Origin of the sequence: Bacteroides luti (assembly GCF_900128905.1) — a bacterium.
In the GTDB taxonomy this organism is placed as follows: domain Bacteria; phylum Bacteroidota; class Bacteroidia; order Bacteroidales; family Bacteroidaceae; genus Bacteroides; species Bacteroides luti.
This window is the reverse complement of record NZ_FQTV01000001.1, coordinates 1-57,671: the sequence shown is the minus strand read 5'-3', so window position 1 is coordinate 57,671 and position 57,671 is coordinate 1. Positions and strand designations below refer to the sequence as shown.

At 36.1% G+C, this 57,671-nt stretch carries 51 protein-coding genes, 1 rRNA gene, 2 pseudogenes and 1 riboswitch; of the genes and pseudogenes, 21 read left to right on the top strand and 33 right to left on the bottom strand.

Annotation, left to right across the window (positions count from 1 at the left end; translation table 11 throughout):
* The first annotated feature begins 54 nt into the window (after positions 1 to 54).
* A complete protein-coding gene (locus BUC21_RS00260) occupies positions 55 to 723 on the top strand; it encodes a hypothetical protein (RefSeq protein ID WP_073398803.1) in 669 nt (222 codons plus the stop codon).
* A 227-nt stretch (positions 724 to 950) separates the two neighbouring features.
* On the opposite strand, the gene BUC21_RS00255 is transcribed toward BUC21_RS00260, so the two are convergent.
* The 3 genes from BUC21_RS00255 to BUC21_RS00245 form a co-directional block, all read right to left on the bottom strand.
* Entirely contained in the window at positions 951 to 1,352 is a 402-nt protein-coding gene (locus BUC21_RS00255) for a porin family protein (protein ID WP_245797044.1), read from the bottom strand.
* A 393-nt stretch (positions 1,353 to 1,745) separates the two neighbouring features.
* Entirely contained in the window at positions 1,746 to 2,381 is a 636-nt protein-coding gene (locus tag BUC21_RS00250; protein ID WP_139261165.1) for a hypothetical protein, read from the bottom strand.
* A gap of 146 nt (positions 2,382 to 2,527) precedes the next feature.
* Entirely contained in the window at positions 2,528 to 2,821 is a 294-nt protein-coding gene (locus BUC21_RS00245; protein WP_073398511.1) for a thiamine-binding protein, read from the bottom strand.
* Positions 2,822 to 2,908: 87 nt separating this feature from the next.
* Between BUC21_RS00245 and BUC21_RS00240 the strand changes: the two genes are divergently transcribed.
* Positions 2,909 to 3,337, top strand: coding sequence for a hypothetical protein (locus BUC21_RS00240; protein ID WP_139261163.1), 429 nt, complete (start codon positions 2,909 to 2,911; stop codon positions 3,335 to 3,337).
* 13 nt (positions 3,338 to 3,350) lie between these two features.
* Positions 3,351 to 3,593, top strand: a pseudogene (locus tag BUC21_RS00235) (IS3 family transposase); the annotation flags it as partial.
* Positions 3,594 to 3,714: 121 nt separating this feature from the next.
* On the opposite strand, the gene BUC21_RS00230 reads toward BUC21_RS00235, so the two are convergent.
* Complete coding sequence (locus tag BUC21_RS00230; RefSeq protein WP_073398507.1) at positions 3,715 to 5,106, bottom strand: alpha/beta hydrolase family protein; 1,392 nt, start codon at positions 5,104 to 5,106, stop codon at positions 3,715 to 3,717.
* Between the two features lie 216 nt (positions 5,107 to 5,322).
* Between BUC21_RS00230 and BUC21_RS16250 the strand changes: the two genes are divergently transcribed.
* A complete protein-coding gene (locus BUC21_RS16250; protein WP_139261161.1) occupies positions 5,323 to 5,673 on the top strand; it encodes a hypothetical protein in 351 nt (116 codons plus the stop codon).
* Positions 5,674 to 6,215: 542 nt separating this feature from the next.
* On the opposite strand, the gene BUC21_RS00225 is transcribed toward BUC21_RS16250, so the two are convergent.
* Together BUC21_RS00225 and BUC21_RS00220 are read right to left on the bottom strand one after the other, a co-directional pair.
* Positions 6,216 to 7,133: a nuclear transport factor 2 family protein gene (locus BUC21_RS00225; protein WP_073398505.1), complete on the bottom strand. Its 918-nt coding sequence runs from the start codon at positions 7,131 to 7,133 to the stop codon at positions 6,216 to 6,218.
* A gap of 217 nt (positions 7,134 to 7,350) precedes the next feature.
* A complete protein-coding gene (locus tag BUC21_RS00220; protein ID WP_073398503.1) occupies positions 7,351 to 8,733 on the bottom strand; it encodes an alpha/beta hydrolase family protein in 1,383 nt (460 codons plus the stop codon).
* Positions 8,734 to 8,948: 215 nt separating this feature from the next.
* On the opposite strand from BUC21_RS00220, the gene BUC21_RS00215 reads away from it, so the two are divergent.
* Positions 8,949 to 9,326 (top strand): hypothetical protein, encoded by a 378-nt coding sequence (locus BUC21_RS00215; RefSeq protein WP_139261159.1) that lies wholly within the window; start codon positions 8,949 to 8,951, stop codon positions 9,324 to 9,326.
* A 131-nt stretch (positions 9,327 to 9,457) separates the two neighbouring features.
* On the opposite strand, the gene thiD is transcribed toward BUC21_RS00215, so the two are convergent.
* Positions 9,458 to 10,270, bottom strand: a complete 813-nt coding sequence (gene thiD, locus BUC21_RS00210) for a bifunctional hydroxymethylpyrimidine kinase/phosphomethylpyrimidine kinase (protein ID WP_073398499.1) — start codon at positions 10,268 to 10,270, stop codon at positions 9,458 to 9,460.
* A gap of 75 nt (positions 10,271 to 10,345) precedes the next feature.
* Positions 10,346 to 10,828, bottom strand: a complete 483-nt coding sequence (locus BUC21_RS00205) for a GNAT family N-acetyltransferase (protein ID WP_073398497.1) — start codon at positions 10,826 to 10,828, stop codon at positions 10,346 to 10,348.
* Positions 10,829 to 11,002: 174 nt separating this feature from the next.
* Positions 11,003 to 11,096: riboswitch (TPP riboswitch) on the top strand.
* A 66-nt stretch (positions 11,097 to 11,162) separates the two neighbouring features.
* On the opposite strand from BUC21_RS00205, the gene thiS reads away from it, so the two are divergent.
* The 8 genes and pseudogenes from thiS to BUC21_RS16245 all read left to right on the top strand — a co-directional run.
* Complete coding sequence (thiS, locus tag BUC21_RS00200) at positions 11,163 to 11,363, top strand: sulfur carrier protein ThiS (protein WP_073398496.1); 201 nt, start codon at positions 11,163 to 11,165, stop codon at positions 11,361 to 11,363.
* On the top strand, positions 11,360 to 12,001 hold the full coding sequence (locus tag BUC21_RS00195) for a thiamine phosphate synthase (RefSeq protein ID WP_073398495.1): 642 nt from the start codon (positions 11,360 to 11,362) through the stop codon (positions 11,999 to 12,001). The genes thiS and BUC21_RS00195 overlap by 4 nt, the downstream gene beginning before the upstream one ends.
* Positions 12,002 to 12,132: 131 nt before the next feature.
* Positions 12,133 to 12,903: a thiazole synthase gene (locus BUC21_RS00190; RefSeq protein ID WP_073398494.1), complete on the top strand. Its 771-nt coding sequence runs from the start codon at positions 12,133 to 12,135 to the stop codon at positions 12,901 to 12,903.
* Between the two features lie 19 nt (positions 12,904 to 12,922).
* Complete coding sequence (gene thiC, locus BUC21_RS00185; protein WP_073398802.1) at positions 12,923 to 14,617, top strand: phosphomethylpyrimidine synthase ThiC; 1,695 nt, start codon at positions 12,923 to 12,925, stop codon at positions 14,615 to 14,617.
* A gap of 122 nt (positions 14,618 to 14,739) precedes the next feature.
* Positions 14,740 to 15,852 (top strand): 2-iminoacetate synthase ThiH, encoded by a 1,113-nt coding sequence (gene thiH, locus BUC21_RS00180; protein ID WP_073398493.1) that lies wholly within the window; start codon positions 14,740 to 14,742, stop codon positions 15,850 to 15,852.
* Between the two features lie 689 nt (positions 15,853 to 16,541).
* The gene (locus BUC21_RS00175; RefSeq protein WP_073398491.1) at positions 16,542 to 17,231 is read left to right on the top strand and encodes a HesA/MoeB/ThiF family protein; all 690 of its coding nucleotides are present in this window, start codon (positions 16,542 to 16,544) and stop codon (positions 17,229 to 17,231) included.
* Between the two features lie 116 nt (positions 17,232 to 17,347).
* Positions 17,348 to 17,746, top strand: a complete 399-nt coding sequence (locus BUC21_RS00170; RefSeq protein WP_073398489.1) for a hypothetical protein — start codon at positions 17,348 to 17,350, stop codon at positions 17,744 to 17,746.
* A 165-nt stretch (positions 17,747 to 17,911) separates the two neighbouring features.
* Positions 17,912 to 18,026, top strand: a pseudogene (locus tag BUC21_RS16245) (thiamine phosphate synthase); the annotation flags it as partial.
* Here the strand turns inward: BUC21_RS16245 and BUC21_RS16540 are convergent.
* Together BUC21_RS16540 and BUC21_RS00160 are read right to left on the bottom strand one after the other, a co-directional pair.
* A complete protein-coding gene (locus tag BUC21_RS16540) occupies positions 18,004 to 18,381 on the bottom strand; it encodes a S41 family peptidase (RefSeq protein ID WP_245797043.1) in 378 nt (125 codons plus the stop codon). The pseudogene BUC21_RS16245 and the gene BUC21_RS16540 overlap by 23 nt on opposite strands.
* A 1,720-nt stretch (positions 18,382 to 20,101) precedes the next feature.
* Positions 20,102 to 20,593 (bottom strand): hypothetical protein, encoded by a 492-nt coding sequence (locus BUC21_RS00160; RefSeq protein WP_073398485.1) that lies wholly within the window; start codon positions 20,591 to 20,593, stop codon positions 20,102 to 20,104.
* A 233-nt stretch (positions 20,594 to 20,826) separates the two neighbouring features.
* Between BUC21_RS00160 and BUC21_RS00155 the strand changes: the two genes are divergently transcribed.
* A complete protein-coding gene (locus tag BUC21_RS00155) occupies positions 20,827 to 21,435 on the top strand; it encodes a thiamine phosphate synthase (RefSeq protein ID WP_073398483.1) in 609 nt (202 codons plus the stop codon).
* Between the two features lie 92 nt (positions 21,436 to 21,527).
* Here the strand turns inward: BUC21_RS00155 and BUC21_RS00150 are convergent, their stop codons facing one another.
* Positions 21,528 to 21,902 carry a hypothetical protein gene (locus BUC21_RS00150; RefSeq protein WP_073398481.1) on the bottom strand — a complete coding sequence of 125 codons (375 nt, stop codon included), beginning with the start codon at positions 21,900 to 21,902 and terminating at the stop codon, positions 21,528 to 21,530.
* A 408-nt stretch (positions 21,903 to 22,310) separates the two neighbouring features.
* Between BUC21_RS00150 and BUC21_RS00145 the strand changes: the two genes are divergently transcribed.
* Entirely contained in the window at positions 22,311 to 22,613 is a 303-nt protein-coding gene (locus BUC21_RS00145) for a hypothetical protein (protein ID WP_073398479.1), read from the top strand.
* A gap of 170 nt (positions 22,614 to 22,783) precedes the next feature.
* Here BUC21_RS00145 and BUC21_RS00140 read toward each other — a convergent pair whose 3' ends face one another.
* Together BUC21_RS00140 and ppdK are read right to left on the bottom strand one after the other, a co-directional pair.
* Positions 22,784 to 23,149, bottom strand: a complete 366-nt coding sequence (locus BUC21_RS00140) for a hypothetical protein (RefSeq protein ID WP_073398477.1) — start codon at positions 23,147 to 23,149, stop codon at positions 22,784 to 22,786.
* A gap of 289 nt (positions 23,150 to 23,438) precedes the next feature.
* Entirely contained in the window at positions 23,439 to 26,159 is a 2,721-nt protein-coding gene (gene ppdK / locus BUC21_RS00135) for a pyruvate, phosphate dikinase (protein WP_073398476.1), read from the bottom strand.
* A gap of 201 nt (positions 26,160 to 26,360) precedes the next feature.
* Here ppdK and rlmD point away from each other — a divergent pair, with 201 nt between their 5' ends.
* Positions 26,361 to 27,779 (top strand): 23S rRNA (uracil(1939)-C(5))-methyltransferase RlmD, encoded by a 1,419-nt coding sequence (gene rlmD, locus BUC21_RS00130; RefSeq protein WP_073398474.1) that lies wholly within the window; start codon positions 26,361 to 26,363, stop codon positions 27,777 to 27,779.
* A gap of 13 nt (positions 27,780 to 27,792) precedes the next feature.
* A complete protein-coding gene (locus BUC21_RS00125; RefSeq protein ID WP_073398472.1) occupies positions 27,793 to 28,740 on the top strand; it encodes an RluA family pseudouridine synthase in 948 nt (315 codons plus the stop codon).
* 177 nt (positions 28,741 to 28,917) lie between these two features.
* Here the strand turns inward: BUC21_RS00125 and BUC21_RS00120 are convergent, their stop codons facing one another.
* Complete coding sequence (locus BUC21_RS00120; RefSeq protein ID WP_073398471.1) at positions 28,918 to 29,721, bottom strand: Cof-type HAD-IIB family hydrolase; 804 nt, start codon at positions 29,719 to 29,721, stop codon at positions 28,918 to 28,920.
* 6 nt (positions 29,722 to 29,727) lie between these two features.
* On the bottom strand, positions 29,728 to 30,159 hold the full coding sequence (locus BUC21_RS00115; RefSeq protein ID WP_073398469.1) for a hypothetical protein: 432 nt from the start codon (positions 30,157 to 30,159) through the stop codon (positions 29,728 to 29,730).
* Positions 30,160 to 30,387: 228 nt separating this feature from the next.
* On the opposite strand from BUC21_RS00115, the gene BUC21_RS00110 reads away from it, so the two are divergent.
* Positions 30,388 to 31,683, top strand: coding sequence for a DNA recombination protein RmuC (locus tag BUC21_RS00110; RefSeq protein ID WP_073398467.1), 1,296 nt, complete (start codon positions 30,388 to 30,390; stop codon positions 31,681 to 31,683).
* 252 nt (positions 31,684 to 31,935) lie between these two features.
* Here BUC21_RS00110 and nhaA read toward each other — a convergent pair whose 3' ends face one another.
* From nhaA to BUC21_RS00085, 5 genes are all read right to left on the bottom strand, one after another.
* Complete coding sequence (gene nhaA, locus BUC21_RS00105) at positions 31,936 to 33,276, bottom strand: Na+/H+ antiporter NhaA (protein ID WP_073398465.1); 1,341 nt, start codon at positions 33,274 to 33,276, stop codon at positions 31,936 to 31,938.
* Positions 33,277 to 33,348: 72 nt separating this feature from the next.
* Positions 33,349 to 35,130 carry a translation elongation factor 4 gene (gene lepA, locus BUC21_RS00100; protein WP_073398463.1) on the bottom strand — a complete coding sequence of 594 codons (1,782 nt, stop codon included), beginning with the start codon at positions 35,128 to 35,130 and terminating at the stop codon, positions 33,349 to 33,351.
* Between the two features lie 120 nt (positions 35,131 to 35,250).
* Positions 35,251 to 35,451, bottom strand: a complete 201-nt coding sequence (locus tag BUC21_RS00095; protein ID WP_073398461.1) for a winged helix-turn-helix domain-containing protein — start codon at positions 35,449 to 35,451, stop codon at positions 35,251 to 35,253.
* Between the two features lie 143 nt (positions 35,452 to 35,594).
* Entirely contained in the window at positions 35,595 to 36,062 is a 468-nt protein-coding gene (locus BUC21_RS00090; protein ID WP_073398801.1) for a C-GCAxxG-C-C family protein, read from the bottom strand.
* Positions 36,063 to 36,185: 123 nt separating this feature from the next.
* A complete protein-coding gene (locus tag BUC21_RS00085) occupies positions 36,186 to 37,454 on the bottom strand; it encodes an Nramp family divalent metal transporter (protein ID WP_073398800.1) in 1,269 nt (422 codons plus the stop codon).
* Positions 37,455 to 37,562: 108 nt separating this feature from the next.
* Between BUC21_RS00085 and BUC21_RS00080 the strand changes: the two genes are divergently transcribed.
* Positions 37,563 to 37,955 (top strand): hypothetical protein, encoded by a 393-nt coding sequence (locus BUC21_RS00080; RefSeq protein WP_073398460.1) that lies wholly within the window; start codon positions 37,563 to 37,565, stop codon positions 37,953 to 37,955.
* Positions 37,956 to 38,207: 252 nt separating this feature from the next.
* Here the strand turns inward: BUC21_RS00080 and BUC21_RS00075 are convergent, their stop codons facing one another.
* From BUC21_RS00075 to dnaB, 4 genes are all read right to left on the bottom strand, one after another.
* Positions 38,208 to 38,456: a TIGR03905 family TSCPD domain-containing protein gene (locus tag BUC21_RS00075; protein WP_073398458.1), complete on the bottom strand. Its 249-nt coding sequence runs from the start codon at positions 38,454 to 38,456 to the stop codon at positions 38,208 to 38,210.
* The gene (locus BUC21_RS00070) at positions 38,457 to 39,185 is read right to left on the bottom strand and encodes a YebC/PmpR family DNA-binding transcriptional regulator (RefSeq protein WP_073398456.1); all 729 of its coding nucleotides are present in this window, start codon (positions 39,183 to 39,185) and stop codon (positions 38,457 to 38,459) included.
* 30 nt (positions 39,186 to 39,215) lie between these two features.
* Positions 39,216 to 41,675, bottom strand: coding sequence for a phenylalanine--tRNA ligase subunit beta (gene pheT / locus BUC21_RS00065; protein ID WP_073398454.1), 2,460 nt, complete (start codon positions 41,673 to 41,675; stop codon positions 39,216 to 39,218).
* Positions 41,676 to 41,761: 86 nt separating this feature from the next.
* Positions 41,762 to 43,312, bottom strand: coding sequence for a replicative DNA helicase (gene dnaB / locus BUC21_RS00060; protein ID WP_073398452.1), 1,551 nt, complete (start codon positions 43,310 to 43,312; stop codon positions 41,762 to 41,764).
* 202 nt (positions 43,313 to 43,514) lie between these two features.
* Between dnaB and ispE the strand changes: the two genes are divergently transcribed.
* Entirely contained in the window at positions 43,515 to 44,336 is an 822-nt protein-coding gene (gene ispE / locus BUC21_RS00055) for a 4-(cytidine 5'-diphospho)-2-C-methyl-D-erythritol kinase (RefSeq protein ID WP_073398450.1), read from the top strand.
* Here the strand turns inward: ispE and BUC21_RS00050 are convergent.
* The 6 genes from BUC21_RS00050 to BUC21_RS00025 form a co-directional block, all read right to left on the bottom strand.
* On the bottom strand, positions 44,331 to 45,884 hold the full coding sequence (locus BUC21_RS00050) for a carboxypeptidase-like regulatory domain-containing protein (RefSeq protein ID WP_073398449.1): 1,554 nt from the start codon (positions 45,882 to 45,884) through the stop codon (positions 44,331 to 44,333). The genes ispE and BUC21_RS00050 overlap by 6 nt on opposite strands.
* Before the next feature lie 9 nt (positions 45,885 to 45,893).
* Entirely contained in the window at positions 45,894 to 46,733 is an 840-nt protein-coding gene (locus BUC21_RS00045) for a FecR family protein (protein WP_073398448.1), read from the bottom strand.
* Positions 46,734 to 46,737: 4 nt separating this feature from the next.
* A complete protein-coding gene (locus BUC21_RS00040) occupies positions 46,738 to 47,283 on the bottom strand; it encodes an RNA polymerase sigma-70 factor (RefSeq protein WP_073398446.1) in 546 nt (181 codons plus the stop codon).
* 78 nt (positions 47,284 to 47,361) lie between these two features.
* Entirely contained in the window at positions 47,362 to 48,618 is a 1,257-nt protein-coding gene (locus tag BUC21_RS00035; protein ID WP_073398444.1) for a carboxypeptidase-like regulatory domain-containing protein, read from the bottom strand.
* A gap of 420 nt (positions 48,619 to 49,038) precedes the next feature.
* On the bottom strand, positions 49,039 to 50,073 hold the full coding sequence (gene galE / locus BUC21_RS00030) for a UDP-glucose 4-epimerase GalE (RefSeq protein ID WP_073398442.1): 1,035 nt from the start codon (positions 50,071 to 50,073) through the stop codon (positions 49,039 to 49,041).
* 10 nt (positions 50,074 to 50,083) lie between these two features.
* A complete protein-coding gene (locus BUC21_RS00025; protein WP_073398440.1) occupies positions 50,084 to 50,995 on the bottom strand; it encodes a sugar phosphate nucleotidyltransferase in 912 nt (303 codons plus the stop codon).
* 403 nt (positions 50,996 to 51,398) lie between these two features.
* Between BUC21_RS00025 and BUC21_RS00020 the strand changes: the two genes are divergently transcribed.
* The gene (locus BUC21_RS00020; RefSeq protein ID WP_073398438.1) at positions 51,399 to 52,490 is read left to right on the top strand and encodes a TlpA disulfide reductase family protein; all 1,092 of its coding nucleotides are present in this window, start codon (positions 51,399 to 51,401) and stop codon (positions 52,488 to 52,490) included.
* 184 nt (positions 52,491 to 52,674) lie between these two features.
* Here the strand turns inward: BUC21_RS00020 and glgP are convergent, their stop codons facing one another.
* The 3 genes from glgP to rrf form a co-directional block, all read right to left on the bottom strand.
* Positions 52,675 to 55,248 (bottom strand): alpha-glucan family phosphorylase, encoded by a 2,574-nt coding sequence (glgP, locus tag BUC21_RS00015; RefSeq protein ID WP_073398437.1) that lies wholly within the window; start codon positions 55,246 to 55,248, stop codon positions 52,675 to 52,677.
* A 15-nt stretch (positions 55,249 to 55,263) separates the two neighbouring features.
* A complete protein-coding gene (locus tag BUC21_RS00010; protein WP_073398436.1) occupies positions 55,264 to 56,943 on the bottom strand; it encodes a glycogen/starch synthase in 1,680 nt (559 codons plus the stop codon).
* A gap of 462 nt (positions 56,944 to 57,405) precedes the next feature.
* Positions 57,406 to 57,516, bottom strand: a 5S ribosomal RNA gene (rrf, locus tag BUC21_RS00005).
* Positions 57,517 to 57,671: the final 155 nt, after the last annotated feature.

The following is a 57,671-nucleotide window of genomic DNA, read 5'->3' as shown; positions in this document are numbered from 1 at the left end:
ACATTAATTTTATTGTATTTACAAGATTACATTAATATTTTAAATCAGAAGACAATGAATACACATATTACACTAAAATCGTTTCTGGTAGCATTTTTATTGTTGCTGAGTTTTGGAATAAATGCTCAAACTATGCTATCTGAAAAAGAGGAAACAACCATAGAGGATTATAAATGGCGTAAAAAATACATAAACCTCGGTTTTGTCAATTCGACAATGAAACAAGATGGCTCTCTTGATTTAAACAGCGATTTAGGAGCCTCATTTTCAATTGGAAGGACTTTCTTTCTTAATAAACGACCAATAGGAGGTGTTCTTCGTTTCGGCATCGATGCAACTTGGTTTGACATCAATTACACCAATTACAAAATGAAAAATATCACAAATGGGGAAACGGAAAACAATGAATATCATCAAGGCGAAATCTCCATGAATGTAGGCCCGTCTATAACAATCAAAACAGTAGGTAAATTGACTATACATGGGTATTTTAGATATGCCCCATCGTTCTCTGGATTATATAACGATGATACTTTTTATGGGAACTATGCAACTTTCTTTGTTGGTGGTGCATCTATTTCCTACTGTGCTATCGGATTGGGATTTGAATCTCGATTTGGCGATTGTAAGTACAAAGAAATTGGTTCGTCCAAAGAAGAAGTTGCAACCAATAACAAAACTAAACATAATGGTTGGAGAACCTATTTAACATTTAGATTCTAAACATAAAGATTACAAAAAGAATATATTTATTCATAGCAATTACTTTAATAGCAATTTAGTTATAAACAGTTTCTGGCATTCAAATTTACCTAGTAAAATAGCTGATAAAGTTTTCAAAGCTGCTTTATAAGAAGCAATAATAAACAAAAAAGTGACAGCAAATAACTTAATTTATTTGCTGTCACTTTTTGTGTTCAATTGTCTCTCTATTACCGTTTACAAATAAACTAGAATTTATAGCCAAGTGTAACACTAAAGTTTATATTTTTGGCTGCACCCTCCACATCGTTTAGTTTTGTTAAACCCAACTGTCCATCAAGACCAACAAGAACCTTACCGAATTCCAATCCTACACCAAATCCCACTCCGGCATCAAATTCATCGAGACCATTATCACCGAAGGTATCAGCGTCATTACTACTAACATTTGAAGAGATTTTACCTCCTATTCCATAAGCAATATATGGACCTGCTGAGAAAAGAAGATTAGTATCACCTTCAATGTGTACTCTTGCCTGCATATTAACAGGTAATTCAAGATACATTTGATTAACTGTCATTTTAAATCCGGATTCAGAATACTTTGTTCCTTTTGTCGAGAAGAATAGCGAAGGCTGTAATGACCAAATATTATCAATAGTTTTTTCATATTATCTAATTTTAATGTCATTGCTTTCCTGTTCCCTCCGGTTGGCACTAATTAATAAATTAAGAAACGTAGGAACTTGCAAACAATCGTTGCACGTTTGATGGGTAGACCTGTTTTTAAATAACTTCTCATCCATTAACTAAACAATCCGTAATGGAAATAGTTCCCTAAAAACTATCATTCACAAAATTACGCCGAAGTATAACAGTACTCCGGCGTAATTATTAAAAAGAACCAGACTTATTTGTGAATTCTTATAGAAAAGAATAGATTCTTTTGTACAGAAGAATTCATTGTTTTGTACAGGATTACAAAAATATTATTCCAGAAGAATAAAAAGCACCTCGGAAGAGAAAGAAACTTCAGCGCAACTTTATGATTTATTCATTTCAGCAATTAGTTTGTATCTTAATTCGTTGGCATTCAGCATTGCATTATAACCATCAAAATAGAAATAAGTACTGTATATCTGTTTCCCTTCATTCCATTCAATCGATACAAAGCATGAATCTCTTTTAATTTGCTTTTTGAAAGCCAGAGCAAACGGACCTAAAAGCAATATTCTATGAGCCGTAACTTTCTCTTCAACAGTTGAAGTATCTTCTAATTCAATGCTTACAACAGACGCTACAGGAATAGAAAACTTTTCAGCCGGTAGGTATACATTCGCCGGTCTTACATAAAAAACAAAGTCCTTCAGTGTTCTTCTAAATACAAGCGAAGGTATTATCTCTGTTACAGAAGGATGACCGCCTATGTAAGTTCCACTTTCAAAGAAATCTCTTGCAGACAAACCTTGCCTGTTCAATATATGTTCTGCCACATCTTCACGTCTTTTTTTATTGCTATATACAACGAACAAGACGACAAGAGCAAAGATTGCAGCACCTAGAAGAAGGGTATACAAAATAAAATTGTTATCGCTATGAACTATCAACCGATAAGCATTACAGGATGGTAGTGTTAAAAGGCTTATAGCCATGAACACATAGATGATATGTTTTCTCATAACAGATTGGATTTAAGGATTAATCGCAATACTCTATCTATCAGTTCATTTTATAACAATTTTAAGATTCTTTTATATCAATTAATTATAGTAAATTAACATTAATTATATTATTAAGCAATTCAGCCTCATCAAAGAGTGATTTATCATATTTGTCTGATAGCATTAACCTTATGCTCCATTTGTTCTTTCTGACCTGGTTTATTATCAAAAGTAGCAGTACAATAAATACGTTTGGTACATTCTTCTAATATAGCATTAGCCTTCGAGATTACCGACAGACATTCATCCATCGTATCACATTCTACAATAGTGCCCATTGAAGTCAGCTGACTTTTGCAAGGCAAAGCGTCAATCATTTCAATAACCTTCTTTACGTAAAGGCTCACATGTTCTCCCTTATCCATGGGAAAAATAGCGAAATTCATTACTACAGACATAGCTCAATTATTTATTGGTTAATATTGGGTAAATATCGCAATTATATTCTTACTTTTGTTGTATTCAGCATGCTAAAAATGAGTGATATGAATAAATCAATTCCCTCAACAGAAGACCTCGAGAAAAAGGTATTCAGAATTGCACAAAATTCCATTATTACAGATAAAATCATTAATGACCTTATCAATAGCAATTATGGTAATCTTGATCCTTTCGAATCATTGGTGGTTTATTACCGATCTACTATTGTAGACGACACTACTTTTCTGGAAAACTATATTGAAGGGGTAATTGAACTGGCTTTTGATAAGCTAAGCGATAAAGAGAAATATATATTCTATAACAGCCCCTACGGAATAATTGACGAATTTGAATGTTTTGACACAGGAGAAAACAGTGTAATCTGCTCCAGCGAATGGCAGGTTGCCGAAAGACTTATCGCTAACTTTAAAGAATACGTAGGGTTCTACGAAAATGAACATATCAGGTTCTATCAGTATAACGGTTATGTATAGATACCAAAAGTAGCTTAAGGACAGAGGAATCATTCAAAGTATGTCTCGTAAAGGTAACTGTCTGGACAATGCAATGATGGAAAATTTCTTTGGATTAATGAAGAATGAACTGCTTTATATTAATAAATTCAGTTCCATCGAAGACTTTGAAGAAGAACTAAGAAAATATATTTGGTGGTATAACAATAAAAGAATTAAGCTTAGATTAAAAGGTATGAGCCCGGTACAATACCGAGCTCACACAAATATAAATTAATTATTAAAAGCCTAGCTTTTAGGGGCACTTCAAAGTTTCATATAAGCCCTTTATATAGAATTATATCGGAAAAGCGGCTATTCTGATCCGTTATTCTATCTCCTGATATCTTTCATCTCAATCATTTTATTTTTCTTGAATACCATTCCCAAATTTTATCAAGTGCTTTGGGAGAGAAGGTCTCTTCTATCGCTCCATACTCGGCAGGCATTCCCGTTTTGCATTCCTGAAAAAGATGATTCAACGGATATATGCTGGTAGTTTCAACATTTCTGTTTCCACCTTTATTCAAAGCTCTCATTATTCCATCCAGATTCTCTTCTGCGCGAACTTGTCTGTCTTTCGTTCCATTCAAAGCTAATACAGGGCATTTGACCTTCACTAAATAATCGGCCGGATTGGTAAGCAAGAAAGAACGGAACCAGGGATCCATAAAATGGTTAATCATACTATTAATGAAGATATCTCCCTGTTTTGTGTCAAATTTAAGAATAGAACAAATATCCTGTTCCTTTTCCTTATAAAACTTCTGTAACTGAGAACGGGCACTTTCTCCGGGAAATTGACGCAATATATCGGCACTTCCTTTATGGATCTTTGCCAATGATTGCTTAGCTTCTTCTGAATAAGAGTCTCCAAGTAAATCTTCACCTTGTTGAATCAGAATCTTTTCACCAGATAAACCCGGTCCGGCCAATAAAACAATAAAGGCAATCTTCTTATCGGTGGAAGCAACCATTGGAGCAATAATACCTCCTTCGCTATGCCCCATCAATCCGATCTTCTTTTTATTGATATCTTTTCGTGTTCTTAGATAAGCTACTGCAGCCTCAACATCTTTAGCAAAATCGGCAGATGTAGCGCCTTTATATACACCACCCGACTTTCCAAATCCACGGTCATCAAAGCGTAATACAGCTATGCCTTTACGGGTTAGGTAATCGGCTATAATCCAGAAAGGTTTATGATCAAATATCTCTTCATCACGATTCTCGGCTCCACTGCCTGTAATCATCACTACAGCTGGATACTTGCTATTCACTTTTCCCTTTGGAAAGGTCAACGTTCCTGCTAACGAAATACCATCTTTTGCATTTAAGAACGTTACATCCTCTACGTTATAAGGAAACGGTGCCTTTGGTTCCTGTGGACGATTTCTTTTTAGCACTCCTTTTTCAAGATCTAAAGGGAATGACATGCCCATCTGTTTAAAAGTTCCTTTTAAGGACTTACCATCCCATTTACCCGAATATTCAGCTTGTAGCGGAGTTAAGGTAACGTTTAGCAATGAATCTTTAAACGTAACACTTGTTATTGGAATTCCTTTTGCCGACTGATCCGGACTATCCATAGTTCCTGTATACAAACCATTATTACAATTAAAATGAAAAACTAAAGTCAGTTTGGTTCCCCGAACTTCAAGTATGCCATTCCAATCTCCAGCTATTTCCTGTGCACAGACGCTAAGAGAATTCCATACTAACAAAAAAAGGAATAAGGTTCTTGTCTTCATAATATTACGTTTTTTTCTGAAATATAAAATTACAAAATCTTTTTGAAATTATAATCATCTAATCTTTAAATAGTTACCCAAATAAAAACAGTCAATCTCTTTTTAGGGAAATTCCTATTAAAGATTGGGGAATATCTTTAGCCAATAGAATTTTCTCATCTTATTTTTGCCACATAACAAAACAGACCAGATATTAAACTAAAAAAATTAAGCGTTATGAAAAAGATAATTTTATCATTAGTTGCCATTATAATGGTATCAGTGAGTTCAGCTTGTATGGCTTCCAATAAGGGAGGACATCATCACAAAGGTAATCGCACAGAAGTTATTGTGATACACGAGAACAATAGAGGCAGAGGTCATTATATCCGCCATGACAAAAGAAGATATGACGGTTACAGGAATGAAAGGTTTTGCCAGGAAAGAGATCATAGAGTTAAATGCAGAAAGCATAGATATGATAACAGATGCTATGATTGCAGACATCATCATCACAATAAAGATGCTGTAGTAGCAGGTGCAGTTCTTGGAACAGCAGCTCTCGTTCTAATGAATTCCGGTCATTAAAAATCACCAGTAAAAGTAGGGATCACTAGTAAAAGTACCGGGGTGATGCATATATGGTAGCAAACCTAAACAAAAAGACTTGATATTCTACAACTCAAATTTTAATATAAATCTGCGGTTAACGATTCGTTCTACATCGTTACCGCAGATTTTTTTCTGATTAAACATATTAATTACTTATAGAAAGAGAAGAAGTACAAAGTCTATGTTATCACTAAGGCATTATGTGCTTATCAGAAAGCAATGAGCTAGAGTACAAGTCATTTTTACCAAAAGAACATTGAACAATTCCCTAAATTATGGCCTAAAGCACAAAGTATTTGTTCTCATAAAAGCTTTAAGTACTTACCAGAGAGCAATGGGCTGGAGTAAATTCAAAAATTATTTACCCAGCCTCAGCTCCCAAACATCAGTGATTATTTCTTTATCCAAAACAGATATCAGAAGCTTCGAATGCTTACCAGAGAGAGCTATGAGCTGGAGCAAACTAAAAAATATCATAAAAGAAAACCTTACCACGTTAAGTTTCCAACCATCAATGATTATTTCTTTATCCGATAACAGATAAGAGTATCAATCGGCGTGTTATTCAGGGTGGTTATCTGAACAAACATATCGGGCCTTTTAAACTCGAATCGGGTTTTTAGCTTTGCTTGCTCAGGGTCTGAGGAATCTTTAAAAGGAACCGCTTCACATATTTTATTTGAAGTAAACCGCGATACAAAGACCATTGGATGAGATCCTTTATAAATCTCGGTTTCAATAAATGTATCGGTGCTTTTATCATATACATTTAGAACTTTGGCTTCCACGACTGTTTTCTTCTTCACCAAAACCTTGAAGTTACCTTCAATTTTGCTATTGGAGTATTTTCCTGTCCACACAAAAGTACTGTCCTTACTTAGCTTACCTTTCCACGTTCCGGCAAATTGTTTAAACAGTTTTATCTGATTAAGATCTCTTTTCTTGTTATCATTTACAGTCTTTTCTACCGTTGATTCTACTCCGTATAGAATCTGCCATCTTACATCAATCCGTTTAAAGACGAAAAATATAACTCCCTGATCTACCTGAATGTAATGTCCGTCTTTATAATCTGTACGACTATTTATCTTTGCCGTATACAGCACTGTTGAATTATCAAGAATCTCATATTTCTCGTCCAGTATATTAAATTTCTGCCCTTCCTGAGTTTTAAAGAGAGGCTTGAATATAGAAATACAATCTTCGTAGGTTAAAACATTGCCATTATAAATGTATCTGAATTTAGGAGAATAGTTCATTGTTTTCATTACCAGACTAAAATCGGTTTGCTCACAGCCTACAAAGAACATATTCACTATCTTCTTTACCTCTTTCTTTATTATGCCTTTCTCGGCTTCTGAGACAGTTTTATCCTTGCTTGTGCAGGAAAATAAAGTGGTAACAAATAATATACAGAATAGAAGTTTTGTTTTCATAGTTTCCTGATTTATTAAGGGTTATGCTAACAAAGATATCATTTAGATGGAATAATAATGTATTAATATCAGAATCTTTTCACTTTAACAAACAGAAAGGTTGGTTGGTTTTATCTGTGAGCTTAATTATGCAATCCATAAAAGTATAAAACGCAAAAAAGGCTCCTTTTACAGAGCCTCTTTGCATTTTATATAAGTGAGCTAACTAGCTTAGAATTTATTTTGTAACATCTGAAATAAACTTTCCAATTAGTTCAAGTGCTTGTGGAGAGAAAGTCTGCTCAATACTAGCATACTCGGTAGTCATCCCTGTTTTACACTCCTGAAACATGTGATTCAATCCTATAATACTCATTGTCTGGAAATTCTTGTTTCCGGCTATTTTAAGCGCTTTCCTTATTTCAGTAAGATTGATATCTGCATTAACCTGTCTGTCTTTTGTGCCATTCAAAGCCAGAACCGGACAATGTACTTTAGTGAGATACGTTACGGGATCTAAGCTAAGGAAACAGCGAGACCATGGATCCATAAATTGTTTTATCATTCCATTAACATAATCCTGCTGATGATCTACCGGAACTTTCTGGTAAGCAAACACACTGTCTTTATTGTCTTTAAAGTACTTCTCTAACTCTGCACGAGCAGATTCTCCAGGATATTGAGAGAGAATCTTAAAGCAATCAGCCGGAACTTTAACCAATTTCTCCTTTTCAGCTTCAGGCATAGAATCGCCGGCCAAGTCTTTAGTTTGCTGTATTATGATCTTATCTCCCGAAACACCGGGTCCGGCAAGCAATACAATGAAAGATATATTCTTATCGGTAGAAGCAACTATCGGAGCTATTATACCTCCCTCGCTATGCCCTACCAATCCAATCTTCTTCTTGTTGATTTCTGTTCTGCCTTGCAGATAATTAACGGCAGCCTGTACATCGGTAGCAAAATCGGTTGTTGTAGCTCCTTTAAAAGCACCTCCGGATTTTCCTGTACCTCTGTCGTCGAAGCGTAAAACAGCTATACCATGGCGGGTAAGATAGTCGGCAATAACAAGAAATGATTTATGCCCGAAGAGCTCTTCATCACGATTCTGTGGACCACTGCCTGTAATTAATACCACTGCCGGATATGTACCCTTTTCTTTTGGATAAGTAAGCGTTCCCGCAAAGGTAATACCAGCTTTATCATTCTTGAAAGTCACCTCTTCAGCTTTGTAAGGAAAAGGAGCTTTCGGTTCCTGCGGACGGTTTACCACAATTTCTCCGGCTTCTAGATCAAGCGGTAGAGTCATTCCAGCTTGCTTAAATGTACCTTTTATGGTTTTTCCATCCCATTTACCGGAATAATCAATCATCATGGAGGTTATCTGCGCATTAACCAGAGAGTCCTTGAAAGAAACGCTTGACAAGGGTATTCCTTTTGCTGATTGATCCGGACTATCTAAAGTACCTTTATACGCACCGTTATCGTTTTTAAAATGGAATACCAAGTGCAACTTCGTCCCCTGAACGTTAAGTGCTCCATTCCAATCGCCTACTATGTCCTGAGCAAAAGCGCCTAAAGAACAGAATATAAATAAAAACGAAATAATTCCTTTTCTCATATAAGTAGATTTATAATTTAATTGAATACGAAGATAAAACAAAGAATAAAAATATGAATCATTTTTACAATAAAAATATTCTAATCATTGATAATTTCCATATTAGGGAAATTCCTATAAAACATTGGGGATTATCTCTGCAAAGGATATTCTCCTCGCTATATATTTGCTGCATAACAAAAAACTAGATTACTAATTCACTAAAACGAGTATTTATGAAGAAGATTTTTTTATCATTAGTTGCCATTATAATGGTATCAATGAGCTCAGTTGCTATGGCAGGACACGGATATGGACACCGCCACAAAGTTGCAAGAACAGAAGTTATTATAAGTTATGAAAACGGAAGAGATTGTGATCGCCACGATTACTACAGAGGTGACAGAGACTGTGATCGCTATACATATAGAGATAACAGAAGGTATGATGATTACAGAGACTTGCGTGAAGAAAGAGAACGCGAAATGAGATACAGAGAAGATCAATGCAGAAGAGAAAGATACGAACGCAGATGCCATCACCACAATGATGGTGCTAAGGTAGCCGGAGCAATCTTAGGAGCTGCTGGTCTTATCTTACTTGCTACTCATTAATATTTTTCCAGACTAAACTACAACTAAACCATGTGCGGCAAACAATGTATGGTCCTCATATAGTTTGCCGCATTTAATTATTCTGCATTTGTTAGCAACAGAGTAATAAACAAAAGAAAGAAATCTGATATTTATTTCCAGAAAGAGAAGAAGTGATGAACCGGACCATGCCCCTTTCCTATCCCATAATCGGCTCCATGCAATATAGCCTGAGTCATATATTCCTTTGCCTTTCTCACCGATTCATCCAAAGAGAAGCCATGAGCTAGAAAAGAAGCTAAGGCTGAGGATAATGTACATCCTGTTCCATGTGTATTCTGCGATGCTATTCTCAACGCTTTTAGCTCAAGAATCTCTCTCGTCTCTGCATTGTAAAAGATATCAGTAAGCTCGTTATCGGATAGATGTCCCGCTTTTAGCAGCACCGAAATCGTATTATTGCACGAAAGACTCTTTATCACCGCCAGCATATCTTCCTTGCTTCCTATTTTCTGCCCAGATAAAACCTCAGCTTCTGGTATATTCGGAGTGATGATTCTTGTTAGCGGAATTAACTCATGTTGTAAAGTGCGGACTGCTTCCTGCTTTAGTAAATCATTACCTGCCGTGGCAACCATCACCGGATCGAGCACAATGTTACGGATATTATAGGGAGCTAACGCTTCCTTCACCGCCATTATCAGTTCTGAAGAGTGAAGCATTCCTATCTTTACGGCATCGGCACCAATGTCACTAAGAACAGATTCTATTTGTCCTCTCACGAAAGTGGCAGGTACGGGATGTACTCCTTTTACCTCAAAAGTATTCTCGTCTACTACAGCCGTTATGGCCGACATGGCATAGCATCCGCAGGCCGATATTGTTTTTATATCTGCCTGAATACCTGCTCCTCCACTTGGATCACTTCCAGCAATGGTTAATACTCTCTTATATTGTTTCGACATACTTTTTAGGTTCAAATTTCCTTCATTATCCACATTCCACGATATAATTCACTACGACTTTGACGAAGTTATTCTTCAGATTTCTTTCATCATCCATATTCCACAGTAGCAATGCCCACTATTTCCCATTGGAGCATCGAGGTACGAAAATCCCATTCTTTCGTACAAACCAACCGCTCCGCTTAGCTCGTCCATACTTTCAAGATAGACTTTAGAGTAACCGGCTTCTTTGGCATAATCCAGGCATTTGTCTATTAGCTGTTTGCCAATTCCCTTTCCTCTTGTTTCGGGAAGCAGATAGAGTTTCACCAGCTCTGCCGTATCTGGCGGTAAACCTTTTGTAGGATAAATACCTCCGCCACCAAGCACTTTATTGTTTTCCTCGTCCCAAACCACAAAGTATGTGCTTTTGTCGGCTTTAAAGATTTCACTTAAATAGTTTATCTCATCATCATAATAGACTGTACCCGGATGATTGGCACCAAACTCCTCCAATGTTTTGCGAATAATATTTGCCAAAGCTTTATTATCCTCTTCCTTAATATTTCTGATTACCATAAAACTACACCATTTGATTGATTATAAATAAGAAACAGCCTATTGAAATAGCTATTAATTTACCGCAAAAGTAGTCGATTTATTTTTAGATTATCACTATTCCAAGCAATTCTTAAAATAAAAATAACAGAAAACTGTAGGATTATTCATTCTTTTTTTAGTTACTTTGCAGCCGTAAAGACAAAGGGGTGCCCCATGGAGGGCTGAGATTATACCCGTTGAACCTGATGCAGTTAGTACTGCCGTAGGAATTGTTGCAAAGCTTATTTATTATTTCTTTCCTCACCGCACGCTTTTGTATTTACGCATTTACATATCCTTAAAAAACGTAAGTATGAAAGTTCAAGTAAACAACAAGGAGACAGAGCTTCAATCGCAGTCTTCAATCAAGCAAATGGCTTTATCAATGAATCTTCCCTCGGCGGGTGTGGCAATTGCCGTGAACAACAAAATGGTTCCACGCACAGAATGGGATCAGTTCATCCTGAACGAGAATGATCAGATTGTGATAATCAAAGCTGCTTGTGGAGGATGAATGCTATAAAATTTCAATTCATCACCCATTTCACCGAACGATATTCTTATTTTGATTCTGCCAGACTGGCTCTTGAAGGCGGTTGTCGATGGATTCAGCTACGCATGAAGGATGCACCTGCCGAAGTTGTTGAGGCTGAGGCTGTCCGCATAATGCAATTATGCAAGGAATACGGGGCTACTTTCATTATTGACGACCATGTGGAGTTGGTGAAAAAACTGGGAGCAGATGGAGTGCATCTGGGTAAGAACGATATGCCCATTGCCAATGCCAGAAAAATTCTTGGTAAGAACTTCATTATTGGCGGAACAGCAAATACGTTTGATGATGTATGCATGCACGTGAATTCGGGAGCCGATTACATTGGTATGGGACCTTTCAGGTACACAACCACCAAGAAGAACCTTAGTCCGGTACTGGGTTTGCAGGGGTACAAAGGTATACTAGGCCAGATGGCAGCAAAGGGAATATCAGTACCTGTTGTAGCTATTGGCGGTATTACGGCTGATGACATAGAAGATGTGATGCAGACCGGCGTATCGGGTATCGCACTCTCGGGTACTATCCTGAGGGCAACAGATCCGGTGAGTGAAACCAGGCAGATTCTTCAAAAAATAGACAACAGTAACACTTATTAGAGACTGATAGAGAGCTTGCATCTACTTCTTAATTCGAGCATTTCCTGCCCAAAGGCCACGGAAAGGAAAGCATTCACCGTAGATTACAGAACTTCTTTCTATCAGACAACAACGAATAAACAAGAATAAAAATGGAAAAATTAATAATTGCAGGAAGAGAATTCAGTTCCCGCCTGTTTCTGGGAACAGGAAAATTCAATTCTAACAAGATAATGGAAGAAGCTATCCTGGCTTCTGAAAGTGAAATGGTAACTGTAGCCATGAAACGTATTGACCTGGATAATCAGGAAGATGATATGCTGAACCACATAAAGCACCCTAATATTCAGCTATTGCCAAATACATCGGGCGTTAGAAATGCAGAGGAAGCTGTATTCGCAGCTCAGATGGCACGAGAGGCATTCGGAACAAACTGGCTGAAGCTGGAAATTCATCCCGATCCACGTTATTTATTGCCCGATTCTGTGGAAACACTCAAGGCTACCGAAGAGCTTGTAAAGCTTGGCTTTGTGGTGTTACCTTATTGTCAGGCAGACCCAGTGCTTTGCAAGCAACTTGAAGAGGCAGGTGCTGCTACGGTTATGCCGTTGGGTGCTCCTATCGGTACCAATAAAGGGTTGCAGACCAAGGACTTTATCCGCATTATTATAGAACAAGCCGGGATTCCTGTAGTTGTAGATGCAGGTATTGGCGCACCAAGTCATGCTGCTGAGGCTATGGAAATGGGTGCTTCGGCAGTACTTGTAAATACTGCAATAGCGGTTGCCGGTAATCCGGTGGAGATGGCCAAAGCATTCAAGCTAGCAGTGGAAGCCGGACGAATGGCTTACGAAGCCCAACTAGCTACAACAGGTATTAAAGCCCAGGCAAGCAGTCCGCTAACCAGCTTTTTAAATGTATAATAACGCAAGATTCCCAATTATGAAAAGTGAAATAACAAGAACTCCTTTCCCTAATTCCGAAAAAATATACGTGGAGGGTGTAATTCATCCTATCAAGGTTGCCATGCGCAAAGTGAAACTGACCGATACTGTGAAGATGGTAAACGGTGAAAGGGTTTTCCATAAGAATGACGACGTGGTGATTTACGATACCAGCGGCCCGTTTACGGATCTTTCCGTGCAAATAGATCTGCAGAAAGGGTTACCCAGACTTCGCGAATCGTGGATTAAAGAGCGCGGAGACGTGGAGCAACTCTCGGACATTAGCTCTGAATACGGAAGAATGCGCCGTGCGGACAAAAGTCTGGACGCTTTACGATTCGAGCATATTGCATTACCTTACAGGGCAAAGGCCGGAAAGCAAATTTCTCAGATGTATTATGCCAAACAAGGCGTTATTACTCCGGAAATGGAGTACGTAGCTATCCGTGAGAACCAGAATAATGCAGAGTTGGGCATAGAATCGCACATCACGCCTGAGTTTGTTCGCCGTGAGGTTGCCGAAGGACGGGCTGTGATTCCGGCTAACATCAACCATCCTGAGGCTGAACCTATGATTATCGGGAAGAATTTCCTCGTGAAGATAAACACAAACATTGGAAACTCGGCCACATCTTCGGGCATTGAAGAGGAAGTGGAGAAGGCTGTATGGTCTTGCCGCTGGGGTGGAGATACGTTGATGGACCTTTCTACGGGAGCAAACATTCACGAAACACGCGAATGGATTATCCGCAACTGTCCGGTTCCTGTTGGTACCGTACCAATTTATCAGGCTTTGGAAAAGGTAGATGGCAAGGTGGAAGACCTTACCTGGGAGATTTACAAGGATACGCTGATTGAGCAATGTGAACAAGGAGTTGACTACTTTACAATCCATGCCGGAATCAGGCTTCACAACGTACATCTATCTCAAAAGCGCCTCACTGGAATCGTTTCCCGTGGTGGTTCCATCATGTCTAAATGGTGCCTCGTTCACAATCAGGAGAGCTTCCTTTATGATCATTTCGATGATATCTGCGAGATTCTTGCTCAATATGATGTGGCGATTTCACTGGGTGATGGTCTCCGTCCGGGAAGCATTCACGATGCCAACGATGAGGCTCAGTTTGCTGAACTAGATACACTGGGAGAGTTAGTGCAACGTGCATGGAAGTACAACGTACAAGCCTTTATTGAAGGTCCGGGACATGTGCCTATGCACAAGATCAAAGAGAATATGGAACGACAGATTTCTGCCTGCCACGAAGCACCTTTCTACACGCTCGGCCCATTGACAACCGACATCGCTCCCGGTTATGACCATATAACCAGTGCCATTGGCGGAGCACAGATTGCCTGGCTAGGTACAGCAATGCTTTGCTACGTTACGCCGAAAGAGCATCTGGGATTGCCCGACAAAGAAGACGTGCGCGTGGGTGTGATTACCTACAAGATTGCAGCACATGCCGCCGATCTGGCCAAAGGTCACCCCGGAGCACAGGTGCGCGATAATGCGCTGAGCAAGGCTCGTTACGACTTCCGTTGGAAAGACCAGTTCAATCTTTCGCTTGATCCCGAGCGTGCATTGGAGTACTTCAAACAAGGAGCTCACGAAGATGGTGAATACTGCACTATGTGCGGCCCTAACTTCTGCGCCATGCGCCTGTCTCACGACCTGAATGCTTGTGCAAAATAATCCATTCGGGAATGGTTAAAAATATCTTGTACAAAAGATTGTTTTCTTCTGTACAAAACAATTAATTCTTCTGTACAAAAGATTGCATTCTTTTGTACAGGCTACAAAAAATATAAAAGGAAATGTTTTCAGATGAATTAGCTAAAATTTCATGGGAAGACTCTACAAGAGCCATTTATTCCAAAACATCCACCGATGTGGAACGTGCGCTTGGCAAAGAACACTTAGATGTGAACGATTTCATGGCGTTGATTTCTCCGGCCGCCGAACCATACCTGGAGGTGATGGCTCAGCTGAGTCGCCAATATACCTTACAGCGTTTTGGCAAAACCATATCCATGTTTGTGCCGCTCTACATAACCAACTCATGTACCAACCATTGCATCTACTGCGGATTCCAGCACAATAACCCCATTGCCCGTGTTATTCTTACGGAAGAGGAAATTGTGAACGAGTACAAAGCAATCAAAAAGCTGGCTCCGTTTGAGAATCTACTGCTTGTTACGGGAGAGAATCCGGTAGCCGCAGGAGTTCCGTATATAGAAAGAGCTCTTCAGCTTGCCAAACCTTATTTCTCCAATCTTCAGATAGAGGTTATGCCACTCAAAGCTGAGGAGTATGAACGCCTCACGCACTCGGGCCTCAACGGTGTTATCTGTTTCCAAGAGACATACAACAAGGCAAACTACAACATTTACCATCCGAAAGGAATGAAATCGAAGTTCGACTGGAGGGTAAACGGATTCGATCGTATGGGACAAGCCGGAGTTCATAAAATTGGTATGGGCGTGTTGATTGGTCTTGAGGAATGGCGTACGGATGTTACCATGATGGCTCACCACTTAAGGTATCTGCAAAAGAATTACTGGAAGACAAAGTACAGCCTAAACTTCCCAAGAATGCGTCCTTCGGAGGGCCATTTTCAGCCCAATGTGGTTATGAGCGACAGGGAATTGGCACAGCTCACTTTTGCTTTCCGTATCTTCGATCATGATGTGGACATCTCCTACTCAACCCGTGAGAGTGCAGAAATGCGCAATAACATGGCAACCCTTGGAGTAACTACAATGAGTGCCGAAAGCAAGACTGAACCGGGAGGTTACTACACCTATCCGCAGGCATTAGAGCAGTTTGCCATCAATGATAGTCGCACAGCCATACAAGTTGAAAAGGACTTGAAACGGATAGGCCGTGAACCGGTATGGAAGGACTGGGATCAGGCATTTGATAGATAATTATAATTCTGTATTATGTAACTTGATGGATTAACTATTTTAATTCCTATAAGCAGTGAACGAGAAATTACAACTATATATGTAACCCAATGAACTCATCCCTAATCTTCCTTAAAACAAGGAAAATTAGGGAGAGTTCATTATTTGTACAAACAATGAATCGAGCAATGAGCTAGGCCGGAAAAGCTAAGTTTCCTGATATATTTTGGAATATAGCTAGACTATAGTTTGATAGATAATAAAGTACATAAAGATAAGATGCAACGAATTAAGCAGGGAATCTTTAAATACCTGGAAAAGCAGATTATCTGCCAAATAACAAATAGCCCTATTTATATGAACAAGAGATAATGGGCAAGACTATACATTCCGAAATATTAAGGGAGAGATAGATTTTGTCATTTTATAAATAGCCCTATATATTAAAGGCAAGATATAACAGACTGAGATAATCTTACTGAGATATTGAGGAAATAGAGATTTTACAGCTTTACAGATTGTCCAATTTATTAAGAACAAGAGATAGCAGACACAACTATGTTTCCAGAAATATCTGGGAGATAAAGATTTCGCTGCTTTACAAATTGCCCAATATATTAAGAACAAGAGATAATGGACAGAACTGAGCTTCAATAAATAATGGAGAAGAGTAAGATTCTGTTATTATATAAATAACTAATTATATTTACATGAGATACGACAGACAAACAATGCTACCCGAAATAGGCGAAGATGGTCAGGAAAAGCTTAGAAAAGCTTCAGTTTTATTAGTGGGTGTAGGCGGCTTGGGCTCTCCAATCGCTCTTTATCTTACAGCAGCCGGAATAGGAACACTGGGGATAATGGATAGTGATATTGTGAGCCTTACCAATCTGCAACGACAAGTATTCTATACAGAAAGCGAGCTTGATAAAGTAAAAACTGAGTGTGCCCATAAAAGACTTAGCGCTTTAAACAGTGAAGTAAACATCCAATCCTATCCGTACAAGTTGACAAAAGAAAATGCCGATGAGATTATCAGCAAATACGATCTTGTAGTAGACGGATGCGACAACTTCCCTACCCGATACCTGATCAATGACACTTGTGTTAAGCTCGGCAAGCCCTATGTGTACGGAGCAATATTCGGTCTGCAAGGGCAAGTCTCGGTCTTCAATCACAAAAGTGGAAAGACATACCGCGATCTTTTCCCCGATGAAGAAGAGATGTTGGCCATGCCTCCACTTTCCAAAGGCGTTATGGGCGTAACACCGGCCGTAACAGGAAGCGTAGAAGCATCGGAGGTCATAAAGCTAATCTGCGGATATGGCGAACTACTCGACGGCAAGCTGTGGACCATTGATTTACGCACCATGGAGACAAATATTATTGCATTGTAAAAATAATACTACTCTATATTATTGCAATTGTTATTCATATAACCTACTTTTGTATGGAAAATATTTTATATCATTTTTACAACGCACTATAGATTATCTGAAAACAATTTTAAATTATGAAGAAAATATTATTGCTATTCATTTCATGTGCATTATTGCCATCATGCTGCACACTATTCACTAGTTCTGACCAAAGCATCACATTTGCAGGACCAGAAGGAACTAAAATTTACGACACCTATACCAATATAAAAATTGCCGAAATTGGTGAATCAAAGATGGTAACGGTAAGAATTAAGAAAAAGGTAGAGAGCAAAACCTTGATAGCCAAGAAAGAAGGCTACAGACCATCTCCTCTATTGCTGGAATCTACATTTAATCCAACAACTCTCTGGAATATTTTATTCTGGCCAGGATTTATAGTTGATTTCGGAACTCAGAAAATAAGTAAATGGGACAATACATATATCAATATTGATTTAGAAAAAGATCCAAGAAGCACTCAGCAATTATAAATAATATGAAACAGGCTCAACATCTTAAATTAAGGTGTTGAGCCTGTTTTTATGTTATTTTCATTGAGCATATCTTAATAGGTTGAACTATAATAGAAGGAATGCGCCAATAATATTTTGATTTAATCATCAAATGACTAGCTTTGCGCACATTTTTTTAAGAATTTGAAACTTATTGCCGTTACTGCTCCTCACTTTTTTTGTTGAAGAGGATAAAATTATTACTGAGTTATTTGAAGAAGGACTGAATATACTCATTATTTGGAGGTATGAGATGCCAGAACATCTAAATATTTTTTCGCAGCCTCTAGTTGAGCATCTGTATTTGTATCTTTGTTTTCTACGTAAATATCTGGTTTTATGCCTATGCCGTGATGTTGAGATCCGTCTCTGTTTAAGAATTTAGCAAATGTCATTGAAAATGATGCAAAGGGCAATTTAAAATGAGGCGTATCTCCATTGCAACCTGCTGTATTCTCTCCTATAAGGATACCTAATTTATAATTCTTGATTATATCTATCACCGTTTCCATAAAACTCATTGAAACCGAATTAACTAAAAATACACAAGGCACAGTTATTTTCTCGTTGACTGGCAATGAATATTGAAACTTCTTTGAATAGTCTTTATTCATTGCTGACGTTGAAGGAGCTATAAACCATTTTTCCGTGGGTTTAGGAACAGGATTAATGTGATTGGGAAAATAGTAATGTACTTCATAAAGATTCCCTAAAGAAAGAATTGAATCTGTGATATTAGCTAAAATGCTGAATACATCTGTAGTTGGATAACCTCTCATATCAAAAATAACCCCTTTGCCCTTGTTTATCTCTGGAATATAGGCTTTAAACTTTTCGTAACTGATTAATTGAGGATCTTTCAGATTAATATAATATTTATTCCCATCAAAACATTTAATAAATTCTTTATCGGCAACAAAAGCAGGTCTAAACATATTTATTTTTACAGCCACATCTGATTCTTTTCCTTTAGAGTTCTTTATAGTCAGATTTAAAACAGAATCTCTTGCATAACTACTAAAAATCTCATAGGAAGAAGTAAGCTTTGTTAATCCACTTTCTAAAGTTGAGTAGGATAAGTTATTCAATTTCCCTTTTATAAAAGATTCGACTTCTATATTATTAATCTTAATAATCCTATCTCCTCTGTGAATAACAGAGTCGTAGGGTGCAAGCATATTCTTTATTAGCAATTTATTGTCCAGAATCACAGTCTCAATTCCAGGAAATCTTTTTGTTGAGAATGCTCCTAGCACGTTAAAGTTCAAATAAACATGGCTATCTTTTACTAAGTTCATCATGTTGCATACTAAATAGTAATAACTAGTAGAATTATTACTATTTGCTATTTTATTAAAATAGTCTTTATATGACTTACTCCAGGTAACATCAAGTTTATCTTCAAAATAATACGGATAAAAATGCTGAACGATATTGCAACGCATAATTTCATTTGCAATTCGTGCAAAAGGTTCTGATGCCAGTAAATAATACATAGATTTCTCATCCCATCTATTTTTACAAGAATCTATTAAACTGGTTAGTTGTTCACTTCTCTTTGGCAATTCTGATAAAGCAATAGGAAAAGAAACCGCTAATCGGGGATTAATAATGAATGTATATAATGAATCCGGTTTAGGATATTCCGCGGAATACGCGCTTATTTCTTTTATTTCGCTATTAAATTCTCTATTATCGAGCATACTACGTTCCTGTATATAAAAAGATCCGGAAGAATAACGCTTCGGCTTTGAGAAGTTATTATTTATGATAAGATCAGGACATAAAGGAGAAAACAGTTGATATATTTTCTGATTAAAATCTTTTTCCGACTTGCAACCCTCTATTTCTTTTATGGAATAAATGAGAAAGTTAAACCAGTCGAGATCCTTCAAATTATCATTAGGATAGAAATAACGTACATAACCATAAACATCAGACAAGGCACATAAACGATTTTTGAAGTCTTCCGTTAGCTCTTTTTTCTTCCACTCTTTTATTGCAGGATTAGCACTATAACAGTTAGAAATATTCAAAAATAGTAAGAAAGAAAAAAGAATGAAAGATCTGTTTATTGCCCGATTTACTATTCTCATAATTATAGAATTTACAAGATTATTTTTTTGGTTCTTCTTAAATATATAGCATCCTCTAATGCTGATATTTGATAAATATAAAATCAATCAAATCATCATCAAATGTATAAATAAAAAATACGCAAACAAAAAATCAGTGTATTTTTATTTATAATAATACATCCATCCAATTAAAGGTAATAAATCTAATAATTAAATGAGTAAGTATATTTAGAATTGAAGAATGAGTATCTTTTTATTATCTTATATGAGTACCATTTTCTTGTATAACCTTCCAACCATTATCAAACTTTTTAAAGACAAACGTCCAGCAGCCATTATTCAAAATAGTATCGCCACTTACCATTAAAAATTTACTCTTAAACTCAGTTGTACATGTGGCTGCTGTTTTCGACAACACATAAACATACATTGCAACAAGTCTTGCTTCCGTAAACCTTTGAATACCGGCAAAGCTAGACTTCATATGTTCGTTGTAACTGGAATAACTTGTGTATTGTATTTTTCCGTCACCGCCCATTACGTAACCTTCTTTGTTGGCCCTCATTCCTGTATGAGTATTATAATTCAGGGTATTTGGATTGAAAAAATCCGTTACTATAGTTTCTATTTCACCTTTTATCTTTTCTCTTTCTTTATCAGTAACTTCATCTTTGCATAAAGTTCTGCATGATATTGAGAAAAAGACCATTACAATAAGAATAACAAAAGAACTCAAGTACTTTTTCATATCATTAAGTATTAGGATTTACAAAGAAAGTTTTAAAGCTATTCTCTTCAACTTCGTAACCACTATTATAAAACAAACCAGATATTCTTTTTCTCATGTTAGTTCTATAATTTACACTAACAAATTTTGTTTGCTTGTTTTAAGTACAGACATTATATTCATAATTAAGGAATCAACAAATATCCTTTTAATTTAGTCCTTAAATGACTACCTTTGCGCACATTTTTTTAATTATGAAACTAATAGCCGTTACTACTCCATATTTTTTTGTTGAAGAGGATAAAATTATTACTGAGTTATTTGAGGAAGGACTGGATATACTCCATTTAAGAAAACCCGAAACTTGTGCAATGTATTCAGAACGCTTGCTAAAGCTTATCCCTGAAAAATATCACAAGAAGATTGTTACTCACGAACATTTCTATATGAAAGAAGAATTTGGGCTGATGGGTATTCATCTGAACTCCAGAAATTCCAAGGAACCGGAAGATTACGAAGGACATGTAAGTTGTTCATGTCACTCTATAGAGGAAGTAAAACAAAAGAAAGAGTTTTATGATTATGTGTTTATGAGTCCGGTTTTCGATAGTATTTCAAAAGAGGGATATAACTCTCAATACACTCCCGAAGAATTAAGAAAAGCTGCAAAAGATGGTATTATAGATAATAATGTAGTAGCATTAGGAGGCATTACTGCCGATAATATTCTGCAAATAAAGGATTTTGGATTTGGTGGTGCCGCCTTACTTGGAGACATCTGGGGCAAATTTGATTTCTGTAATGACGAGAATTATTTAGCAATAATAAAACATTTCAGAAAATTAAAAGAAATTGCAGATTAAAACCAATCTGCCTAAAACAAAAAAGAAGGGGAATTATTTAAATAATCTCCTTCTTTCCAATTTCACAGTGTGATACACAACAGATGTATATCTTATTTTTCTGCAAATAACTCTCTTTCTTTTTCATTGTAAATAGTCAGATTAACGATGCTTACGAATTTTTTGTACTGAGCTTCTGATAAAATAGCTCTTGCATTTCCCAAATTAAAGAATATTGCTTTTGTAGAAGCTTCCTCTTCTGTAGCTCCTTTTGCAGTAGCACGCTCCATTCTTCTTTCTCCTTCACTAAATACATACTTCAGAGTTTCTTTTTGCTCTGCATCTGTCTTAAGGAAATTTGCGATTCCATTAAGGGTACTTTCGTCGTTTAACGTGTAAACACACTTACTTGAACTAACAGGACTACCTGCAAACGTTGCTGTTCCAAAACCTAATACAGCTAACATAAAAACTGATAAACGTTTCATAATTTAAAATTTTAATTAAACATATACCTAAAAAAACAGAGAATACCCGAACTTATGTATTCATGGTATTCTCTGTCTCTTAAGGTTTTTATCTTTTGATGATGCAAACATACGAATATGTTTTATAACATGCAAACATTTTAGAAGAAATGTTTTATAACATATTATTTTTCTTGTTTTATATATCTATTAATTATAGACAATTGGTTTCCTTTTGAAAGAATAATATATTATTTTTAATATTAAAATACCAAATAAAAGATCTTTATGACACGCATTAAATACATTTACATATCATAAATACATTTTTATTCAAATTAATATTTCATTTAGATTATTTCATTCATATTACATTTTATATCTAAATTCTAATTTTGCTCTTGGCAGATCGCAATATTATTGAAGTAAATGGGAAGAGACTCAATATTTATCACAATTCAAATATCCGACAAAGACAAACTATTAACGCCTCATTCAAACAACCAGATAAAATTTAGCTTTAAAAGTCTTGTTAAGATTATGATAGCAGACAACAAAAACCAAGAAAACAAGTTTTCCTTAAGTTTAAAAGAGCATGAAGAATTCAATAGACTTGCATTAGCTGCAGTAAGATCTTTAGCCGGAAATTCGGGTATAATAACAGTGAAAGTAAAATCACCTGGATTGAAAGATAGTAGTATTAGGATTACAAGTAAATTGAAACAAGAATAGCAAACTATAGATATTAGGAGAATTGAGATTCAACCACAGATTATCGAGGTGTTATTCGGATAGGGAAGTAAAGATGGACTTATAAGCAAAAAAAGAAGGAGATACTAATTTATAGACTCCTTCTCTGTACTATTGCATATATATTTAATAACATACCTTGATAAAAGCTATTAATTCATCTTGTTATTAATCATTGTAAGATTAATAAGTCCTACGAATTTAACATATTGATCTCTTGATAAAATCTGCTTAGCATTACCTAAGTTAAAATATACAGCCTTTTCTGTTGCTTCATCTACAGAGGCACCATTTTTTGCAGCCTTATCCATAACTTTTGTTGCTTCACCAAATACATATTCCAATGCATCCTTTTGTTCAAAACCTACCTGCAAGAAAGAAGCTATTTTATCAAATGTTTTTGCCTCATTCATTTTATAAATAAAACTATTTGAGAAAGCTTCACTATTGTTGTTTCCTGCAAATGTTGTTGCTCCAAAACCTAAGACGGCAACTAATAAAACTACTAATCTTTTCATACCTTAAAAAATTAATTATTAAACAATCTTTCTTAAAAAAAAGCAGAGAATACCCTGTTTTTCGTGTATTCTCTGCTTAAAGTCTTCTTTTTCCTATTGATGATGCAAACATACAAATATGTTTTATAACATACAAATCAATTAACATTTTATGTTATAAAACATACAATAACAACTTTTCGAAACCTTATTTAACAATAAGAGGACTCCCCGACCAAGGGAATCCTCTATAAAGTACTGCAAAATTAAAATGCTAAAACAACTAACTAACTTCTATAAACCAACTATTTTATTCTTCTATAGCTGCCTGAGCCGCTGCTAATCTAGCAATAGGCACGCGGAATGGTGAACAGCTAACATAATTCAAACCAACTCTGTGACAGAACTTAACTGAAGATGGTTCACCTCCATGCTCTCCACAGATACCACATTTCAAGTCAGGACGAACAGAGCGACCTTTCTCTGTAGCCATTCTCACCAACTGACCTACTCCATTCTGATCAAGAACTTGGAATGGATCGACTTGCAAAATCTTCTTTTCTAAATATATAGGTAAGAATGAAGCAACATCATCACGAGAATATCCAAAGGTCATTTGAGTAAGATCGTTTGTTCCGAATGAGAAGAATTCCGCACCTTGAGCAATACGCTCTGCTGTTAATGCGGCACGAGGAATCTCAATCATTGTACCAACTTTATAATCAATGCTATCTCCCATTTCCGCGAACAAAGCTGCAGCTTCTTCACGAATAACATTTTCCTGTTCTTTAAACTCAGGCAATAAACCTGTAAGCGGAACCATGATTTCCGGGAATGTTTCTACTCCTTCTTTCTTTAATTCGAGTGCAGCACCAAGAATAGCGCGGGTTTGCATACGTGTAATTTCAGGATATGTATTCCCTAAACGGCAGCCACGGTGTCCCAACATCGGGTTCTGTTCGTGAAGAGCTTCCACACGTTGTTGAATATGCTTAAATGAAACACCCATAGCATCCGCCATTTCCTGCTGACCTTTTTCATCGTGAGGAACAAATTCATGTAAAGGAGGATCTAGCAAACGAACAGTAACAGGACAGCCTTCCATTGCTTTAAAGATACCTTTAAAGTCTGCTTTCTGATAAGGAAGAATTTTAGCTAAAGCAATTTTTCTGCCTTCTTCATTCTCAGCAAGAATCATTTCACGCATAGCTTTTATCTTCTCGCCTTCGAAGAACATGTGTTCTGTACGGCAAAGTCCAATACCGATTGCTCCAAACTTACGTGCAACTTCGGCATCATGAGGAGTATCAGCATTTGTTCTGACTTTCATTCTGGTATATTTGTCTGCCAAAGCCATCAAATCTGCAAAATCTCCTGAAAGTTCAGCAGCTCTGGTTGCAACCTTACCCTCATAGACTTCTCCTGTTGAACCATTTATTGAGATATAATCTCCTTCTTTTAAAGTAACTCCTCCAACTTCCAGAGTTCTTGATTTATAATCGATACTCAATGCACCTGCACCCGACACGCAACATTTACCCATACCACGAGCAACAACTGCTGCATGAGATGTCATACCTCCACGAGCTGTAAGAATACCTTGAGCAACAGCCATACCAGCAAGATCTTCTGGGGATGTTTCTATACGAACCATCACAACCTTATGACCATCGGCATGCCATTTAGCTGCATCATCTGCAAAGAATACAATTTGACCTGTAGCAGCACCCGGGGAAGCTGGCAAACCTTTAGCAATAACTTTGGCATTCTTAAGGGCAGCTTTATCAAATACAGGGTGAAGTAGTTCATCTAGTTTATTTGGTTCAACACGTTTCAATGCTGTTTTTTCATCAATCATACCTTGACGGAGCAAGTCCATAGCAATCTTAACCATAGCGGCACCGGTACGTTTACCATTTCTAGTCTGAAGGAACCAAAGTTTACCTTCCTGAACAGTAAATTCCATATCCTGCATATCACGATAATGGTTTTCAAGTCTAGTCTGGATTTCATCAAGTTCTTTATAAATTTCAGGCATTGCCTCTTCCATAGAAGGATATTTTGCAGCACGCACGTCTTCTGGAATACCAGCTAGTTCAGCCCAACGTTGAGAACCAATTTTGGTAATTTGTTGTGGTGTACGTATACCGGCTACTACATCTTCGCCCTGAGCATTAATCAAATATTCACCATTGAAAAGATCTTCACCAGTACCAGCATCTCTTGAGAAGCAAACACCCGTTGCAGAAGTTTCACCCATATTACCGAACACCATAGCCTGTACACTTACTGCTGTTCCCCATTCGGCAGGAATACCTTCCATCTTTCTATATAAGATAGCACGTTCATTCATCCATGAATCAAATACTGCACAAATTGCGCCCCATAATTGTTCGTATGCGCAAGTCGGGAAATCGTGACCAGTTTGTTTCTTAACGGCTTCTTTAAATTTCTTAACCAGAACTTTCAAGTCTTCCACTTCAAGTTCATTATCAAGCTTTACTCCTTTTGATTCTTTTACTTCCTCAATAATTGCTTCGAAAGGATCAATATCTTCTTTATTAGTAGGCTTCATACCAAGAACCACGTCTCCATACATTTGTACGAAACGACGGTATGAATCCCATGCAAAACGAGCGTTGCCTGTCTTACGGGTAAGACCTTCAACTACTTCATCATTCAAACCTAAATTCAGAATAGTATCCATCATACCTGGCATTGAAGCACGAGCACCTGAACGTACAGAAACCAACAATGGATTTTCAACATCTCCAAACTTTGATTTCATTAATGCTTCAACTTTAGCTACTGATTTCTCAACGTCTTCCTTTAATAAGTCAACAACTTTATCGCGTCCTAGTTCGTAGTATTCTGAACAAACTTCTGTAGTAATAGTAAAACCTGGAGGTACGGGTACGCCAATAAGGTTCATCTCTGCCAGGTTGGCGCCTTTGCCACCCAATAAGTTTTTCATCTCGGCCTTACCTTCTGCTTGACCGTTACCAAAGGTATAAACTCTTTTCTTATCCATAAAAGTATTAAATTAAAGTACAAGTGTGTGTTTTTTTCTGACTACAAAACTAATTATATTTTAGAGAAATGAAAACTTTTTATGAAAAATATACAAAGTGATAGCGATTTTTGTTTGCTATTACACCTTTTAATGAAATGTATGACTAATTAATCAGTCAAAAAGTGTATTTTTGTGCCATTATTTTAAACTCATACAAAAGTGTCGCGTAAAACTAAAGATCTTCCTATCTTAGAAAAGGTAACAATAACAGATGTGGCTGCTGAGGGCAAAGCCATTGCAAAGGTAAACGACTGGGTAGTATTTGTACCATATGTGGTACCAGGTGATGTAGTAGATCTGAAAATCAGAAAGAGAAAACATCATTATGCAGAAGCAGAAGCTGTACATTTCCATGAATATTCGCCTGTAAGAGCAACTCCATTTTGTGAGCATTATGGTATATGCGGTGGCTGCAAATGGCAATGTTTGCCATACGAAGAGCAAATTAAATATAAAGAGAAACAAGTTGTAGACAATCTTACCCGCATCGGAAAAATCGAAATGCCTCAGGTGTCTCCTATTCTTGGCTCTGAAAAGACAACGTTTTATCGTAATAAACTGGAATATACTTTTTCAAATAAACGATGGCTTACAAGAGAAGAAGTTGAGAAAGAAGTCACATACGAGCACATGGATGCCGTAGGATTTCATATTCCGGGAGCTTTTGACAAAGTTCTTGCCATTGAAAAATGCTGGTTACAGGATGATATCTCTAATAAGATAAGAAATGCAGTGAGAGATTATGCCTATGAGCATAATTACACTTTCTTTAATCTAAGAAGCCAGGATGGAATGTTGCGTAACTTAATAATACGAACTTCATCCACCGGAGAATTAATGGTTATTCTTGTTTGCAAGATTGTTGAAGATCACGAAATGGACTTATTTAAGGACTTATTAGCATTCATTGCTGATAAATTTCCTGAAATATCATCACTGCTATATGTTATAAACAATAAATGCAATGATACTATTACTGATCAGGAAGTTCTTGTATTTAAAGGTAACGATCATATCTTTGAAGAAATGGAAGGGCTTAAATTCAAAATTGGACCAAAGTCTTTCTACCAGACAAACTCTGAGCAAGCATACAACCTATATAAGATAGCACGTAACTTTGCTGGTCTTACCGGCAATGAACTTGTATACGACTTATATACAGGAACCGGAACAATTGCAAACTTCGTTTCAAAACAAGCAAAGCAGGTTATCGGTATTGAATACGTACCTGAAGCTATTGAAGATGCCAAAGTTAACTCAGACATTAACGGAATAGAGAATACATTATTCTTTGCCGGAGATATGAAGGATATGCTTACGCAGGACTTTATTAATCAATATGGACGTCCGGATGTAATTATCACTGACCCTCCACGTGCAGGTATGCATCAGGATGTTATTGACGTTATTCTTTTTGCCGAACCTAAACGCATTGTTTACGTAAGTTGCAATCCGGCTACACAGGCAAGAGACCTTTCTTTGTTAGATGTAAAATACAAATTAACAGCAATTCAACCGGTAGATATGTTCCCACATACACACCATGTTGAGAATGTTGTTTTACTTGAAAAGAGATAAATAAAATCCCGAAATGAATAAAAGAAAAAGAAGTACGCCGGCAGAACGCGCAAAGGCTAACATGAATGTTTTAAAAGTAAATGAGCCCTGCGAGCTAATGGCGTTCCTAATGACTAAATTCAGTGGCATAAGTCGCACTGCAGCAAAATCTTTATTATCAAAACGTCAGGTGATGGTTGATAATAAAATTACTACTCAGTACAACTTTGAGTTACAGCCTGGGATGAAGGTTACTGTAAGCAAAGAAAAAAATAAAAAGGAGTTTACCAGCAGTTTAATAAAATTGGTTTATGAAGACCCTTACATCCTTGTAGTAGAGAAAAGAGAAGGACTTCTTTCTATTGGTACTGACAAACAGAAAGAACGCACAGCTCATTCTATTCTGAATGAATATGTACAACGTTCAGGAAAACAACATCGGGTTTATATTGTTCACAGACTGGATAAAGACACTTCCGGATTAATGGTTTTTGCCAAAGATGAAAAAACAAAGTTCACTTTGCAGGATTATTGGGATGAGATTGTAAAAGATAGACGTTACGTAGCAGCTTTATCAGGAGAGATTGAAAAAGATTTCGGAACAATTACTTCATGGTTGAAAGATAATAAGGTATATGTTACCTATTCGAGCATGAGTAATAATGGAGGAGATAAGGCCATTACACATTATAAGACTATAAAGCGTGCCAATGGTTATTCGCTTGTAGAGCTGGAACTGGAAACCGGAAGAAAAAATCAGATTCGTGTTCATATGCAGGATATACATCATCCGGTATTAGGTGATGTAAAATATGGAGATGGCAATAATCCTCTTGGAAGATTAGCGCTTCACGCTTTTAAGCTTTGCTTTTATCATCCGGTAACAGGTGATTTACTAGAGTTTGAGACTCCTTATCCAAGTTCGTTCAAAAAGCTTTTTATCAAACAAGCACCTGTTCAGAAAGAAGAAAAATCTAAATAATAAATATTTAGTTTCTAGATTGAACTTTTTATTTAAAGCATTGTTTATTAAATTAAACAATGCTTTTTATTTATCATAGATTCTTCAAACTCATATTTAGGCCTAACCAGACTTTACAAAAACCTAACCAGTTAAACAAAGAGGACTTTCTTTTTACAGAAAGTCCTCTTATTATTATTACAATAGGAATTGTTCTATTACATGGGCTACTCCATCTTCTTCATTAGAAAGAGTAATAAAATCAGCTTGTTCTTTCACTGCCAGCTGAGCATTAGCCATAGCCACTCCTAGTCCGGCAAACCGTATCATCGACAAATCATTAAAGCCATCGCCGCAGGCAATCATTTCATTCGCAGTCATGCCTAATTTATCCAATAAAATACTTAGTGACTGTGCTTTATCTATTCCGTTTGGAACTAATTCAAGAAAGAAAGGTTCAGAACGATAAACGCCCATAGAGCCCTTTAGATGCTCATTCATTTCCTTTTCCAATATGACTAATTGCTCAGGATCTCCGGTTATTAAACATTTTGCTACCGGAAAATCAACAAACGACAGAAAATTATCTACCTTCTTAATTTTCATCTTATTAAGAAAAGCTTCCTTGTGCACATATATATCATCAGGCTTTTCAGTTATAATATACTCATCCTGATACGTAATAATTGCCAGATCATTTCTGTTAGCACAATCGTACAAATAAGGAATAACCTGAGGGTCAAGCAATCTTGCATGAAGTAGATCTTTTGTTTTCCAGTCTATAATTTCTCCCCCATTATAAGAAAGAATATAACCTCCGCGTGCATCCAGATTCAACTCGTCCGCTAAAGGAACAATACCATAAGTCGGTCTGCCTGAAGCAAGTACAATTTTCACTCCATTCTCCTGAGCTTTTAATAAAGCCTCTTTTGTCTTTTGCGTTATTTTCTTTTGTGAATTAGTCAGAGTTCCGTCAAGATCGAGTACTAAGAGCTTATACATGTCTGATTAAATATTTTCGTTTATAAAAGTTACATAACTTCCATCGAGTTTTCCCGATAAATAATCGTTTCTTACCCAAACGTTATCGAAATAGAGAACAACATTTTTTCCATAATTCAATACCAGACATTCATGGTTTTCATTATACCAGCTCCAGCTTAAATTATAAGATTCAGTTTTAGCAACCGTACTCAATGGATTTCCATTTATATCCATATTATTATAGATATAAACTTCTTGGGCATCCCCATCATAATCAAAAATTATTTTATGGGTACAATAGTAATGATCGGTAGTTGCATATGTCTCTACCCAGGTTTTTGAACATAAATCTTCTGTAGTGTTATATCCCACCTCATCATCATTTATGGTACAAGCTGTAAAGCCAAATGTTACTACCATCAGAAGTAAAAGCTTAAAATAAGTTTCTTTTTTCATACATCATTAAATTTTGTGGCTAGTTAATATTTCATTGTTATTTTTAAATTTCAATATAGTGTAACAAAAGTGAATAAAGAAAATTCTTCTTAACAAGGATAATCCCCATTGTTAGATAGGGAAAGTCCTAATTTGAAAATCGGGTGCAAAGGTACATCTTTTAAACTGTTCTTAAAAGGTGAAATCTTTAAAAAGTGTATCTTTGCAAGATAACTTAATATTAGATATATGGAATTGACTTTATTAATTGTTTGTACTGTTTTATTGCTCCTCATTCTTGTAATACTATTGAGCAAAGGTAAAAGCAAAGAAGATACCGACCGGATAGAAGTTTCTATCAAAGAACAAAATAATCGTTTGGAAAGTATTATCAGAGAACAAAATATTCGTTTGGAGACGGTTTTAAGAGAACAGTCTCATGAAAACCGTGACGAACTAGGCAAATCTATACGCGAATTCCGTACAGAAATAACCACTACCCTAAACACGTCAATTCAACAGATGCAGGATGCGCTCCATAAGAATATGTTGACCGGTAACGAACTTCAGAAAGAGAAGTTTGAAGCTATGGGTAAAACTCAGGAAGCACTTATACAATCTACTGAAAAAAGATTGGATGAGATGCGCTTGGTTGTAGAAGAAAAACTTCAAAAGACACTGAACGAACGTATTGGCCAGTCTTTCGAGATTGTCCGCAACCAGCTTGAGAACGTTCAGAAAGGTCTGGGCGAAATGAAATCTCTGGCTCAAGATGTAGGTGGATTAAAGAAGGTACTGACCAACGTTAAGATGCGCGGAACATTTGGAGAAGTACAATTAGGAGCTTTATTGGAACAAATGATGAGTCCCGAGCAATACGATGCTAATGTTAAGACCAAGAAGAGCGGTACTGAATTTGTTGAATTTGCTATCAAGCTTCCAGGGAAAGATGATGCAAATTCAACTGTTTATCTACCTATTGATGCTAAGTTCCCTAAAGATGTGTACGAGCAATACTATGATGCATTTGAGGCTGGCGATACAGCTTTAATTGAAGCATCATCCAAACAACTTGAAATTACCATTAAGAAAATGGCAAAAGATATTCATGACAAGTATATTGATCCTCCGTTTACAACAGACTTTGCCATTATGTTTCTTCCTTTTGAAAGCATCTATGCAGAAGTTATCCGCAGAACATCATTAGTAGAGACCTTACAAAAGGATTTCAAGATTGTAGTTACCGGACCAACTACGCTTGGGGCTATACTTAACAGCTTACAGATGGGATTCCGCACGCTGGCTATTCAAAAGAGAACAGGTGAAGTGTGGAGTGTTCTTGGTGCTGTAAAGACAGAGTTCAGCAAGTTTGGCGGGTTACTGGAGAAGGTTCAGAAGAATATTCAGACTGCAGGAGATCAGCTTGAAGAAGTTATGGGCAAACGTACTCGTGCTATTGAAAGACGCTTAAAACAGGTTGAAGCTTTACCAGTCGAAGAGTCACAAAAGATTCTTCCTCTTGTGGATATGGATGATGATGAATAATAAACCCAAACAACAGGTTTTTAAGCACAAAGTATCTATATGTAGATATCGACGGCGATGAAAAATAGAATCTTCTAAAAGTATCAATCGGAATAATTAAAATCTCAATAATTGAAAAAAGGTCATTAAGCTCGAAAAAACTTAATGACCTTTTTTATTATTGAATATGTAGGTAGTAGCGCTCTGCTATCTGCCTTCATTGCTTCTTAAATGACCTTTTTTTATTATTGAATGTAAAGCTTATAAATGCTTTTATTCATTATCATCTGAATACTCTTTTTTAGGGAGAACCTTATGCAGATATAAATAACCTAACAATCCAGCAATTACGGTTCCTCCAATAATACCTAGCTTTGCCTGGTTCAATAAAACAGATTCTGCATTTCCAAAAGAAAGAGTGGCAATGAACAGTGCAACAGTAAAGCCAACACCTCCTAACATAGATACACCAGCCAGATTCTTCCAATTCATACCTTCAGGCATCTTAGATATCTTCAGTTTAATGGTCATCCATGTAAATGAGAATATTCCTATGAACTTACCCAAAACAAGTCCTAAAGCAACAGCAAAGGTTACACTTCCAAGAACATCTCCTTCTGCACCAGCAAGTACAACACCGGCATTGGCAAAAGCAAAAACAGGCATAATGAAGTAGTTTACGGCCCCCTGCAGAGAATCTTCCATTGATTGTAAAGGTGAAATAACGTGATCGGAAGAAGACTCTATACTTTTAAGTCTTTCTAGCTGATCTTGTTCCAATATTATAGAATCATTATTGGAAACAGGAAACGAGTGGATATTCTCGCGGATTCGTTCAATATACTTACCTATTTTAATATGCGGTCTGGAAGGAATCGTAAATGCAACCAGCACCCCTGCTATCGTACTATGAATACCTGACTGAAGAAATAAGTACCAAACTACAATACCCAGAAAAACATAAAATCCTTTATTTACAACCTCAAGCTTAATGTTTGCCCAAAGCATAAATGCAAGGATAGCACCTGCTATAAGTAAATATCCAAATTGAAGATGTGTAGCATAAAATAGTGCAATAACAATAATACCACCAATATCATCGGCAACAGCGAAGGTAGTAAGAAATATCTTCAGACTTAAAGGTACACGTTTACCCAGCAATCCTAAAACACCCAAAGAGAAAGCAATATCAGTTGCCATCGGTATAGCTATACCATTACTTTCGGGAGCTTGTGGAGCAATACAGAAATATGTAATTACAGGAATAATCATACCCCCGCATGCAGCAATAATAGGCAATAAAGCCTGACGCAGGTTTGAGAGTTCACCAACCAATGTTTCGCGCTTAATTTCCAATCCCACAGAAAAGAAAAAGATTGCCATTAACGCATCATTAATGAATGTAGATATTGACATTGGCTCTCCGTTGTGACTGAAGAGATTAAAACTGCCAATCTGCAAAGATACGGGATAATCTAGAATAGAAAGATAAGTATCACTCCATGGTGAGTTGGCCACAATCATAGCTAGAACAGCTACAACCATGAGCACTATTCCACCGTTTACATGATGCTTTATAAAGCTATTAAAAGAGTATGCAAGCGGTTTAATCATGATATTACAATTTTTATAAAGTGATCAGAGCTTTTATTTCATCTTTTAAGAGGTGAAACAAAAGCTCCAAATTTAATCTAGTTTCAATACAGCAAGGAAAGCTTTCTGAGGAACTTCCACATTTCCTATCTGCTTCATTCTCTTCTTTCCCTTCTTCTGCTTTTCAAGCAATTTACGCTTTCTACTGATATCACCACCGTAACACTTGGCAGTTACATCTTTTCGAACCGCCTTTATCGTTTCACGAGAGATAATCTTAGCACCGATTGCTGCCTGAATTGCTATATCAAATTGCTGTCTAGGTATCAGTTCTTTTAATTTCTCACACATTCGTTTACCCAAATCGTAGGCATTGTCCACATGTGTAAGAGTAGAAAGAGCATCCACAGGTTCACCGTTAAGCAGGATATCCAATTTAATCAATTTGGAAGGACGGAAGCCCGATTGATGATAATCGAACGATGCATAACCTTTTGATATACTTTTCAGCTTATCGTAGAAGTCGATCACAATTTCACCCAACGGCATATCATAATGAATCTCCATACGATTACCAGAGATATATTCCTGTTTAGTCAGCTCACCACGTTTACCCAGACAAAGAGTCATGATAGGGCCAATATAATCGGTCTTGGTAATAACCGAAGCTTTAATATATGGTTCGTCAATGTGATCAATCAATGTAGGATCGGGCATTCCACCGGGATTGTGAACCTCGGTCATAACACCTTGCTTATCGTAAATCTGGTAAGATACGTTTGGAACTGTAGTGATTACATTCATATCAAACTCACGATCCAAGCGTTCCTGAACAATCTCCATGTGAAGCAATCCAAGGAATCCGCAACGGAATCCAAAACCTAACGCCAATGAACTCTCTGGCTGGAATGTAAGAGAAGCATCATTCAACTGTAATTTCTCCAAAGAAGCACGAAGGTCTTCAAAGTCTTCAGCTTCGATAGGATAAACTCCCGCGAAGACCATTGGTTTAACTTCTTCGAATCCAGAAATAGCCTTAGCACATGGGCGGGCAATGTGAGTGATAGTATCTCCCACCTTCACTTCTTTTGAAGTTTTGATACCGGAAATAATATACCCCACGTCTCCTGTACGAAGCTCTTTTCTAGGAATCATATCCATCTTCAACACACCAATCTCATCTGCTGCATATTCTTTTCCTGTATTAAAGAATTTTACCTTATCACCTGCGCGGATTACTCCATTGGTAATCTTGAAGTAAGCGATGATACCTCGGAAAGAATTAAATACAGAGTCAAAAATAAGTGCTTGCAGCGGCGCCTCTTCATCACCAACCGGGCAAGGAACACGTTCTATGATAGCTTCCAGAATTTCTTCCACGCCCATACCAGTCTTTCCTGATGCACGAATAATGGAAGATCTGTCCACTCCAAGTAATTCAACGATTTCATCTTCTACTTCCTCCGGCATGGCACTAGCCATATCGCATTTATTGATCACCGGGATAATTTCCAGATTATGATCAATAGCCATATAAAGATTGGAAATAGTCTGTGCCTGCACTCCCTGAGAAGCATCTACAATAAGCAAAGCTCCTTCACAAGCCGCAATTGAGCGGGAAACTTCGTAAGAAAAGTCCACGTGTCCCGGAGTATCAATCAGGTTAAGAATATATTTTTCGCCTTTATACAAATATTCCATCTGTATAGCGTGACTTTTAATGGTAATTCCCCTTTCCTTTTCCAGGTCCATATCATCAAGCATCTGGCCGCCTGTAACCTGAATTGTCTTTGTATATTCAAGCAGTCTGTCAGCCAAAGTGGATTTACCATGGTCAATATGTGCAATAATGCAAAAGTTACGTATATTCTTCATCAGTTTGTTTTATCATTAATATAATGTGCAAAGATATACAAATGAGGGAAAATAAAAAAATGCGCTGGCAACATATTAAAACGTGCCAGCGCATTTTTTATAATTCAGCTATTAACTTTCTTACTTCAAAGCAACAAATAGATCGTTTTCAATTTCTTTAATAGAAACTTTATCTTCTCTTAGTAACCATCCGAAACCTAAATAAAGATCTTTGTCTACTAACTTAGTTGCCTTCTTAATTTGTTTTACTGTTAAACCTTCAGTGCCGTTCAATGCATTCCAAATTTGTCCTGCAATAATTCCTGCTTTTTCTTTCAACATTTTGAAAATACTTTTAGTTAAACATATATTTACTCAAACAAATCATCCTTTAGTGTGATTTATTTAGTGCACAAATATATACATTTTTATGTTATATAGCACTTTAAATAGAATATTTTTAATAAAAATGTAACATTTTTAGCCTAATAGCTTACCTTTTTTTGAGTTTCAAGATATTCTGCCCATATCCTTGCTGCTTCCTCAACTATTTTTACGCATGGGCGTTTAGCATAATATTGTGCAGTTCGTTCCTCTGGAGTAGACTCTATTGGATCACATTTCTTCAGCCCCAATAACTCACCACAGTTTATAGAACCCATACGATTCTTGAATATAGCCGCCAAATCCTGTACCAATTTATAATTAGCAGCTTTCCCTTCTTTATCCTTAGGATCAGTGGTTCCGGTTTGGAGTCCGGCCAGCAGAAATATTCCACAGGCAGCTCCGCAGGTTTCTCTCATTCGCCCTATTCCTCCACCAAAAGAAGAAGCCATTTTCAAAGCCTGTTCTTCGGTAAATCCATATAAATCGGCAAAGGCTGCTACCACAGATTGAGAACAATTATATCCGCTTTTAAAGAGCTCTACTGCTCTCTTTACTCTATCTTCCATCATATTTTTAAAGTGTTACTATATATTATTATATTCTCTTGTACAAAAGATTGTTTTCTTCTGTACAAAAGAATTAATTGTTCTGTACAGAAGAATTAATTCTTTTGTACAAGATATTATAAACTAATAACCAATTATTGTAGAAATCAGGAGCCATACATTCAAAGCAGACACCGTTGCCGCAATAAAATAAAGCACAAACGTGTTCCACCTTCCATTAGCATATTTACCCATTACCTTTTTTGATGAAGTAAGACTCACCTGCAAAAAGACCGTAAAAGGAAGTTGAAGGCTCAATACCATCTGCGAAATAATCAATCCTTTGAATGGGTTTGAAATAAAGCAGATCAGTAAAAATGCCACACCCAGAGAAATAATAACCCCCAAACGAGAGTGACTATCCTTTATGTGGTAAGATTCTCCGAAAATACCTGCAAAGATGGAACCGGCAGCCATTCCGCTTGTGATGGTTGAGGAAACACCTGCCATAAGCAATGCCAAAGCAAAAATTATAGCAGCATTACTTCCTAACAGCGGCTCTAATAACGATTTTGCTTGTTGAAGTTCTGTAACTTCTGTTTTGGTTTTAAAAAATGTTGCAGCAGCAAGAAGTATCATAGCACTATTTATGGCCCATCCTGCAATCATTGAGAACAGTGTATCGTAAAGCTCGTACTTCAAGACTTTCCTGATTGAGGCATCATCCTGTTTATTGTATTCATGACTCTGAATCACTTCTGAATGCAAATAAAGGTTATGAGGCATTACTACAGCCCCTAACACACTCATCACAATAAGAACACTACCCTGAGGGAAACTCGGTACCACCCATCCTTTCGCGGCTGTTGGCCAGTCAATCTCTACAAGTAGAAGCTCATAGATAAAAGAAAGTCCGATAACCGAAACAAAAGCAATAATGGAACGTTCAATCTTCTTGTATGAATTAGTGAGCAGCATTATAAACACAAACGCAGTAACCAGAATTGAGCCCCATATTATTGGAACATCAAGCAGCATTTGCAATGCGATTGCTCCACCCAGAATTTCAGCCAAGGAAGTAGAAACAGAAGCCATAACAGCAGTCCCCAGAATGGGACGCGAAATCCATTTTGGTGTATACTGAGTAGCTGCCTCCGAAAGGCAAAGGCCTGTAACAATTCCCAAGTGAGCCACATTATGCTGAAGGACAATCAACATTATCGTTGAAAGAGTTACTACCCACAACAACGAATATCCAAACCCAGACCCGGCAGCAAAATTAGAAGCCCAGTTCCCTGGGTCAATAAATCCGACTGTTACCAATAATCCGGGACCAATATATTTTAAAATGTCAAGACCACCTAAATAGCGTTTATGATCTTTACGTTTCAGATCTTTTAAAAAATTAATCATAAGCATGTATTATTTTATGTTATGACAAAGATAATGATTAAAAATATGTGTTGTTCTTGTTCTGTTCATAATTATGGCTTATCTTAGTAGATCAAAATTCAACTAAAGATGAAAAAACTAGCATTAATTACAACTGGCCTGCTGCTTATTTTTAATTCCTGTCAGGAGCCAAGAGAAAAGACCTTTGAAAAACTCGCCAAAGAATATACTGCCAAATGCCCTGTAACAATTGGTGAAGGAATTAGAATTGACAGCATGATATATAATCCAAAAACAAATACTAACAGCAACTATTATACTTTATCCGGTAGAATTGATTCACCCGATTCTATTCAAAAGAAAAAGCAATATATGAAAGATTCTATGATAGATGCTGTAAGAAATTCCCTGGATTTAAAGGAATACAAAGACTTTAAAACTACAATTGAATATATTTATTTCTCGGAAAGTACAAAAAAAGAGCTTTTCAGGGTTTCAATTGATGCAAACATGTATAAATAGTAGTATCTATTTTTAAAGTAGACAATTATATTATGAAGCCTTATTAGGGCTATCTATCAAAGTACAATTATAATAGAAGGCATATCTAAAACCATTCTGTAATATAACAGAAGAGCCATTCTATACCTACTAAAGATAAAGAATGGCTCTTTTTTTATTATTGAAAGGAGTTAGCTAGTTGTAATCCGCAATTTTCACTAATCAAATTCGGAATAGTGCCGCACTCTTATTTTCATTAATTAAATAAGTACATCAGACAGACGGAACCTGACGTAAAGCTTTGCAAAGTTGATCCGGACAAGAAGTCGGTCGACCTCCACAGGATATACCTTCCAATTTAGAGATAACCTCTTTCACAAGCTGACCTTTTACCAGTTGACAGATACCTTTTAGGTTTCCGTTACATCCACCCTGGAAAACAACATCCTTAATAATGCCGTCTTCAACATCTACTGATATATAAGTACTACAAGTTCCGGATGTTTTATATACAAACTTCATTTACTCAGCCTCTTCTTCTGGTTTCATATTTGTATAGACGTTCTGAACATCTTCATCGTCTTCCATTTTATCAACCAGTTTATCAATAGAAGCTCTTTGTTCTGGAGTAACGTCTTTCAAATCTGTAGGGATACGAGTAAACTCTGAACTGATAATTTCAAAGCCATTTTCTTCAAGATACTTCTGAATAGCATTGAATGATTGGAATTCTCCGTATAAAGTGATACCTTCTTCATCTGCATCAAGCTCGTCTACACCGTAATCAATCAATTCAAGTTCAAGATCTTCCAAAGAAACGCCTTCTTTTGGAGCTACAGTAAACATAGACTTACGGGTAAACATAAAATCCAAGCTTCCTGATGTACCTAAAGAACCGCCATTCTTATTAAATATACTACGAACATTAGCCACTGTACGAGTTGTATTATCTGTAGCTGTTTCTACAAGAATAGCAATACCATGTGGACCATATCCTTCGTATACCATTTCCTTGTAATCTTCGGTATCTTTAGAGATAGCTCTCTTTATTGCTCTTTCAACATTTTCTTTTGGCATGTTGGCTGCCTTCGCGTTAGCTACGCAAGAACGTAAATGTGGGTTATTCTCAGCATCTGGACCGCCAGCCTTTACTGCTATAGCGATTTGTTTGCCAATTCTCGTAAATGTACGAGCCATATTACCCCATCTCTTCATTTTGGTGGCTTTTCTGTATTCGAACGCTCTTCCCATCTTTATTTTATATTATTTTAGTTTATATAATTATCTGAGTTTTGCTCCCAGCTTGCTTTCAAGATTAGCAATAAGTTTGCTCATAATCTTATCAATCTGCTTATCATTCAACGTTTGATTCTCATCCTGAAGCATAAAGCTTACTGCATATGATTTCTTGCCTGCCTCAAGATTCTTTCCTTCGTAAACATCAAACAAAGAAACTTCCTTAAGCAATTTACGTTCAGATTCAAAAGCAATCTTTTCAATCTCAGCAAACTGAACCTGTTTGTCAAGAAGTAATGCAAGATCTCTCTTCACTGCCGGGAATTTACAAATTTCTTTGTAGGATACCTTAACAGACTTAATAGCTTTCATCAGCTCGTTCCAGTTCAAGTCTGCATAATAAACTTCATTATCAATATCGAATGCCTTTAACTGCTTCTTTGTAATCACACCAAACACAGCCAAACGTTTGCCACCTTTGGTATTAACTGACAATGCTGCAGAGAAAAGATCGTCTGTAAGATTACCAACAACCAGATTACGCATATCGATACCTAAACGTAGGAATACATTCTCTACATAAGCTTTAAGCTCATAAACAGAACTTTGTTCGTCAGCATGTGCCCATGAGTTTGCTACATTCTTACCGCTTACCCATAAACCTAAATGATAATCTTCATTATATGCCGCAAGAACCTTCTCAGGATTCTTCTTTTCTTCATTGAAATAGTAGCAGTTACCAAATTCGAAGAATTTAAGATCGGCATTTTTACGATTTGCATTATGAGTAATACTTTCCAAACCACCAAACAATAATGTCTGACGCATACAGTTAAGATCATTACTCAATGGATTCATCAACATTACCAGATTTTTAGCCGGGAATGATTCCAATTCTTCGTAATAAGCAGCTTTTGTTAATGAGTTGTTTAATATTTCATTGAATCCGCAACCAACCAATTGTTCTGAAATAAGGCTCTGAAGCTTATATGATTTATCAGCTTCACCTTTAGTAGTTAAACTTGATTTCAGTGTAGAAGGTATTTCTACGTTATTATATCCGTAAATGCGAAGAATATCTTCAATAACATCTACGTCGCGAGTTACATCTACACGATATGGAGGAACAGCAAGAGACAAGCCCTCAGCTGTTTCATTTGTGATTTCCATTTCCAGACTTCCAACGATACTTTTTACTGTCTCAACCGGAATATCTTTACCAATGAGGGTATTAATCTTTTTATATGTAATATCTACATTGAATTTACTGAAAGGAACTGGATATACATCTTTTATTTCAGAAGAAACAGTACCACCTGCCAATTCCTGAACTAACAGAGCTGCATGCTTCAATACATAATCAGTATACAATGGGTCAATACCTCTCTCAAAACGGAAAGAAGCATCAGTATTCAAGCCATGACGACGAGCTGATTTACGTATCCATGTAGGATGGAAGTATGCACTTTCAAGGAATACATTTACAGTTTTATCGGTTACACCTGAATCCAATCCACCAAATACACCGGCAATACACATCGGACCGTTTTCATTGCAGATCATAAGATCGCGATCGCTAAGTTTTCTTTCCACGCCATCAAGTGTTGTGAAAGGAGTTCCTTCGGGCAATGTTTTAACAATAACCTTTTTGCCTACTACATCTGCATCAAAGCAGTGAAGTGGCTGACCTAATTCGTGAACAATATAATTTGTTATGTCTACAATATTATTGATTGGACGAACGCCTATAGTTCTTAATATATTCTGCATCCATTCAGGACTTTCCTTTACAGTAATGCCTTTAATAGAAACTCCGGCATAACGAGGACATGCTTCATTGTTTTCAACAACTACATCAATATCAAGATCGTGATTGTCTACTTTAAATGCATCTACAGATGGTTTCTTAAGTTCAGCCTTGTATCCATTCTGGATTAAGTAAGCATATATATCGCGTGCTACTCCGAAATGAGAACAAGCATCTGCACGGTTTGGAGTAATATCTACTTCAAGTACATAATCACTCTTTACGTTATAATAATCCTTAGCTAATGTTCCAGGAACTGCATCTGCCGGAAGAACAATAATACCTGCATGATCAGTACCAATCCCTATCTCATCTTCTGCACAAATCATGCCAGTAGATTCAACACCACGGATTTTTGATTTCTTTATAGTAAAACACTCATCACCGTCGTAAAGCTTTGCTCCTAATGTAGCAACAACCACTTTCTGGCCAGCTGCAACGTTAGGTGCTCCACAAACAATCTGAGTTGGTTCTCCATTTCCTAAATTAACAGTGGTAATATGTAAATGGTCGGAATTAGGGTGTTCTACACATGTAAGTACTTCACCAATTACCAAACCTTCCAAACCACCTTTAATGGTTTGTACTTCTTCTACCCCACCAGTTTCCAGACCAATTGAAGTAAGTGCCGCAGCAACTTCATCGGGCGTTAAATCAAAATTGACATACTCTTTCAGCCAATTATAAGAGATATTCATATCGTTAATTTTTTATTATTTGCAGAATTGACTCGCAAAGGTAATAAGTTTTTTTATTTTGTATGGTTATATATCAGAAAAAAGAGTTAGAACGGCAACGGACCGTCATTCCCATAACTTCCAAATGGATTTGATACCTGAGAAGGATATTCTTCAGGAGGTGGAGGCACCGAACCTTGAGGTTGTTTATTCATTTTCGATCCAAGAACTCCACTCTCACCCGGTAAAGGAATAATTGTATCATCATCCGGATTCTGGAATTTGGCAAACTCACCCTTAAATCGAAGAAGTACATCGCCGGTTGCACCATTACGATGTTTTGCAATAATAATCTCGGCCATACCACGCAAGTCGTTTCCTTTTTCGTCTGTATAGATTTTATAATATTCCGGACGGTGAATAAAGCAAACCATATCGGCATCCTGCTCAATGGCACCAGATTCACGAAGATCGGCCAACTGTGGACGCTTACCATCAACACCTTCACGATTCTCAACACCACGATTTAACTGTGACAGGGCAATTATTGGAATATTTAATTCTTTCGCCAATCCCTTTAATGATCGGGAAATGGTACTTACCTCTTCCTGACGGCTACCAAAAGTCATTCCACTTGCATTCATCAACTGAAGGTAGTCAATTATTAATAATCTCACACCATGTTCACGAACCAATCTTCGGGCTTTTGTTCTTAATTCAAAAACTGAAAGAGATGGTGTATCATCTACATACAAAGGAGCATCAATCAAATCTTTTAGTTTATAGTCCAACTGCTGCCATTCATAAGGAGCAAGCTGACCACTTTTAATTTTTTCACCGGGAATCTCACAAACATTCACTATAAGACGGTTCACTAACTGAACGTTACTCATTTCAAGAGAGAACAGCGCTACCGGATTTTTAAAATTAACAGCTATATTTCTAGCCATTGACAATACAAATGCAGTTTTACCCATCGCCGGACGAGCTGCAATGATTACCAAGTCAGAGTTTTGCCAACCGGAAGTCATTTTATCCAATCCTCGGAAGCCACTTTCCAAACCACTTAAACCATCGGTTCTCGCAGCTGCTTTCTGCAATAATTCATAAGCTTCAGAAATTACAGGATTAATCTGTGTATAATCCTTTTTTAGGTTCCGTTGAGAAATCTCGAACAATTTACCTTCAGCTTCCTGCATCAAATCGTCTACATCGAGTGTTTCATCGAAAGATTTTGATTGAATTTCACTTGTAAAAGATATCAATTCACGAGCAAGATACTTCTGAGCAATAATTCGCGCATGATACTCAATGTGAGCAGAAGAAGCAACCTGACTACTTAATTTTGTTATATAGAATGGACCTCCAACTTCTTCAAGTTCTCCCCTCTTTTTAAGTTGTTCGGTAACAGTTAAGATATCGATAGGTTCCTGACGGACGGCTAAATCTGTAATTGCAGCATAAATCATTTGATGATGCCGATCATAAAATGATTCGGGGCGAAGAATTTCACTAACCTGAGGATAAGCGTCTTTTTCAAGCATTAACGCTCCTAATACAGCTTCTTCAAATTCACGAGCCTGCGGTTGCAGACGGCCGTAATCAGCTATAGGCTGTATCTTAGATTTAGTACTTCGCGTATTTCTTTTTTGTTCCATATCTATTTTGACATATTTGGGATGACAAAGATATAGTTTTTAATGAAGAGCTGGAAATATTCAAAGGTTTTTATACAGTATTTTATATATAATACAATAGGTTAAGAGATAGCACAAGGAGCTGCATATAATCTCATATTTTCTACAAAATGTATAGGAATCTTATTATTTTCATATACTTTTGCATATAAAAAATAAAAGAATGATTGTATTTCCAAATGCCAAAATAAACCTGGGACTTAACATCACAGAAAAACGTCCTGATGGTTACCACAATTTAGAAACAGTTTTTTATCCTGTTCATATAGAAGATGCATTAGAAGTTGTGCCTCTTAATGATTCCGATAAAGAGTTTAATCTGCAGGTATTTGGCACTTCAATAGCCGGTAATCCTGAAGATAATTTAGTAGTGAAAGCCTACTATTTACTGAAAGAAAGGTTTAACCTTCCGGCAATTTCAATTTTTCTTCAAAAGAACATTCCATCTGGAGCTGGTATGGGAGGAGGATCATCAGACGGTGCCTTTATGCTAAAGCTTCTGAACGACAAATTCTCTTTAAATTTATCAGATGATGAGCTTGAAGTATTTGCAGCAAAATTAGGAGCCGACTGCCCCTTTTTTATTAAAAACAAACCCACGTTTGCAACAGGTACCGGAAATGTTTTTTTAGAAATAAATATCTCATTAAAAGGATTATATATATTAATTATTAAACCAGAGATTTTTGTTTCTACCCGCGATGCTTTTTCACTAATCAAACCAGCCTTTCCTGAAAAAAGTATTAAAGAGATTATTCAATCTCCTGTCGAAGAGTGGAAAGACAACTTAATAAACGACTTCGAGAAAAGTGTATTTGCTCAATATCCGGAAATAGGAAAAGCAAAAGAGAAACTATACGAAGCTGGAGCAATATACGCTTCTATGTCTGGTTCAGGTTCTTCATTATACGGTTTATTTAAAGCTCCGGTAGAGAACCCTGAACTTATATTCCAGGATTATTTTATCTGGCAAGGAGAATTATAAAGCTTTGCTCTCAGATTCCTCAATCTTGGAAGTTATACGAGAAAGATTTTTGTTGATATTTTCTTCGGGGAGGATTACATTAAAATCTCCCCAGAAATTATTATCATAGCTAAAGTTTTCCTCGGAAAATATCTTCTTAACAGGCAATCTTTCTTCGCGCGGGAATGGAATTACACTATTCGTATCAACCTTGCACGTTACCATTTCAAAGAATATATGCATCGGATTGAAGAAAAATTGTCCTTTGCCTTTCATCTTAAAATATAAATCACCTCTTACGTGATTCATGTAATATTTGCCGTTTAATTCTTTATAAGATACGGAATATACTATTTGCTGAGGGTGAATTTTTACATTCTTACCACGCTTTTCAACAAACAATTCTTCTGCCTTTTCAATATAGGACGGATGGACTTCCAACTCTGCGCTAAGTAAGGCTGAATTTTCTGCATCAATATATAATTTCCCCCTCAAATATGGTTCCGTAATACCCTTTCTTTGCTCAAAAGAAATAACATGTGCCATACGCGAATCTATTTCCGTCATATCGATCTTGGTATAATCATAGATATTCTTATCATTAATTTCAAGATAATCGGGGATGTTCTTCATTAAATCAAGCATTAAAGAGGCTTCAACTCCGGCTTTCATTTTCAGTACCAACGAGTCTTTTACCGCATTATTTGTAATCTTACGCATCTTTAAGAGCTTGACTTGATCAGCAGTTGAATGGGTATAACTTTGTTTATACACTTTAAAAATGGCCTCCGTAAGCTTTAATAGATCTTTCTTACGTTCAATTCCCTCTCTGTAGAATGAGGTAAAATAAGATGGTTTATCCAGATAAAGATGATCGCGGGCATCTAAGGCTTCTTTTACAATTTTACGCGGATTTACTAAACGAAAGATTACCTCCTGAAGAGGAATAATGCGCTGAGATAAATATATGTTCGAAGAACCATTTTCTAAAATAGTTAATGGTATTCTTTGTGATTCATATCCAATATGAGAGACATGCAGCTTTTCTACATTTAAAGAATCGGGTACTCTCAATAAAAACTTTCCATTGCTATTTGTTATTGTGCCAATGGCTGTACCTTCCAGACTTACAGAGCAGTAAGCTATAGGTTCTGATGACAATTTTTCCAGGACAACCCCGGATATATTCTTATAAGATATACTATCTTTTGTCTTTGATACAGCCGAATGATGTACAGGCTGAGGTGCCGGAGAGTTTTTATCGTTAATTAATATGTATCTGTCAACAGCTCTTAAAGTATAGTTTTCACTTTTAAGCACCTGGAAAATAGCTTCACGAATTGAATATGTGCCAGATTTTGTCTGAGATTTTTTTTCGTTATCAATAATCTTACTATCGTAAATAAAATAGTAACCGGAAACATCTCCAATATAATTCAACAACTCATAAATAGTGTTCTTTTTCTTTTCAATCTGTATACGTCCACTTAAAGGATCGCCTCCATTCCCTGACCACAGAGTATGAAGGACGACACATGCAAATATAAAAAAGAAGCACAAGCGTTTCATTGAATTGCTTTAAGGTTGAGATATAAAAATTGTATCTTGACGAATTTCTCGCTTCAGGTTAAGGGCCATACTAATAATCTGTGTCATTTCATTTACATTATTTTTATAGAATTGCACATTTAACCTAGAAGCCTTCAATAAATCTCCTTTAAGAACAACAAAGGAATCATTATTTTGATTGATAACGTGCACTATATTTTGCAGCGTTTCATCTTTAAATCGCATTTTAGATGTGTATCTATTAAAAATATTACTATCCTTATTTGAGTATTTAAATAGATGATTATCTATAAATGAAACAGACTGACCAGCAGTTACTACAATAGAATTACCATTAACCTTTTCTGTTACTCTGACTCTTCCTCTCTGTACAACCAGTTCAAAGTCTCCCTCGGCTGAAGACTTTACTTTAAACGCGGTTCCCAAAACTTTCACTGTAACCTTTTCAGTTTCAATCAAAAATGGTTTAGAAGGATTTTTAGCAACATCAAAAAGAGCCTCTCCTTTTAAAGAGATCTCTCTCTTATTTCCAGAAAAGGATTTTGGATAACTAACAGAAGCGTTTGAGGTTAAATAAACCGTAGAGCCGTCTTCCAATGTCTTGACCAAGATATTCTCGTTCTCAGTATTCTGAAGCGTAAGTAAATCTGCACTCTTTTTATCAGAATTATAAAGGAAGAATATCGTTGTGCCAAGAAGGGCTATTATACAAGCAGCAGCCCAATAAACAGGAATTATTCTCTTTCTCTGCTTAATTTGCACTGGTTCTTCATTCAACAGGTTTTCATTTTGCAACCTTGAATAAAGCGCACACCATGCAACATCTGTATTTGGTTCTTTTCTGAACATAATTTCACTGATTATAATGTTTCAATTCTTTGCGCAGAATAACTAGTACTTTACTAATATCTGCTTCTACTGTCTTAACTGAAACTGAAAGTTCCCTGGCTATTTCGCTATACTTTTTCCCTCCAAAACGATTCATACAGAATATTCTTCTCTGCCGCTCAGGCAATCGTTGAAGTAAAGATGTAAATTTGCTCTCCAATTCTTTGTATTCCAGATCATCAGCCGGTGAAAAGTTACTTATTTCAGGTTCTTCCAAAGTTACTTTTTCACGATATACATCCATTACCTGGAGATGTTTAAGGTAACTAAAAGATTTATTCTGAACTGCCTGAAATAAGTAAGATTTCACAGAAAGCTTTATTTGTAAATCTGCCCTATCCTTCCAAAACATATAGAATATGTTCTGAACAATCTCTTCAGCACTATCCATATCATTTAAGAAAGAATCTGCATAATAGCAAAGAGGCTTATAATAAGAACGGAATAATTTCTCAAAAGCCTGGACATCGCCATTTTTTATCTTATTAAGGAGGAGCAAATCATTCAGCATATTTAATTCGCTTTGAATTAATCATTTTTCTTTAGATTAAAATTCAAATATATACAATTCTTTTTTCTTTATCAATTATTATTTATATTGTTTTTTCAACTTCTTCACACCATCCATCAATGATTCTGTAGGTGCTATAATGTTGTAACCGCCCCAGAAGTCTTCATCTGTAAAGCTAGATACTTTGTCAGAGAATGTCTGATCGTATTTAAAAGATTCTTTGTAAGGAATAGATTCAGCTGGTGCATCATCACGTTCTGTTGCCACCACTTCTGAAAGAACAGTATATTTACTCTTGAACAATCTTCTTTTCCAGTCACAATTAAACTGAGATTCTGTACGTATATAATTTATATAACTAACTCCATTTTGCACTTTATATGTAATCAGGAAGTTAACATCCAGTGGTTTAAAGCGTAAGCCTGCAGGTTTTTTGATAAGAATCTGACTGATAGCTTTCTCACGATCACGTAAATCTAAACTAAATTCAATACGCGTAAAGGCAAGAGATTGTTTATCAATATAATATTTACCGAAATAAAGTGCATAAGGTAAAACAACAGCAGGACGAAAACTGATAACATATTGTTGACGATTATCTAGATTTACAGGTTCCTCCATTGTGTATTCATAAGAGGATAGCATTTCTTTATCTAGCAATATATCTTTATTTTTGGCAACATCGAGTAGAACAGACATATACGGGCCACCCATTAATTTAACTGCCAATGTATCTTTTTGATTAGGGCTAACTAATTTACGACCTTTAAAGATACGTACACGGTCTCTTTCTATACCCTTGGTGTAAGGCTCTTTATAAAGATTAAGAATAGCTTCAGATATTTGGATATAGCGTTTTCCTTTTTGAACTGTTTCACGATAGAAGCAATCGAACATATTAGATTTTGGACTATAATTAGCTTCAATCTTACTTACCGCTTCTTCAACTATTGAACGAGCTAACGCAGGTTGAACAATAACTTCTTTCAAAACATAGTCATTGGGACTAAGATAATAGGTTTTTGCTTCTTGTTCACCTTTTGAAATAGATACATGTGAACTTGAATAACCAACATGAGAGATTACCAATTCCCTGGCTTCAACAGATGACTTAATTTTCAGAGAAAATTCTCCATCTACATTACTAATCGTACTTGTTGTAGTTCCAGGAATAGAAATTGTAGCATACTCCACTTTCTTTTTTGTCTGTGAATCTTTTACAATTCCGTTTACTGTGATATAATCTTCTGCAACAGAAGCAAAGGCTTCACTTTGAATACTTGCTCCAAGTATCAAAATAAGCGTGCAAATTAAGCTTTTAAATAGTGTTTTCATAATGTTGTTTTTTTAATTTGATTACTAATGGATCACCGGTTTCTATATATATGACCATTCAGTAATAAAATACCCTAAAGAAAAACACATAAAAAAAACACCATAATAAATCGAACAAGTGGAAAATGAGATAGTTTTCTTCCTATTACATTTAAATTTTAGAATATCTCTATCCTAAACGAACAAAAAAAAGACGGTGCGACGACTCACGTCATGCACCGCCACAACACAAACACAAAATAAAACACGACAAAACTACTATGCAAGTACACCTGTCTATGCCGGGGAGACATACGTTAATCACACAAGCTTAAATTCACATTTATGCTGGGATCTCGGGCATACTCACAAAGTATAAACATTAATACTATAGTATTGTTTAATTTTTATTGTTAAATAAAATTAAACAATCATTATGCATTATTGAATACCTCTTTCTCTTAATTTTAATTGCCATTTCCAGGCAGATAAAAGAGTATCTTCAGTACTTGTTTCAGCTTTCCAACCCAATTCATTATTTGCATGCTCAGGGTTAGCCCATACCTTTTCAATATCACCAACACGACGATCGGTAAGCTTATAGTTTAACTTTACGCCAGTAGATTTTTCAAATGCATTGATTAAATCCAATACAGAAAGTCCTATTCCTGTACCAATATTGAAAGTCTCAACTTTAGCTTTTTGTTTTCCATTCAAAATACGGTCAATAGCGATAACGTGAGCTTTAGCCAAATCAACAACATTGATAAAGTCGCGAATACAAGTGCCGTCAGGAGTATTATAATCATGACCAAACACGCTTAATTGCTCGCGGATTCCAATAGCTGTTTGAGTAATATATGGAACCAGATTCTGTGGAACACCATTAGGAAGTTCACCCAATAAAGCTGTTGGATGAGCACCGATTGGATTAAAGTAACGAAGAAGAATTGCATTGATTGGAGAACCTGAAGTTACAGTATCTTTTACAATTTCTTCATTAATCTGTTTTGTATTTCCGTAAGGAGAAGTTGCAGGCTTAATTGGAGCTTGTTCTGTTACAGGAAGCTGATCGGGTTCACCATAAACGGTACAAGATGAAGAGAAAACAATACCGTTAACACCATGTTTAGGCATCAGTTCCAATAAGTTTATTAATGAAACAAGATTGTTGCGGTAGTAAAGCAATGGTTTTTGAACAGATTCACCAACAGCTTTGCTTGCTGCAAAATGAATAATAGCTTCAATACCTTTATATTTAGTAAACAAAGCATCAAGACCAGCAAAATCAAGGCAATCTAATTCTTCGAAAACAGGACGAATGCCAGACACTTTTTCAATATTATCAACAACATCGGCACTTGAATTGGATAAATTATCGATAATGATTACTTCATATCCACTATTTTGGAGTTCTACAACTGTATGAGAACCGATATAACCGGTACCACCAGTTACTAAAATTCTTTTTTTCATTATAATTATTTTATAGGTTGGTTAGTTCAAATAGTTTTTGGGGATAAACACCTTTACGAATAAGATCATTAATACGTAGTATTACCTGAATTCTATCATCAGGAGAAACTAATGCCATCCATTTTGCCGGCGTGCTTATAGTATTAACTTTCAGTCCTTTCTGGACCATAGTATTCATAAACTGAGGAATTGTAAAGGTTGAATTCAAATCCAGACCGCTTTTAGCAATAAAAGAATCGAATTCATGAGTTAAAGAGGTAAATATATCGGGACTAAATCCCCACATGTTCATAGAAATAGGAGAAGCAACATCAAGGCCTACCCATTTATTAAACTCATTCAAGTACATAGGATCCCCTCCTATTCTTTCTACTCCTTTACGGTCAATAATAGAAATCAGATTACCCTCTTCGTTTACTTCACATATACCACGCGTCAGTCCGCCACTTTCAGCTAAAACATTAGCTAAGCGAAAACTAACAAGGAAATGTTTATCACGGGTATTACGAATATTCTGTAATTCATTGTAGAGTATCTCAAAACTTTCACGTTGATAAAAGTTTGCAGCATTAATTACACCAAAAGGTTCCTTAATAACATCCTTAGCCATAAGCAAAGCATGTGCCGATCCCCACAACAAGTTTCTTTTGCTATTTCTTAGTTCCTCAGGAACAGATTCTATTTCTTGAAAAGCATATTCAATTTCAATCTTACCTTCGTATTTTGAAGAAACAACTTTCTTGAATTCCTCTTCAAAATATTTGCTAATAACGAATACTACCTTATTGAATCCTGTTTTTATAGCATCATACATTGAATAGTCGAGAATGGTCTCTCCGTTTGGCCCAATTCCTTCTAATTGTTTTAGGCCACCATATTTATTACCCATTTTTGCGGCAAGCACCACTAAAGTCGTAGTCATTCTGATTCTATCTTTTATTTGCAGTGCAAATGTAACTAAATAATGCGAGTTACAGTTAATATTTAGAGATAAAGTAATTCCTAAAAAGGCAGAAAATTAAAAAAAATATTTATGATTTTCGCCCGGATATTATTTAAGCATAAAGAAACTTTCAAAATTCCTTGTACAAAACAATTAATTCTTCTGTACAAAAGAAAACAATCTTTTGTACAAGATATTTTTTATCATTCTAAATATCTTCTAGAAATTTAAAGACTCATTCGTTTATTTACGACTTAATGTTATCAATATTAGAATGTAATAACAAATGCTCATCTAATAATGTTTCGGCAAAATAGGATAGAGAAAAAAAACTGCTATATTTGCATATTGTATTCAATAATAGAAACAAATACATCAATTTATGAAAAGAATTAGTTATTTATTTGCGATGGCTTCCCTTACAGCATTATCATGCACCGGAGGGAATACCTATAAAATAACAGGAACAGTAACAGGAGCTGCTGATGGCGACTCTGTTTATATTCAGAACAGAGTAAACCGTGAATTTGTAAAAGTTGCAGCTGCTGTAATTAAAGACGGCAAATTTATTTTCGAAGGAAAACAGGATTCAACTGTAAATCGGTATATAACTTATACAAAAGGAGAGACAAAGTTATATGCGGATTTCTTTCTGGAAAACGGTGATATCAGTCTTACGCTTGGAGAAAGAGAAAATATTGTAGGTACTCCTTCCAACGATACTTATAATGCTTTCAAAGCAAAAATGAATGAAGTGAATGATAAGATGGAAGCTGTATATAATTTAATGCAGGCTCCTAACTTGAGTAATGAAGAAAGAGAAACAAAAAAGAATGAATTAAGCGCTCTTGAAAGTAGTCAGACCAATATTATTATTGAAACAATCGATGGAAACATAACAAATCCGGTTGGTATTCATCTGTTGAAAGCATACAATTATTATATTGAGTATGATAATCTGGAAAAGATTCTTGCCAAGGTTCCAGCCAAATTCCAAAATAATGAAGATATTCCTCGTTTGAAGGCTTTAGTAAAGACAGCCAAAGCAACTTCTGTTGGTCAAAAATTTGCAGACTTATCAATGCTTACTCCAGATGGAAAATCTATTAAATTATCTGATTATGCAGGAAAAGGAAAATATGTACTGATAGATTTCTGGGCTAGCTGGTGTGGTCCTTGTCGCCAGGAAATGCCTAATCTTGTTAAAGCTTACTCTCAGTATAAAGACAAAGGATTTGAAATTGTAGGTGTTTCGTTTGACAAGAACGAAAAATCATGGAAAGACGGTATTACAAAATTAAATATTACTTGGCCTCAGATGTCTGATTTAAAATACTGGGATTGCGAAGGTGCTAAGGTTTATGCTATACGCAGTATTCCTCATACTGTATTACTTGATAAAGATGGAAAAATCATTGCTCGTGGACTACACGGTGCAGAGTTGCAAAGTAAATTAGCAGAATTAATCAAATAATTCTATTTATTAGTAACAGCAAGCAATAATTCAGATATAAAAAAGTGAGCCGTTCTTATTAAGCTAGAACGGCTCACTTTTTTTATTAGTTAAAGTTTGCTCAATAGTGGCAATCTCGTATAAAGAAAGCGAGGATGCTAAAACAAAACTTAGCACCTCGCTTTTTATATTATTACTTAGAGAGTTAAACTCCTAAATTAAACCAACGTACATAACAGAAGTCTTGACGATGAGGAAGATCTATATTCTTAGGATACATACGGAATGCAACCTTAAAGCTACCAGCATTCGACAAACTATATTTAGTTTTAAATGTAAACAAGTCACCATCTTTCTTTACTAATTCAAATTCGTCAGTTGAATAGATACGCTGTTTGCCATCTTTATCTACTATAATAGTTACGATTTCAACTCCAATAGCATTATCCAATCCCTTTTCATCAATTACAACTTCTACGTCATAATCTTGTCCGCTTTCAATAATTAGTTTACCAGATTCACCATTTACTGAAACAGATTTCACTTCTATTGTATCCCATTTATCTACTACAGCCTCTTTCCAAGCAGCCAATTCTTTAGCTTTTGCATTTTTATTATCAGCTAAAACATGGAAGCGCTTAGCCTGCTTATTATAGAACTTAATATAGTAGTCATCAAGCTGTCTCTTCATTGTGTAATGAGGAGCAATCTGAGCAATTGAGTTCTTTACGAACTGAACCCATTTTGGAGAATAACCATCGTCGTTCTTGTCATAATACAAAGGAATGATTTCATTTTCAAGCATTGCATAGATAGTAGCAGCATCTAACTGATCCTGATGTTCCTGATTCTGATAAGTAACTTTCTCAGTCAGCGCCCAACCTGCGTTTTCACGATAGCCTTCAAGCCACCATCCGTCAAGTACAGAGAAATTAAGAACTCCATTCATCAAAGCTTTTTCACCCGATGTACCAGAAGCTTCCAAAGGACGTGTTGGAGTATTCAGCCAAATATCAACTCCGGATACCAATCTACGAGCCAGAGTCATATCATAATTTTCAAGGAAAATAATTTTTCCAAGGAACTCAGGACGACGAGATATCTCTATAATTCTTCTGATCAAGCCTTGTCCTGCTCCATCATGAGGATGGGCTTTACCAGTAAATATAAACTGAACAGGGTAATTTGGGTTGTTTACAATCTTAGAAAGGCGATCTAAATCTGTAAACAATAAATGTGCACGCTTATAAGTAGCAAAACGACGACCGAAACCAATTAAAAGAGCATTCGGGTTTATCTTGTTCAATAAAGCAACAATACGTGAAGGATCTCCCTGGTTATTCAGCCAAGTATCGCGGAATTGCTTGCGGATATAGTCAACCAACTTATTTTTCAAGGTTATACGTGTATTCCATATTTCCTGATCGGGCACATTATATATAGCTTCCCAAATCTTCTGATTAGAAAGGTCGTACATAAAGCTGGCATCGAAATATTTGGCATAAAGCTTCTTCCATTCAGTAGCAGTCCATGTAGGAAAGTGAACACCATTGGTAACATACCCTACGTGACTTTCTTCCGGGAAGTAACCTTTCCAGATTGAAGCAAACATTTCCTGAGAAACTTTTCCATGTAACCAGCTCACAGCATTTACTTCCTGAGAAGTATTACATGCAAATACAGACATACAGAAACGTTCGCCCGAATCACCTGGATTATTACGTCCCATATCCATCAAATCATTCCAGGTAATACCCATTTTCTTAGGATATCCTCCCATATATTTGCCAAACAAACCTTCATCGAAATAATCGTGTCCTGCAGGAACCGGAGTGTGTACTGTATAAAGTGACGAAGCACGAACCAATTCGATTGCTTCATTGAATGAAAGTCCGGTAGCTACATAATCACAGATACGTTCAACATTAATTAAAGCAGCATGTCCTTCATTACAATGATAGATATCTTTCTTTATTCCTAATGCCTTTAAAGTTAGCATACCACCAATACCCAAGAGTATTTCCTGCTTCAAACGGTTTTCCCAGTCACCACCATAAAGCTGGTGAGTAATAGGACGGTCAAACTCGCTATTCATTTCATTGTCTGTATCCATCAGGTAAAGTGAAACTCTTCCCACATTTACTCTCCAGATATATGCATGAACAAAATAGTCAAGATATGGAACAGACACAACAAGAGGTTGCCCATCGGCACCTATAACACGTTCCAGCGGAAGACTTCCGAAGTTTTGTGCTTCATAATTTGCAATCTGCTGACCATCCATTGACAGAGTCTGATTAAAATAGCCATATCTATATAAAAATCCAACAGCACAAAGATCGACATTACTATCCGAGGCTTCTTTCAAATAGTCACCGGCCAAAACACCTAAACCACCCGAATAGATTTTTAGTACGCTTGATAAACCATATTCCATACTGAAATATGCCACAGAAGGACGATTTGTATCTGGTTTAACATCAACATATTCTTTAAATCTAGCGTAAAGATCATTCATTCTTTTAATGATAACCTTATCATTTGATAGTGCTTCAAGCTTTTCAAAGCTCATACGTTCCAAAAGAGTAACAGGATTTAATCCAACCTCTTTCCATAGTACAGGATCCAAATCACGGAATAAAATTACCGCTTCGGAATCCCAGGACCACCAAATGTTATGAGCTATTTCTGATAATTTCTTTAATTCCTCAGGAATACGTGACTTTACTGTTATCTCATTCCAAACAGGAACATTCACGTTACTAACTTTAACCTTCATAATTTTATAAATTACTTATTTGATTAATATTTCCGATTTCAATTGGCGCTTCTTTGCATTACGAAGAGCAATATCATACGCCTTATAATAGTATTTAATAAAATGTTTCCATAAAGCATGTTCTGCTGTTACAGCAGCACGATGGCGAATATGTTCTATTTCCTCTTCCGATTTATTTGAAAAAGAAATTATCGATTCCTTTATAGCATCAGCTACTTCAATGTAGTTATTATCTGAGCGATGAATGACTTTAACTCCATCCTCCAAACCATGCTGAGTTCTAATACTCTGAATCCAAAGTCCAAATCCTGTTAAATCCGTTGTAACAGTAGGAACATGAAAAGCAATGCTCTCAAGAGGAGTATATCCCCATGGTTCGTAATATGAAGGATAAACACTCAAATCATACCCCAGAAGCAAATCATAATAGCTAAGATCGAAAACGCCATCATTCTCATCAAGATAACAAGGAACAAATATAATCTTAACTTTATCGTCCTTACTATTTCTTATTCCAAGGTATTTAATCATATTAAGCACTCTATCATCAGACATAGAATCTAACCAGTGCGTAATATAAGGAAATTCTAAAGAATCTGTTATGCCATTACCATTATTTAATCTTTCAACTAAATCTTTTCTGGGTATAGGAGTACCTGCTGGTACATTAATAAAGGCAACAACATTCTTCTTCAGATTAATATCATTATTCAATCGGTTTAATGATTCAATAAAAACATCAATACCTTTGTTTTTAAATTCATATCTGCCACTTGTACATACAAGTAAGGTATCATCATCCAGATTTGTACCCAATAATTTATTTGCAACATTGAGCATCTTTGCTCTTGCCTTTTTACGCTTGGCTAAAAAACTCTTCCCTTTAGGCACAAAATCATCTTCAAACCCGTTTTTTAAAACAACCTCAGCCTCTTTATCCAGCAATTCCTTACACTCTTTATTAGTAATATCACTAACAGTAGTAAAGCAATCAACATGGTGAGCCGTTTGTTTTTCAATAGAATGCTTTGATTCCATATTCAATTCCTGAGCCATCTGGTCGCCATTATATGCAAAGAGATAGTCATACAATGGTTTCAGATTACCAGCAATAGAACGTCCTATCGAAGTTGCGTGTGTTGTAAATATAGTAGCAATTTCTGGTACTGCAGTCTGTAGATATAGCGCACCTAACCCCGTCATCCACTCATGCGCCTGATAAACTACTCTATCTTTACGATTAAGATTATATTTATAAAAGCTTTCAACTACTTTTCCTGATGCATAAGAAAACATCGATGCTTCATCATAATCACCATACGCATGCAAAGAATCAACTTGAAAATGATTCCAGGCTTCTGTATATATTTCATTCTTCATTGAGAAGAATGAAGTAAAATCAACTAAAATAACAATTGGTTCGCCAATAATGTTCCATCGGCCAATGCGTACAGAAAGGTTTTCATTGGTTTCTGCATGCAATTTCCATGGTTTATAAAGATAATCCAGTTCAATAAATAACGGGTTATCTTTACCAATCCAGAAATCAGGACCAATAAATATCACTTTATCTTTATGACTATCTTGAAGAGTCTTAGCTCTAGTAGACAATACTGTATATATGCCACCAACTTTGTTACAGACTTCCCAACTAGTTTCAAAAATATAATCAGGACTTATAAGGGAATCTACCATAATATAATTTAAAACAATCTTTTACGAAGGCAAAAGTAGTAATTTAATATTGAATAAATTATTAATAATCATAAATTATATTGGAAAGATAGAGCAAACGTTTGTGTTTTACATATTATTATCTTATATAATATTAATTATTTAGTTTACAAACACTTAAAGCATTCAATTCTTTATCCAGGATTATAACAAAAAAAACAATAAAACAGATTGCAAAATGATTTCTATATCAATGAAGCATTCATAGCATTTCTAAGAAGCATAAGCTAAGACACTTTATTTACATTAATAAGAAAAGCTCACTTTATTCTGGGAGAGGAGAATTACCTTGACAAAGATAAATATAAAAGTAGATGCAATAGATATTACCGCCCATGGATACACACCATGAAGTTATACACCATGCAGGGTATATACAAAAAAAGAGTCCCATTCATACTTCATGAACAGGACTCTTAGATAAAACGGCAGCTACCTACTCTCCCACTGTTACGCAGTACCATCGGCGTGATCAGGCTTAACTTCTCTGTTCGGAATGGGAAGAGGTGGAACCCTGATGCTATAGCTACCTTAATATTTTTAATTTCTTTTTTACTGATTTTATTCTGTTTCTTTTTGTTTCCTTATTTCAGCATATTAAGATAAACACAATGTAAAAGCAATAAAACAAGCTCTTTTAATTTGATTTATAAGAGCCAAACTATCTAGCCAACCATATATGGAAAGAA

Coding starts and splice junctions, on each gene's coding strand:
- BUC21_RS00260 (WP_073398803.1), top strand. CDS start 55: ATGAATACACATATTACACTAAAATCGTTTCTGGTAGCATTTTTATTG.
- BUC21_RS00250 (WP_139261165.1), bottom strand. CDS start 2,381: ATGAGAAAACATATCATCTATGTGTTCATGGCTATAAGCCTTTTAACA.
- BUC21_RS00245 (WP_073398511.1), bottom strand. CDS start 2,821: ATGTCTGTAGTAATGAATTTCGCTATTTTTCCCATGGATAAGGGAGAA.
- BUC21_RS00240 (WP_139261163.1), top strand. CDS start 2,909: ATGAATAAATCAATTCCCTCAACAGAAGACCTCGAGAAAAAGGTATTC.
- BUC21_RS00230 (WP_073398507.1), bottom strand. CDS start 5,106: ATGAAGACAAGAACCTTATTCCTTTTTTTGTTAGTATGGAATTCTCTT.
- BUC21_RS16250 (WP_139261161.1), top strand. CDS start 5,323: ATGAAAAAGATAATTTTATCATTAGTTGCCATTATAATGGTATCAGTG.
- BUC21_RS00225 (WP_073398505.1), bottom strand. CDS start 7,133: ATGAAAACAAAACTTCTATTCTGTATATTATTTGTTACCACTTTATTT.
- BUC21_RS00220 (WP_073398503.1), bottom strand. CDS start 8,733: ATGAGAAAAGGAATTATTTCGTTTTTATTTATATTCTGTTCTTTAGGC.
- BUC21_RS00215 (WP_139261159.1), top strand. CDS start 8,949: ATGAAGAAGATTTTTTTATCATTAGTTGCCATTATAATGGTATCAATG.
- thiD (WP_073398499.1), bottom strand. CDS start 10,270: ATGTCGAAACAATATAAGAGAGTATTAACCATTGCTGGAAGTGATCCA.
- BUC21_RS00205 (WP_073398497.1), bottom strand. CDS start 10,828: ATGGTAATCAGAAATATTAAGGAAGAGGATAATAAAGCTTTGGCAAAT.
- thiS (WP_073398496.1), top strand. CDS start 11,163: ATGAAAGTTCAAGTAAACAACAAGGAGACAGAGCTTCAATCGCAGTCT.
- BUC21_RS00195 (WP_073398495.1), top strand. CDS start 11,360: ATGAATGCTATAAAATTTCAATTCATCACCCATTTCACCGAACGATAT.
- BUC21_RS00190 (WP_073398494.1), top strand. CDS start 12,133: ATGGAAAAATTAATAATTGCAGGAAGAGAATTCAGTTCCCGCCTGTTT.
- thiC (WP_073398802.1), top strand. CDS start 12,923: ATGAAAAGTGAAATAACAAGAACTCCTTTCCCTAATTCCGAAAAAATA.
- thiH (WP_073398493.1), top strand. CDS start 14,740: ATGTTTTCAGATGAATTAGCTAAAATTTCATGGGAAGACTCTACAAGA.
- BUC21_RS00175 (WP_073398491.1), top strand. CDS start 16,542: ATGAGATACGACAGACAAACAATGCTACCCGAAATAGGCGAAGATGGT.
- BUC21_RS00170 (WP_073398489.1), top strand. CDS start 17,348: ATGAAGAAAATATTATTGCTATTCATTTCATGTGCATTATTGCCATCA.
- BUC21_RS16540 (WP_245797043.1), bottom strand. CDS start 18,381: ATGAATAAAGACTATTCAAAGAAGTTTCAATATTCATTGCCAGTCAAC.
- BUC21_RS00160 (WP_073398485.1), bottom strand. CDS start 20,593: ATGAAAAAGTACTTGAGTTCTTTTGTTATTCTTATTGTAATGGTCTTT.
- BUC21_RS00155 (WP_073398483.1), top strand. CDS start 20,827: ATGAAACTAATAGCCGTTACTACTCCATATTTTTTTGTTGAAGAGGAT.
- BUC21_RS00150 (WP_073398481.1), bottom strand. CDS start 21,902: ATGAAACGTTTATCAGTTTTTATGTTAGCTGTATTAGGTTTTGGAACA.
- BUC21_RS00145 (WP_073398479.1), top strand. CDS start 22,311: ATGGGAAGAGACTCAATATTTATCACAATTCAAATATCCGACAAAGAC.
- BUC21_RS00140 (WP_073398477.1), bottom strand. CDS start 23,149: ATGAAAAGATTAGTAGTTTTATTAGTTGCCGTCTTAGGTTTTGGAGCA.
- ppdK (WP_073398476.1), bottom strand. CDS start 26,159: ATGGATAAGAAAAGAGTTTATACCTTTGGTAACGGTCAAGCAGAAGGT.
- BUC21_RS00125 (WP_073398472.1), top strand. CDS start 27,793: ATGAATAAAAGAAAAAGAAGTACGCCGGCAGAACGCGCAAAGGCTAAC.
- BUC21_RS00120 (WP_073398471.1), bottom strand. CDS start 29,721: ATGTATAAGCTCTTAGTACTCGATCTTGACGGAACTCTGACTAATTCA.
- BUC21_RS00115 (WP_073398469.1), bottom strand. CDS start 30,159: ATGAAAAAAGAAACTTATTTTAAGCTTTTACTTCTGATGGTAGTAACA.
- BUC21_RS00110 (WP_073398467.1), top strand. CDS start 30,388: ATGGAATTGACTTTATTAATTGTTTGTACTGTTTTATTGCTCCTCATT.
- nhaA (WP_073398465.1), bottom strand. CDS start 33,276: ATGATTAAACCGCTTGCATACTCTTTTAATAGCTTTATAAAGCATCAT.
- lepA (WP_073398463.1), bottom strand. CDS start 35,130: ATGAAGAATATACGTAACTTTTGCATTATTGCACATATTGACCATGGT.
- BUC21_RS00095 (WP_073398461.1), bottom strand. CDS start 35,451: ATGTTGAAAGAAAAAGCAGGAATTATTGCAGGACAAATTTGGAATGCA.
- BUC21_RS00090 (WP_073398801.1), bottom strand. CDS start 36,062: ATGGAAGATAGAGTAAAGAGAGCAGTAGAGCTCTTTAAAAGCGGATAT.
- BUC21_RS00085 (WP_073398800.1), bottom strand. CDS start 37,454: ATGATTAATTTTTTAAAAGATCTGAAACGTAAAGATCATAAACGCTAT.
- BUC21_RS00080 (WP_073398460.1), top strand. CDS start 37,563: ATGAAAAAACTAGCATTAATTACAACTGGCCTGCTGCTTATTTTTAAT.
- BUC21_RS00075 (WP_073398458.1), bottom strand. CDS start 38,456: ATGAAGTTTGTATATAAAACATCCGGAACTTGTAGTACTTATATATCA.
- BUC21_RS00070 (WP_073398456.1), bottom strand. CDS start 39,185: ATGGGAAGAGCGTTCGAATACAGAAAAGCCACCAAAATGAAGAGATGG.
- pheT (WP_073398454.1), bottom strand. CDS start 41,675: ATGAATATCTCTTATAATTGGCTGAAAGAGTATGTCAATTTTGATTTA.
- dnaB (WP_073398452.1), bottom strand. CDS start 43,312: ATGGAACAAAAAAGAAATACGCGAAGTACTAAATCTAAGATACAGCCT.
- ispE (WP_073398450.1), top strand. CDS start 43,515: ATGATTGTATTTCCAAATGCCAAAATAAACCTGGGACTTAACATCACA.
- BUC21_RS00050 (WP_073398449.1), bottom strand. CDS start 45,884: ATGAAACGCTTGTGCTTCTTTTTTATATTTGCATGTGTCGTCCTTCAT.
- BUC21_RS00045 (WP_073398448.1), bottom strand. CDS start 46,733: ATGTTCAGAAAAGAACCAAATACAGATGTTGCATGGTGTGCGCTTTAT.
- BUC21_RS00040 (WP_073398446.1), bottom strand. CDS start 47,283: ATGCTGAATGATTTGCTCCTCCTTAATAAGATAAAAAATGGCGATGTC.
- BUC21_RS00035 (WP_073398444.1), bottom strand. CDS start 48,618: ATGAAAACACTATTTAAAAGCTTAATTTGCACGCTTATTTTGATACTT.
- galE (WP_073398442.1), bottom strand. CDS start 50,073: ATGAAAAAAAGAATTTTAGTAACTGGTGGTACCGGTTATATCGGTTCT.
- BUC21_RS00025 (WP_073398440.1), bottom strand. CDS start 50,995: ATGACTACGACTTTAGTGGTGCTTGCCGCAAAAATGGGTAATAAATAT.
- BUC21_RS00020 (WP_073398438.1), top strand. CDS start 51,399: ATGAAAAGAATTAGTTATTTATTTGCGATGGCTTCCCTTACAGCATTA.
- glgP (WP_073398437.1), bottom strand. CDS start 55,248: ATGAAGGTTAAAGTTAGTAACGTGAATGTTCCTGTTTGGAATGAGATA.
- BUC21_RS00010 (WP_073398436.1), bottom strand. CDS start 56,943: ATGGTAGATTCCCTTATAAGTCCTGATTATATTTTTGAAACTAGTTGG.